Origin of the sequence: Flagellimonas beolgyonensis (genome assembly GCF_003992615.1) — a bacterium.
GTDB classification, from domain to species: Bacteria; Bacteroidota; Bacteroidia; order Flavobacteriales; family Flavobacteriaceae; genus Flagellimonas; species Flagellimonas beolgyonensis.
Genome location: NZ_RZMY01000002.1, coordinates 2,501 through 60,171, shown reverse-complemented (window position 1 = coordinate 60,171; position 57,671 = coordinate 2,501). Strand labels below are relative to the sequence as shown.

Annotated in this window: 40 protein-coding genes, 4 tRNA genes and 2 rRNA genes (2 of these 46 running past the window's edge); 29 read left to right on the top strand and 17 right to left on the bottom strand. The window is 44.4% G+C overall.

The window, feature by feature from the left end; all coding sequences use genetic code 11:
• From EO131_RS00755 to EO131_RS00745, 3 genes are all read left to right on the top strand, one after another.
• On the top strand, positions 1–1,818 hold the 3' portion of the coding sequence (locus EO131_RS00755) for an aconitate hydratase (RefSeq protein ID WP_127018443.1). Its footprint begins 450 nt before the window's first position; 1,818 of the gene's 2,268 nt are visible here — the last part of the coding sequence; its start codon lies beyond the left edge, outside the window; its stop codon occupies positions 1,816–1,818.
• Positions 1,819–1,899: 81 nt separating this feature from the next.
• Complete coding sequence (locus EO131_RS00750; protein ID WP_127018442.1) at positions 1,900–2,460, top strand: TlpA family protein disulfide reductase; 561 nt, start codon at positions 1,900–1,902, stop codon at positions 2,458–2,460.
• Positions 2,461–2,467: 7 nt separating this feature from the next.
• Entirely contained in the window at positions 2,468–3,034 is a 567-nt protein-coding gene (locus EO131_RS00745) for a TlpA family protein disulfide reductase (protein WP_127018441.1), read from the top strand.
• A gap of 9 nt (positions 3,035–3,043) precedes the next feature.
• Here the strand turns inward: EO131_RS00745 and EO131_RS00740 are convergent, their stop codons facing one another.
• The 5 genes from EO131_RS00740 to EO131_RS00720 form a co-directional block, all read right to left on the bottom strand.
• Entirely contained in the window at positions 3,044–3,493 is a 450-nt protein-coding gene (locus EO131_RS00740) for a sterol desaturase family protein (RefSeq protein ID WP_127018440.1), read from the bottom strand.
• Positions 3,490–4,332, bottom strand: coding sequence for a phytoene/squalene synthase family protein (locus tag EO131_RS00735; RefSeq protein ID WP_127018439.1), 843 nt, complete (start codon positions 4,330–4,332; stop codon positions 3,490–3,492). The genes EO131_RS00740 and EO131_RS00735 overlap by 4 nt, the downstream gene beginning before the upstream one ends.
• Positions 4,329–5,789, bottom strand: coding sequence for a phytoene desaturase family protein (locus EO131_RS00730; protein WP_127018438.1), 1,461 nt, complete (start codon positions 5,787–5,789; stop codon positions 4,329–4,331). Before EO131_RS00730 ends, EO131_RS00735 begins: the two co-directional genes overlap by 4 nt.
• Before the next feature lie 6 nt (positions 5,790–5,795).
• Positions 5,796–6,695 carry a MerR family transcriptional regulator gene (locus EO131_RS00725; protein WP_127018437.1) on the bottom strand — a complete coding sequence of 300 codons (900 nt, stop codon included), beginning with the start codon at positions 6,693–6,695 and terminating at the stop codon, positions 5,796–5,798.
• A gap of 170 nt (positions 6,696–6,865) precedes the next feature.
• Positions 6,866–6,949: transfer RNA gene (locus EO131_RS00720), tRNA-Leu, on the bottom strand.
• 166 nt (positions 6,950–7,115) lie between these two features.
• Here EO131_RS00720 and EO131_RS00715 point away from each other — a divergent pair.
• From EO131_RS00715 to EO131_RS00700, 4 genes are all read left to right on the top strand, one after another.
• Positions 7,116–8,378 (top strand): mechanosensitive ion channel family protein, encoded by a 1,263-nt coding sequence (locus EO131_RS00715; protein ID WP_241243756.1) that lies wholly within the window; start codon positions 7,116–7,118, stop codon positions 8,376–8,378.
• Between the two features lie 202 nt (positions 8,379–8,580).
• Entirely contained in the window at positions 8,581–11,334 is a 2,754-nt protein-coding gene (locus tag EO131_RS00710; protein ID WP_241243755.1) for a TonB-dependent receptor, read from the top strand.
• Positions 11,334–12,665: a DUF4249 domain-containing protein gene (locus EO131_RS00705; RefSeq protein WP_127018436.1), complete on the top strand. Its 1,332-nt coding sequence runs from the start codon at positions 11,334–11,336 to the stop codon at positions 12,663–12,665. The genes EO131_RS00710 and EO131_RS00705 overlap by 1 nt, the downstream gene beginning before the upstream one ends.
• 18 nt (positions 12,666–12,683) lie before the next feature.
• Entirely contained in the window at positions 12,684–14,444 is a 1,761-nt protein-coding gene (locus EO131_RS00700; protein ID WP_127018435.1) for a hypothetical protein, read from the top strand.
• A gap of 31 nt (positions 14,445–14,475) precedes the next feature.
• Here EO131_RS00700 and EO131_RS00695 read toward each other — a convergent pair whose 3' ends face one another.
• On the bottom strand, positions 14,476–18,222 hold the full coding sequence (locus EO131_RS00695; RefSeq protein WP_127018434.1) for a beta strand repeat-containing protein: 3,747 nt from the start codon (positions 18,220–18,222) through the stop codon (positions 14,476–14,478).
• Between the two features lie 493 nt (positions 18,223–18,715).
• Between EO131_RS00695 and EO131_RS00690 the strand changes: the two genes are divergently transcribed.
• The 10 genes from EO131_RS00690 (at position 18,716) to EO131_RS00645 (ending at position 37,902) form a co-directional block, all read left to right on the top strand.
• A complete protein-coding gene (locus EO131_RS00690) occupies positions 18,716–21,379 on the top strand; it encodes a helix-turn-helix and ligand-binding sensor domain-containing protein (protein ID WP_241243754.1) in 2,664 nt (887 codons plus the stop codon).
• 231 nt (positions 21,380–21,610) lie between these two features.
• Entirely contained in the window at positions 21,611–24,652 is a 3,042-nt protein-coding gene (locus tag EO131_RS00685; RefSeq protein ID WP_127018432.1) for a SusC/RagA family TonB-linked outer membrane protein, read from the top strand.
• 11 nt (positions 24,653–24,663) lie between these two features.
• Entirely contained in the window at positions 24,664–26,208 is a 1,545-nt protein-coding gene (locus tag EO131_RS00680; protein WP_127018431.1) for a RagB/SusD family nutrient uptake outer membrane protein, read from the top strand.
• Between the two features lie 24 nt (positions 26,209–26,232).
• Complete coding sequence (locus EO131_RS00675) at positions 26,233–28,605, top strand: LamG-like jellyroll fold domain-containing protein (RefSeq protein WP_127018430.1); 2,373 nt, start codon at positions 26,233–26,235, stop codon at positions 28,603–28,605.
• A 45-nt stretch (positions 28,606–28,650) separates the two neighbouring features.
• Positions 28,651–30,021 (top strand): glucoamylase family protein, encoded by a 1,371-nt coding sequence (locus EO131_RS00670; RefSeq protein ID WP_127018429.1) that lies wholly within the window; start codon positions 28,651–28,653, stop codon positions 30,019–30,021.
• A 22-nt stretch (positions 30,022–30,043) separates the two neighbouring features.
• On the top strand, positions 30,044–31,390 hold the full coding sequence (locus tag EO131_RS00665; RefSeq protein WP_241243753.1) for a glucoamylase family protein: 1,347 nt from the start codon (positions 30,044–30,046) through the stop codon (positions 31,388–31,390).
• 1 nt (position 31,391) lies between these two features.
• On the top strand, positions 31,392–32,183 hold the full coding sequence (locus tag EO131_RS00660; protein ID WP_127018427.1) for a carboxylesterase family protein: 792 nt from the start codon (positions 31,392–31,394) through the stop codon (positions 32,181–32,183).
• 3 nt (positions 32,184–32,186) lie between these two features.
• On the top strand, positions 32,187–33,953 hold the full coding sequence (locus tag EO131_RS00655; protein WP_127018426.1) for a discoidin domain-containing protein: 1,767 nt from the start codon (positions 32,187–32,189) through the stop codon (positions 33,951–33,953).
• A 20-nt stretch (positions 33,954–33,973) separates the two neighbouring features.
• Positions 33,974–36,241 (top strand): beta-glucosidase BglX, encoded by a 2,268-nt coding sequence (gene bglX, locus EO131_RS00650; protein WP_127018425.1) that lies wholly within the window; start codon positions 33,974–33,976, stop codon positions 36,239–36,241.
• Between the two features lie 29 nt (positions 36,242–36,270).
• Entirely contained in the window at positions 36,271–37,902 is a 1,632-nt protein-coding gene (locus EO131_RS00645; RefSeq protein WP_127018424.1) for a sulfatase family protein, read from the top strand.
• Positions 37,903–38,317: 415 nt separating this feature from the next.
• On the opposite strand, the gene EO131_RS00640 is transcribed toward EO131_RS00645, so the two are convergent.
• Positions 38,318–38,390: transfer RNA gene (locus EO131_RS00640), tRNA-Lys, on the bottom strand.
• 119 nt (positions 38,391–38,509) lie between these two features.
• Here EO131_RS00640 and EO131_RS00635 point away from each other — a divergent pair.
• Complete coding sequence (locus tag EO131_RS00635) at positions 38,510–39,025, top strand: shikimate kinase (RefSeq protein WP_127018423.1); 516 nt, start codon at positions 38,510–38,512, stop codon at positions 39,023–39,025.
• Here EO131_RS00635 and EO131_RS00630 read toward each other — a convergent pair.
• Both EO131_RS00630 and EO131_RS00625 read right to left on the bottom strand, forming a co-directional pair.
• Positions 39,014–39,514 carry a phosphoribosyltransferase domain-containing protein gene (locus EO131_RS00630; protein WP_127018422.1) on the bottom strand — a complete coding sequence of 167 codons (501 nt, stop codon included), beginning with the start codon at positions 39,512–39,514 and terminating at the stop codon, positions 39,014–39,016. The two genes, EO131_RS00635 and EO131_RS00630, sit on opposite strands and share 12 nt — an antisense overlap.
• Before the next feature lie 34 nt (positions 39,515–39,548).
• Entirely contained in the window at positions 39,549–39,920 is a 372-nt protein-coding gene (locus EO131_RS00625) for an RNA-binding S4 domain-containing protein (protein ID WP_127018421.1), read from the bottom strand.
• Between the two features lie 78 nt (positions 39,921–39,998).
• On the opposite strand from EO131_RS00625, the gene EO131_RS00620 reads away from it, so the two are divergent.
• A complete protein-coding gene (locus EO131_RS00620) occupies positions 39,999–40,949 on the top strand; it encodes an FKBP-type peptidyl-prolyl cis-trans isomerase (protein ID WP_127018420.1) in 951 nt (316 codons plus the stop codon).
• Positions 40,950–41,006: 57 nt separating this feature from the next.
• Here EO131_RS00620 and EO131_RS00615 read toward each other — a convergent pair whose 3' ends face one another.
• From EO131_RS00615 to EO131_RS00605, 3 genes are read right to left on the bottom strand one after another with little or no spacing between them, the layout of a single operon-like run.
• Positions 41,007–41,618, bottom strand: a complete 612-nt coding sequence (locus tag EO131_RS00615) for an outer membrane beta-barrel protein (protein ID WP_127018419.1) — start codon at positions 41,616–41,618, stop codon at positions 41,007–41,009.
• Between the two features lie 52 nt (positions 41,619–41,670).
• A complete protein-coding gene (locus EO131_RS00610; RefSeq protein WP_127018418.1) occupies positions 41,671–42,624 on the bottom strand; it encodes a transketolase family protein in 954 nt (317 codons plus the stop codon).
• Positions 42,625–42,640: 16 nt separating this feature from the next.
• Positions 42,641–43,486, bottom strand: a complete 846-nt coding sequence (locus EO131_RS00605; RefSeq protein ID WP_127018417.1) for a transketolase — start codon at positions 43,484–43,486, stop codon at positions 42,641–42,643.
• A 153-nt stretch (positions 43,487–43,639) separates the two neighbouring features.
• Between EO131_RS00605 and tgt the strand changes: the two genes are divergently transcribed.
• The 5 genes from tgt to EO131_RS00580 all read left to right on the top strand — a co-directional run bounded on the left by tgt (position 43,640) and on the right by EO131_RS00580 (position 49,917).
• Entirely contained in the window at positions 43,640–44,770 is a 1,131-nt protein-coding gene (gene tgt / locus EO131_RS00600) for a tRNA guanosine(34) transglycosylase Tgt (RefSeq protein WP_127018416.1), read from the top strand.
• Positions 44,770–45,852: an LptF/LptG family permease gene (locus EO131_RS00595; protein ID WP_127018415.1), complete on the top strand. Its 1,083-nt coding sequence runs from the start codon at positions 44,770–44,772 to the stop codon at positions 45,850–45,852. Before tgt ends, EO131_RS00595 begins: the two co-directional genes overlap by 1 nt.
• A gap of 111 nt (positions 45,853–45,963) precedes the next feature.
• On the top strand, positions 45,964–46,917 hold the full coding sequence (locus EO131_RS00590; protein ID WP_127018414.1) for an acetyl-CoA carboxylase carboxyltransferase subunit alpha: 954 nt from the start codon (positions 45,964–45,966) through the stop codon (positions 46,915–46,917).
• 167 nt (positions 46,918–47,084) lie between these two features.
• Positions 47,085–48,629, top strand: a complete 1,545-nt coding sequence (gene dnaB, locus EO131_RS00585; RefSeq protein WP_127018413.1) for a replicative DNA helicase — start codon at positions 47,085–47,087, stop codon at positions 48,627–48,629.
• The gene (locus EO131_RS00580) at positions 48,613–49,917 is read left to right on the top strand and encodes an asparagine synthetase B (RefSeq protein ID WP_417935564.1); all 1,305 of its coding nucleotides are present in this window, start codon (positions 48,613–48,615) and stop codon (positions 49,915–49,917) included. The genes dnaB and EO131_RS00580 overlap by 17 nt, the downstream gene beginning before the upstream one ends.
• On the opposite strand, the gene EO131_RS00575 is transcribed toward EO131_RS00580, so the two are convergent.
• Positions 49,914–50,705, bottom strand: a complete 792-nt coding sequence (locus EO131_RS00575) for an HAD family hydrolase (RefSeq protein WP_127018412.1) — start codon at positions 50,703–50,705, stop codon at positions 49,914–49,916. The genes EO131_RS00580 and EO131_RS00575 overlap by 4 nt on opposite strands.
• 100 nt (positions 50,706–50,805) lie before the next feature.
• Between EO131_RS00575 and EO131_RS00570 the strand changes: the two genes are divergently transcribed.
• Positions 50,806–51,228, top strand: a complete 423-nt coding sequence (locus tag EO131_RS00570) for a secondary thiamine-phosphate synthase enzyme YjbQ (protein WP_127018411.1) — start codon at positions 50,806–50,808, stop codon at positions 51,226–51,228.
• 126 nt (positions 51,229–51,354) lie between these two features.
• Here EO131_RS00570 and rplT read toward each other — a convergent pair whose 3' ends face one another.
• The 4 genes from rplT to thrS form a co-directional block, all read right to left on the bottom strand.
• Positions 51,355–51,699, bottom strand: coding sequence for a 50S ribosomal protein L20 (gene rplT / locus EO131_RS00565; RefSeq protein ID WP_127018410.1), 345 nt, complete (start codon positions 51,697–51,699; stop codon positions 51,355–51,357).
• A gap of 90 nt (positions 51,700–51,789) precedes the next feature.
• Entirely contained in the window at positions 51,790–51,987 is a 198-nt protein-coding gene (gene rpmI / locus EO131_RS00560; protein WP_072879913.1) for a 50S ribosomal protein L35, read from the bottom strand.
• Between the two features lie 54 nt (positions 51,988–52,041).
• The gene (infC, locus tag EO131_RS00555) at positions 52,042–52,593 is read right to left on the bottom strand and encodes a translation initiation factor IF-3 (protein ID WP_206512834.1); all 552 of its coding nucleotides are present in this window, start codon (positions 52,591–52,593) and stop codon (positions 52,042–52,044) included.
• A 36-nt stretch (positions 52,594–52,629) separates the two neighbouring features.
• Positions 52,630–54,570: a threonine--tRNA ligase gene (gene thrS, locus EO131_RS00550; protein ID WP_127018408.1), complete on the bottom strand. Its 1,941-nt coding sequence runs from the start codon at positions 54,568–54,570 to the stop codon at positions 52,630–52,632.
• 421 nt (positions 54,571–54,991) lie between these two features.
• Here thrS and EO131_RS00545 point away from each other — a divergent pair.
• The 4 genes from EO131_RS00545 to EO131_RS00530 all read left to right on the top strand — a co-directional run.
• Positions 54,992–56,517: ribosomal RNA gene (locus EO131_RS00545) — 16S ribosomal RNA — on the top strand.
• Between the two features lie 110 nt (positions 56,518–56,627).
• Positions 56,628–56,701 (top strand) — tRNA-Ile (locus EO131_RS00540).
• A 175-nt stretch (positions 56,702–56,876) separates the two neighbouring features.
• Positions 56,877–56,953, top strand: a tRNA-Ala gene (locus EO131_RS00535).
• A 166-nt stretch (positions 56,954–57,119) separates the two neighbouring features.
• Positions 57,120–57,671: ribosomal RNA gene (locus EO131_RS00530) — 23S ribosomal RNA — on the top strand (it continues 2,266 nt past the right edge of the window).
• Together the 16S and 23S rRNA genes with 2 tRNA genes alongside form the textbook arrangement of a ribosomal RNA operon.

Sequence of the window (57,671 nt, the reverse complement as noted above, 5' to 3'; positions counted from 1 at the left end):
TTCCCTGGAGGAATGATGATCGGAACCGACTCACACACGGTTAATGCCGGTGGTTTGGGAATGGTGGCCATTGGGGTAGGAGGTGCCGATGCAGTGGACGTAATGGCCGGTATGGCTTGGGAATTGAAATTTCCCAAATTGATCGGGGTAAAGTTGACCGGAAAACTTTCCGGATGGACAGCTCCCAAAGATGTGATTTTAAAAGTGGCCGAGATTCTTACCGTAAAGGGAGGAACCGGGGCCATCGTGGAATATTTTGGGCCAGGAGCTACGGCCATGTCCTGTACAGGTAAGGGGACCATTTGTAATATGGGCGCCGAGATCGGGGCAACGACCTCCACTTTTGGTTACGATGAATCCATGGAGCGCTATTTAAGGGCAACCGACAGGGAAGATGTGGCCGATGCCGCAAATAAAGTAAAGGAACACTTGACCGCCGACCCAGAAGTATATGCCAATCCAGAGCAATATTTTGATCAAGTGATCGAAATCAACCTTTCTGAGTTGAAACCATTGCTCAACGGACCATTTACGCCGGACTTGGCCACAGAAGTGGGCTCCATGACCGAAAAAGCAGAAGCCAACGGATGGCCTTTGGCCGTGGAATGGGGGCTTATCGGTTCTTGTACCAACTCTTCCTACGAGGATTTGTCAAGAGCTTCGTCCATTGCGCAACAAGCATTGGACAAAAAATTGAAGACCAAGGCAGAATTTGGTATCAACCCAGGTTCGGAACAAGTGCGATACACTACGGAGCGTGATGGTATCCTTGAGATTTTTGAAAAATTGGATGCCAAGATATTCACCAATGCCTGTGGACCCTGTATTGGGCAGTGGGCTCGTTATGAAGATCCAAAGAATGCGCCCAAAAACAGTATTGTACATTCTTTTAACCGAAACTTTGCGAAGCGTGCAGATGGGAACCCAAATACCCATGCATTCGTGGCATCACCTGAAATGACCGCTGCCATTGCCATTGCGGGACGTTTGGACTTTAACCCATTGACCGATACCTTGATCAATGAAGACGGGGAAGAAGTGATGTTGGACGAACCAACAGGATGGGAATTGCCACCAAAAGGATTTGAGGTGAAGGACAACGGATACATAGACCCTGTTGAAGATGGTAGTGGCGTTGATGTGATCGTGGCTCCGGATTCTGAGCGACTTCAGCTATTGGAGCCGTTTGAGCCTATAACCCCTGAAAGCTTGCAAGGGATGAAGTTGTTGATCAAAGCATTTGGAAAGTGTACTACCGACCACATTTCCATGGCAGGTCCATGGTTGCGTTTTAGAGGGCATTTGGACAATATTGCCAACAATACCCTGATTGGTGCCGTAAACGCCTTCAACAAAAAGACCAATTTGGTTAAAAATCAGTTGACGGGCGAATATGGAGGTGTGCCGGATACCCAACGCGAATACAAGAAGGCAGGCATAAAAACCATTGTTGTGGGCGACCATAACTACGGTGAAGGTTCTTCCCGTGAGCATGCGGCCATGCAGCCTCGACATTTAGGTGTAGCAGCCGTTTTGGTGAAATCGTTTGCAAGGATCCACGAGACCAACCTTAAAAAACAAGGTATGTTGGCCTTGACCTTCGCCAATGAAAACGATTATGACCTGATTCAGGAGGATGATACCTTCAATTTCTTGGATATCGATCAATTTGCTCCAGACAAGCCGTTGACCATTGAGTTGGTGCATGCAGATGGTAGCAAAGACACCATCATTGCAAACCACTCTTACAACGATGCCCAAATTGCATGGTTTAAGGAAGGCTCTGCTTTGAACTTGATCAAAAAAGAGAATGCATAATTGTATCTAAAATAAGTTGCACGAACTCCTGGTGCCGTTATAGGTGCCAGGAGTTTTTTAATTATTGCAAGCCGTAAATCCATGAAAATAAGTAAAAAGACCATCCTTAATATTGTTCTGATTCTTTTTGTGCTTTCATTTTTTGTAACCCCCTTGGGTTATTACGGAAAACTGATGCTCAACCGAATCTTTTCGTTTTCCCCGCCTGTAATCGAGGAAGCACAGCGACAAAGGATTACGGATTACGATTGGCAATTGAAGGATGCGGAATGGAATTTCTTCAATTTTGAACGATCAAAGGGAAAGGTGGTGTTCATCAATCTTTGGGCCTCTTGGCGATTGCCTTCGGAAGCGGAACTTGCAAGTATCCAGGAATTATACGACAATTATAAAGGCAAGATGGATTTTTACATCATCACCAATGAGAACAGACCCCCAGTGGAAGCCTTCATGGAGAAACACGAGTTTACTTTTCCTGTGACCTATCTCATTATCGGTGAAAAAATGCCCATTGATGCCAGTGTGGTGCCTTCTTCATATTTGCTTGATAAGCAGGGTAATATAGTGGTGCACAAAGAGGGGATTGCCGATTGGAGTACCCGAAAGTTTTACAGCGTATTGGATGAACTGATCTCAGAATGATCTAAAAATGAAGTTGACAAAAGAACAAATAAGCAATGGTATCTGGATTTTGGCCATTGTCCTCATATTGTTTACCCCAGTGGGATTTCATGTGCGTGTTTGGGTCAACAAGTTGGTGGCCACGGTCATCAGTGCCGATGCAGTGGACGAAGAGGAACAGGTGACTGTCAAGGATTATGATTGGAATTTAATAGGGTTGGAAGGTAATCCACTAAACTTAAAATCCTTAAAAGGGGAAGTTGTGCTCATCAATGTTTGGGCCACTTGGTGCCCGCCCTGTGTGGCCGAATTACCCCGTTTTGTTGAACTTTATGCCGACTATGGAGATAAAGTCACCTTCGCTTTTGTAGCCAATGATGATAGGAAAAAAGTAGAAACATTTCTTGGTAAGAAAGGATACCGGTTGCCCGTTTACTTTCAGGCTTCACCAGCCCCGGTAGAAATGCAAAGCAGTTCCATACCTGTTACCTTTATCTTGAGCAAAGAAGGTAAAATAGTGGTTAATAAAACGGGTGCAGCCAACTGGAACTCCGATTATGTTCGGAATCTGTTGGATCAATTGCTTGCTGAATAGGGAACCCCTTTATTTTTTGAAATATTTAAAAGGGACCAACAACATTCCAAAGCACTCGCCATCTTCCTTGCCCAAATGTTTATGGTGGATTTTATGTGCCCTTCGCACGCCCCGGGCATACCAATTGTTGGCATTTCGGAATATTTTGAAACGTTGGTGGATAAAGATATCGTGCACCATAAAGTATGCGATGCCGTAGGCCAAAATACCAAAACCCAGGGGCCAACCATACCAAAACCAGGTATAATTGCCCAAAGAGAACAGTACCATGCTCACAACAGCGTAAAAGATGAAAAAGGCATCGTTGCGCTCGAACCAGGAGTCATGGTCCTTTTTGTGGTGATCTTTGTGGAGACTCCATAGAAAACCATGCATCACATATTTATGGGTAAACCATGCCATAAATTCCATAAAGCAAAATGTCGACAAAAAAATGAGTATCCAAAGTGCTATTTTCATTGTACCAATTGTAATTTATAATTGAGGTAACTCTGTGCCAAAAGTCCAAATTTTTGATAGTTTGGCACACGAATCCTGCTGTTTTTTATTTCGAGTGGTGGTGTGGCCTGCAATTTATGCAACAATTTCTTGTAATAGCGATAGGCAGTGTAAACCCCGAACTTGGCCTGCTCCGGTAATTTAATTATGCCAGAATAACCAAGGGCAAAATCGGCTTTGATTTCATTCACGATCCGTTTCTTGGAGACTTCGTCCAATTCCATCAAATTGGTGTTTGGAAAATAAGTTCGGTTAAGGTCTTCATAATCCGCCTTAAGATCTCTTAAAAAGTTGACTTTCTGGAAAGCGGAACCCAATGCCATGGCCGATTCCTTCAACTCTTCATATTTTTCCTTATCGCCGTTCACGAAAACGCACAGGCACATCAAACCGACCACATCGGCTGATCCATATATGTATTCGCGGTATTCATCGAACGTTTCATAATTCTTTTTACTGAGGTCCATTCGCATACTCTTCATAAAAGCCTCCACCAAATGATGTGGGATGTCATATTTATGATAGGTATGTTGGAACGAATTGAGAATCGGGTTCAAGCTGATACGGTCCTGAATGGCCTTTTCCATATCCTTTTCAAAGGAGTCGAACAATTCTGCCTTGTCATAATCATGGAAGGTGTCCACAATCTCATCCGCAAAACGGACAAAGCCATAAATGTTATAGATATCCTTTCGAATTGATGGTGCCAACATTTTGGTGGCGAGTGCAAAGGAGGTGCTGTAAGATTTGGTCACAATTTTACTACAGTGGTACGACACGTCGTCAAAAATGGTTTTCATCTTTTTACTTGTTTAGTGATTAGATCAGCGACCAGTTTTCCGGATATCAAGGATGGGGGTACCCCAGGTCCTGGAACTGTCAACTGACCGGTAAAAAACAGGTTTTTTACCTTACTACTTTTTAGGCTAGGTCGTAAAAAGGCTGTTTGTCTCAAGGTGTTTGCCATACCGTAGGCATTCCCCTTGTAGGAGTTATAGGCTTCTATAAAATCGTTCACGCAGAAACTTTCCATGAACAGGATGTGTTCCTTTACGGATTGGCCGGTGCGTTTTTCAAACCGGTCCATCACAATTTCAAAATATTGATCACGAAGCTCAGGGGTATCTTCCAATCCCGGAGCAATTGGAACCAAAAAAAATCCTGTCTCTTTTCCTTCCGGGGCCATGGAGGCATCTGTTACCGAAGGAAAATTGGCATAGAACAACGGGTCTGTTGGCCATTGGGGATGATCATAGATTTCTTGGGCATGTTTTTCAAAGTCCGTATCGAAGAACAGGTTGTGGTGTTCTATATTGTTCAGCTTACAATCGAAACCGATATAAAAGAGTAGGGAGGAAGGTGCGTAGGTTCTTTTCTCCCAATAGTCTTCAGAGTATTGTCTGTATTTTTTATCCAAAAGGGTTTCGGAATGATGGTAATCGGCCCCACTGACCACCAAATCGGCCAAGTGGTTTTTGCCCTGACTTCGAATGCCAATGGTTTGCCCATCAGAAACCAAAATGTGTGAAACCGGGCTATTGGTATGTATTGTAACGCCCACTTCCTCAGCCAACGACTTCATGGCTTTGATGATCTCATACATGCCGCCTTTGGGGTGCCATGTGCCCAATCCAAAATCCGCAAAATTCATGAAATTATAAAAGGAAGGGGTATTGTTCGGTTTGGCGCCCAAAAAGAGTACAGGAAACTCGAGTGTGGATACCAATTTCGGATTCTTGAACTTTTTGCGTACCTCTTGGCTGATCGTCTTGAAAAACTGATCTATCCTCAGTACGGTTTCCTTGGTCACCAATTCGAATGGTGATAACCCTGGGCGGAGCACCACTTTGTTGATGGCAATATCATAGTTCTCTTGTGCTTGCCCAATGAATTTTCTCAAATGCTGGCTGCTTCCAGGTTCCAATCGCTCAAATTCCTCGCAAATGTCGTCCATGCAGTCACCAATGGTAATCAAATCGTCCTCAAAAAATATCTTGTACGCAGGATTCAGTTTGTCTAAATGGTAGTAATCACGGGTAGATTTGCCAAAATCTCCGAAAAACTTCTCGAAAATATCGGGCATCCAATACCAACTGGGACCGATATCGAATGTGAACCCATCTTTAACCATCTGTCTAGCTCGACCGCCAACCGTACTGTTTTTTTCAAAGAGTTCCACCTCAAAACCTGCCTTTGCCAAATAGCAGGAAGCAGACAAGGAAGAAAAACCGGAACCGATGACGATTACTTTATCCATATGGTTTTACAGAATTTGTATGAATTGTTCGATGGATTTGAAAACGGATACTGCCTTTGGCAACGTTTTTTCCGTAATCGTTTGTATCTGGTAACCCAAAACAAAGAGCTTGGAGTCAGGTGCCATTTCCAATACCTCAGAAAAACTTTTGAAATATTCTTCAAGATCATCTTTTGTTGGCGCTACGGTAAAGTACGAGACAAATCGGATGTTGCTGTAATATTTTAGTAGGTCCACCAAATTTTCTATGGGCATGGTTTGGCCTAAATAAACTGTTTTGTAACCTCTGAGTGCCAATTGGTAGTTGAGATACAACAATCCCAATTCATGGATTTCATTTTCGGGAAGGAAGAGCACAAAAACCTTATCTTTTTGCGTGGGTTCCTTGAGTTGCAGTTGCTCGGTATGGATGTAAATTTTTTGTTTGATCAGGTTGGCAATGAAATGTTCATGGGCAGGACTGATGGTGTGCGTCTGCCATAACAATCCCAATTCATTCAATAGTGGAATAAAAACTTCATTAAAAATCTGCGTGAACGATTTCTCCTTCATCAAACCATTGTAGGTTTGAAGGAAAAGGGCCTGATCAAAATTCAACATGGCCAATTTCATGGAGTTTAGAGCATGACTCTTTTCATTTTTTTCAGCTACGATGTCCCTGACCAAAACCGGGATCTTCTCCTCGCTCAGCTTGGCAATTTTTGAAATCTTGTACCCATTGTTGTAAAGCAGGGTAATGTTCAACAGTTTTTGAAGACTGGCCAAGTTGTAGGTGCGAATATTGGTATCGGTTCGTTCGGGACTAAACAGATTGTAACGTTTTTCCCATATGCGAATGGTATGTGCCTTTATCCCGGAAAGGTTTTCCATATCCCGAATACTGAAAGATTTTTTTACGTTGTTCATCTTTTTTATTCAAACGTTAAACAAATTTACAATTAATTAAATGCCGACCTACTTTTTTATGATAAATTTTACGGTAAGCCCCTAAAAGTTCAAGATTTTGTTTAAGGTATTGGGAATATGATAAGGAATGGGCAAAAATAAAAAAAACCGCAATTCAAATTGCGGTTTTGTGCCCACGACTGGATTCGAACCAGCACGTCCTTACGAACACCACCCCCTCAAGATGGCGTGTCTACCAATTTCACCACGTGGGCCCATTAGTTTTTTTATCCAGAACTAAGTAAAGCACTCAGCTTTGGGTCTGCAAATATAATTTTTTTGAAGGAGTGGAAAGGGCATGTCAGGTTTAATTTTTTTCTCGGTATTTAGATCTTGATAAAAGTCGTTTTTAAGCTCACTATTTCCCTGTATTTTTGCAGCATGTTTGTAAAGATGATAGCATTGTACAAGGAGTGGGGGAGACTGCTTCACGATTACCTTTTAAAAACGGGCATGGGCGAGGGTCTGGCATCCTATCTTAACCTGTTTATTCTGTTGTTGGGAATTCTGGTCTTGGTTTTTGTGATCGATCTCGTCATTTGGAAAGTGCTGCGTGGTTTCTCCATACGTTTGGCCCGAAAGTCCAAAAACAATTTCGATAACTTTTTGGTGATGCACAAGGTGCCCAAATATGTGGCCCATATTTTTCCATTGGTGCTTTTGTTGGAGTTGGTCCCGGTTGCCTTTTTGGATTTTGAATATGGCGGGGCCATAGCGCTCAAGGTTATCAAAATCTTGATTGTTTTGCTCACCTTGGTAATATTCCGAAAGTTTTTTAAGAGCACCAACGGCTATTTGAAAACATTGCCCAAGTTCAGGGACAAGCCCATAGATAGCTATGTGCAGGTCTTCATGATCTTTGCTTGGATCATAGGAGTACTTACCATTTTTGCCATTGTTACCGAAACAACGGTTTGGAAGTTTTTTACCGCACTTGGTGCGGCTTCTGCCATTGTGTTGCTCATTTTTAAAGATACCATTCTTGGATTTGTGGCCAGTGTACAGGTCACCATAAACGACATGGTACGCATCGGGGATTGGATCACTTTTGAAAAGTACGGTGCCGATGGCGATGTGATTGAAATTTCACTGGCGACCGTCAAGGTGCAGAATTTTGACAAGACCATCACCACAATTCCGACCTATGCCCTGATTTCCGATTCGTTCAAAAACTGGAGGGGCATGCAGGAATCCGGCGGACGACGTATTAAACGATCCTTGCTCATTCGACAGAAGAGTATCCATTTTTTGACGGACAAGGAAGTGGAGGCCTTAAAAAAGATTCAGTTGATACAACCCTATCTAGCTGCAAGAAGCGAACAGATCAGGGCCTTCAATAAAGAACAGGGGGTAAATAAAGAATTGTTGCTCAATGGTCGAAACTTGACCAATTTTGGAGTGTTCCGAAAATATGTGACCACCTATTTGGAGAAACATTCCGCCATCAACAAGGGCATGACTTTAATGGTCAGACAATTGGAGCCCACTCCACAGGGCATTCCTTTGGAAATTTATGCCTTTAGCGCTGATAAACGTTGGGAGAACTACGAATATGTCATGGCCGATATCTTCGACCATCTCTTGGCCGCATTGCCCTATTTTTCGTTGGAGGTGTTTGAGTTGCCAACATCACTGAAAAGTTGATACCGAATTAAACAAATTTAGTTGTCCTGAATAATTTGTGAGGCCGCTTGGTAAATTGATGATTCAGTTGAATTTAGGGTGTTTTTTGGAGTATTTTTAAAATAGTGATGAAAATTTACTAACTTCTCTCCAACAAAACGTAGGCTAACCATTGAACACTTTTCCATCTCGACCGAAACTGATTGGGGGGAGTAAATTGTTATTGTCACTTTTTTTGGTGGCTTCACAATTTATTTTTTCCCAGGACCCAATTGATCAGACATCCACTGCTAAGCGTACACCCGAAGCGTATTTTCAAAAATTGGGACAGCAATTCGGTTATAGATTCTTTTACCTTAAGGATTGGGTTCAGAATATCGATGCTGAACAAGACATTGAAGGGGATTCTCTATCGCAAATTTTGGACCAGTTGTTGGCAGAAACAACCTTGAACTATTACATCCTTGAAGATGATAGGCGGGTTTTCCTGTTGCGAAACGGAATTATCTATGATGAATTGCCTTCAGCTTTTCTTGAAACCCCCGATTCGGTTCAAACCACTGTCTCATCAGATAGACAGCAATATGTTCCACCTCCCTCATTTTATGAGGAACCAACTTCTAAGGGTGCACGGGAGCATCCCTTGGTTCGAATAGGTAAGACCGATGGTAACAACCTAAAATCATCATACCAACTTTCAGGAAGGGTAACCAATGAAAAAACTGGAGAACCTATACCCGATTTGGCCATTCGTGTGCGGGGTATGTCCAGATTGGCAGTGACCAATGAGGCCGGCAATTACCAATTGGAACTTCCGGCCGGATACAATGTTTTGATAGCAAGTGCCATGGGCATAAGAAATATGGAGCGGGAAGTGGTCATGTACAATGATGGAATCCTTAACCTCAACCTGGATGAAGACCTACAACAGTTGGATGAGGTTGTTGTTGAAGCCGATGCCCTCAGGAATGTGGAGGAAACCGTAGCTGGTAATGAGGAAATTGTAACGGAAGAAGCAAAAAATATACCCTTGGTCTTGGGCGAACGTAATATTTTGGAAATTGCGAAAGCCTTGCCTGGGATATCATCGGCAGGGGAAGGGGCATCTGGCCTCAATGTCCGTGGTGGAAAAACCGATCAGAATTTAGTGCTGTTGGATGATGCCGTTATATATAATCCCACACACTTTTTTGGAATTTTTCAGGCATTGAACCCATTTACAACTGAAAAAGTGAATATTTATAAAGGGGCGCCGCCGGTTGAATTCGGAGGCCGACTCTCATCGGTTTTGGACATTGAGACCAAAAACGGGAATACCGAAAAAATTGCTGGTGAAGGTTCCATAGGACCGGTAACGGGGAACTTGTCCTTGGAAATTCCGATCAAAAAAGAAGTATCTTCCTTGGTTGTGGGTGGTCGCGGTGCTTATGCAGATTGGCTTTTAAAAACATTGGATGAAGAATCTTTAAACGATAGTGAGGCCTCCTTTTTTGATGGCATTGTTAAGTACGATCATAAGATTTCCGATAAGCAGTCTGTTCAGGCAACTGCCTATTACAGCAACGACAGGTTCAGCATCACGTCAGATTCCCTGTACCATTATACCAATAGGTTGTTTTCTTTGGGCTGGGTCCACCGATGGGGCGAAAAAACAACAGGTACGTTGACCTTGGCCAATAGTGATTATCGATTTGGTATCGATTATGACGGGGAGAGTAATGAGGATTTCAAATTGGATTATGCCATCAATGAATCGGAGCTGCGTTATAAGCTCCGTAATCGGGTTAGTGATAAACATACGTTGGATTATGGTGTTTCAGCCAAATATTATTCGGTTAATCCTGGCAGTAAAAGACCAACGGAACCAGGTTCGAATGTAGTTCCCATTGATTTCGAGAACGAACAGGCCTTTGAGGGTGCCGTTTTTATAGGTGACGATTTTAAATTATCGGATAAGTTGACTTTAAGTCTGGGTGCCAGATATGCATTTTTTGCCGCGCTTGGGGAATCTACCCAATATTCTTATCAAAAGGACGCACCAAGAAATGGGACAACGGTTCAGGATACCTTGCAGTACGGCAGCATGGAAGCGGTAAAAACCTATGGCGGACCAGAAGCCAGGATTTCGGCACGTTATCTGTTCACCCCAGATTTTTCGGTAAAGGCAAGTCTCAACAACGCTTATCAATTTGTACATACCCTTTCCAACAATACGACTGTTTCACCAATCGATACCTGGAAACTTTCCGATTTGAATATTCGGCCACAGAAGGGGTATCAGGCCGCCTTGGGGTTTTTTAAGAATTTCTCGGACAATATGTTCGAATTCAGTTTGGAAGGGTACTACAAATTAATGGATGATGTGCTCGATTTTAAGACCGGGGCCAATCTTCTGTTGAATGAAAATGTGGAAACGGAGGTACTTCAGGGTGATGGAAAGGCCTACGGGGTGGAATTTATGATGAAAAAGAACAAAGGACATTTGAACGGTTGGTTGAGCTATACCTATTCAAGGTCTTTTTATCGGTTCAATGGGGATTTTCCAGAGGAACAAATCAATGAAGGGGAATTTTTCCCATCCAATTTTGACAAACCCCATGATGTTAGCCTGATTGCCAATTATAGGTTGACCAATCGCTTCAGTTTTTCAATGAATTTTGCATACCAGACCGGACGTCCCATCACCTATCCTATAGGTACCTTTAGGTTCAACAATTCGGATTTTGTGGTATTCAGTGACCGGAACAAATTTCGAATCCCGGATTATTACCGATTGGACCTGGGAGTGAATATTGAGGGAAACCACAAAAAAAACAAATTGGCCCATAGTTTTATCACCGTTCAGGTGTACAATGTATTGGGCAGAAACAACCCGTATTCCGTATTTTTTGTAACGGACCAGGGAGAAGTAAAAGCATTGCAAAGCTCAATATTTGCGATGCCCATACCATCCATAACCTATAATTTTAAGTTCTGATGAAGGTGAGGAAATATTTATATCGATTTATTTTGTTCTTAGTGATCGCAACATCATTGGTCGCATGCATTGAAGAGTTGGATATTGAGACCTTGGCCGATGTTGAAGAACAGGGCATGTTGGTAGTGGAAGCTGTACTTACCGATAAGGTCCAGACCCAAACTGTATATTTGAGCCGAAGTGATATTCGTTTGGATTTGCAAACGGATACGCTGTATAATCCCATTATCCCTTTGGGATCCCGACCCTTCGATACGGTGAATGTGGAAAAGGGGGCAACTATCCGGGTTGTGGGTAGCAATGGCGATCAATTTCCCTTTTTCGAGGGAAGGGATGGCGAATACCTATCCAATACCCAGTTCGGTCTCCAATTTGGTGTGGATTATGCCTTGGAAATAACCACGAGTAACGGAACCGAATATATTTCTGACCCATTGCTTGTAACGGGTACGTCGGAAATAACAGGTATTTATGCGGAAAAATCGGTCAATGATGACGGGGTTGAAGGTGTGGCCATTTATGCTGACAGCGCTCCTTTGCAGGGCAATGCAAGCTTTTACAGGTATGCCTATGATGAAACCTATAAGATTGTAGCGCCTTATTGGGCCGAAAAAGATTTTGTGCTCACCAATTATGACCCTTGTGCCTTACCCCAACCGACCTATGATCTTCAAATTTTGGATAGAACCAAAGAAAACCAAGTATGCTATAACACCATCTCATCCAATGCCATAGATCAATTTAGTACGGCGGGAAATCCTGCTACCGGTATTTCACGAAAATTGGTGCGTTTTATAACTCGCGACAATTTTATTTTGGCCCATCGGTATAGCATACTTTTAAAACAATATGTTCAGGCACCGGAAGCTTTCTCTTTTTATGAAGTATTAAATAAAATTTCAGGTTCGGAAGACATATTTTCCCAAGTGCAACCAGGTTCCATCTATGCCAACATGCACCGAAAGGACGGAATTGGTGAAAATGTACTGGGTTATGTGGAAGCGGTTGGAGTATCGGAACAACGGCTCTTTTTCAATTTTGAAGATTTTTTTCCAGGCGAGGAGGATACAAGGCCCTATGCCTTTAATTGTTATCTCACATCTTCGCCCGAAAGTCATAAATCCTATTGTGATAATTCTTTGGGAAGTAACAGTTGCCCCCAATCCGTTATTGAACAGGTAGACTTGGGCCTGATCAATTATTATGATGATTATTCAGAAGATTATGGATTGCAGGCAGGTTGCCCCGGACCTTATATTTTTACACCCCGAATTTGCGGGGATTGCACTACACTTGGCGATAATGTTAGACCTGATTTTTGGGTGGATTAAAGTTATGGAACAAAAAAAATGAAAAAACTGTTGATTTTTTTAGGCGTGACCATGCTTGTCGCACATGCCGCACATTCCCAGTACGTGATCAAAGACGCCAAGGACCTGGTGAACCTAAAAAAGCTGCCACAGGAAAAAGTGTATGTGCACCATACCGGGCCATTGGTGTTTGTGGGCGAATACCTCAAATATGCCATGTATTGTTTCAATACCCAAAGCAATAAGTTCAGTGCTATTAGCCGAGTGGGTTATGTGGCCTTGGTAAATGACAAAGGTGACTATTTGCTGGAACAAAAAATTCCGTTGACTGATGGGCTTTCCCAAGGCGATTTTTTCATCAATACAGATGTGCCTTCCGGTAATTATAAGTTGTTGGGGTATACACAATGGATGAAAAACAGCGGAACGAAACAAATTTTCAAGGATGATTTGGTGATCATCAATCCCTATCAGGTGGATCAAAGCAATGTATTGGGAAAGAACGAGTTGGTGCAAACCAATGCCAAAATGGATAGGGAGCTTAAAATGGATTCGACAACCGTCCAAATCCGATTTGAACAAAGGAATTTTGGGACCCGTGAAAAAGTCTGTTTTATCCTAAAAAACTACAAGGGTGCATTAGCAAAGGGAAATTATTCCATTAGGATACAGAAGAAGTCAGAGTTTGCTGTGCCACCCCCGCAAAACGCCATGGATTATGGTCTGGCCTACCTGAATGTCGATAAAACGATTACCAAAAATGTGGGTGATTATGTTTTCTTGCCCGAACAACAAGGGGAGTTGTTTTTTGGAAAGGCCATATCTTATGACACAAAGGAGCCTGCCAAGGGTCAAGAGGTGGTCATGTCAATTCCTGGAGATCCTTATTTTCTCGAATCGACTACAACAGATGATAATGGTGAATTTTATGTATATGCATCGGTTGATTATAAGATACCACAGGTTTTTATTCAATCCAACGGCGATGAAGCACTTCAGTTTGAATATGGTGAGTCCAAAAAAATGGATGTCACCGGACTCAGTTTTGGCAATTTTAAACTTCAACCCGATTATGCCGATGTCATTAAACAACGAAGTATTCATAATCAGGTTGAAAATCAATTCTTTTCAGTCAAACCCGACTCTGTAGTGGTCGAAAAAACAACTACTCTAAAAGAACTGCCCAACTTTGTATCTTTCCATTTGGATGAATATACCCGATTCCGAACCTTGGAAGAGACCATGGTCGAAATATTGAGTTATGTCGGTTTCCGAAACAATGGGGATGGTCCCGATTATATACATGTTACCCAAAAATCTGAGGATTACAGGGAGGAATTCATTCAAACACCTGCACTGGTATTGTTGGATGGAATTTTTATTCCCGATCATAGTATGTTAAGGGATTTTGATGCACGATTGATCAGAACCATTAGGGTAAACCAGGATAAGGTCAAATTGGGCGAGAAAACCTATCAGGGGACCGTTCGTTTGGAAACCATTGATGGTGATTATTACAATGTATATGAACCGATCAATGGGGTTAAAGCGCCAATCAAGGTGCCACAGCGCCCAAAAAACTATTTTAACCAACAATACAATATTGGGGATAGCACCTTGGACAACGTTCCCGATTATCGAAGATTGCTTTATTGGCAGCCCCATGTGGAAGTTGGGGAAACCGATATGCAATTCGAATTTTTCACTTCGGACCTAACTGGTGAGTTTGAGGTAATCCTAGATGGATTTACTTCCTATGGGAAACCCATTTTTTCCAAAAGTATGCTTGTGGTCGAATAACCTTAAGATGAGTTTTGATTCGTTGCGTGGTTTAATTCGGATTTACCCTGTAGGTGATTCTTCTATTGGTTATTATGGTGCTAACCTTAAGTGTCATCAAAGGAGCGAATTCCGAGGTCGAGTTGGAAAGTGTCGCTGTTGCAGTAATGGTTTCTCCCAAAATTGTACCCGGCGGTAGGGATATGGAAAATTGGAATCGGTTGGTGTTATCCGTATTTCCATCCACATCGGTGTAGGAAGAAGAAGTACCATCTTGATCGGAACCACTACCTTCCACTGCACTGCCAATATAGATTTGTCCTTCGCCATAATCTTGGGTATTTCCCAATTGGTTATCTCCGGTAGCAGCTGATCCTTCATTGATGTCCGTTAAGAAAAACTCCAAGGTGGCACCAGGTCGGGACCAACCCGAAATAACAATATTGCCGGCAGAAATAAAGGCGTTTTGTATTGCTGGGAAATTGATAAGACTGTTCGAACCGGTATCCACATCTCCTGAATCGTTCAAGGTTACCCCATCCCCATTGAGGTCAATGCCCAGTGCAGCGCCAGCTGTACCATTGGCGTAAAAGGAGTTTTGGCTGAAAAGATTTCCTGTGCCCGATCCTGTAGTGGTAAGCCCAGCACCTCCGTTGGAATGGATTACATTGTTGGTGATCTGCGAATTGTTCCCAGCCAGTTCAATACCCATGTTTTCAGGTCCACCACCACAGTTGCCGCCATTTTGACCAGAACCCGTAATCGTATTTTCACTGATAATAAGATTGCCGGAGGAAGAGGCTGCATCGATACCGAGAGAGGCCGCGTTTTCGATTAAGTTATGTTGAATAACAATGCCACTACCTGAGTTGATATTGATGTTATCGTCACAAGCTGCATCCCCATTGGACGTAATATGGTTATTCTGTATCACATTGGATGTTCCTGCACCTATATAAATTCCCGAATCGGTATTTGTGGCGATGTAATTTCCATCCACGGTAATGTTTCCACCCGAGTTTTCAACGCCTAGAATAATATTTCCGGCATTGGCCCCCAATGCATTTACACCTATCAGGTTTTCCATTATGGAAAGGTCACCTCCGTCGATTCGAATACCTGAATTGTTATTGGCATAGACCGATATATTTCGGATGGATACATTGGTTGCATTGGTAATGAACACATCTCCTCCATTACGGTGCACTTGTATTTCTGGCCGGTCATAGTCGGGCAATGCAACTGCTGAAGTGCCCACTGCTGTACCACCAGCACCAATAGTTCCGGAATTGGTGTCGCCGGAATAGGCGGTTTGGGTACGTCCGTCAATTTTGGTGTTGTCGGAAGTGATATCCGATAAGGGATTGCCATTACTGATGAAGATATCAAAGTAGCCACTGGTGTAATTCGCATCAACCGTTCTTCCCAAAGGATCGCTGGAAGTGGGAATCATAAATATGGAGGTATCATCACCTGCAGCTGGATCAAAAATGCCGTTAGGTTCAATATCAAGACCCGTTTCGTCCAGATTGTTTGCGTTGACGATAAACTGTTCCAAAGAGCCCTGTCCATCTTCATTGGTGTTGACGATGGTATTGAAATTAAACCCAAAATCGATGCCCACCACACCGTTACTCGCCAATGATACTTGGGATACCGATTGCGCTCCAGTGATCGTGCCTGCGGCAGCATCTACTTGTGAAGGATTGGTTCCGCCCACTTCGTTGGTAACTGCCGTGTTTCCAGCGCCTGTATTGAAGGTCCTAAAGGTCTGCACGGGCACACAGGTGGAACAGGCAGAACCGCCGCCCCTTGATGAGGTCACGGTGCTGTTCACCACACGAATGCTATAGGTGCCATCGGCCATACCACCGAATACATATTGACCATTGGCATTGGTAGTAGTTGTATTGACCAAGGTGTTTGCGTTGTTGTAAAGTTCAACGGTAACACCAGGGATACCAACGCCTGAGGCTGTGGCTCGACTGCGACCAGCCCCGCCTGGGTAATTAATATCTTCGAATACATATCCAGTCACTAAGTTGGATGGTACTTTCAATACCACGGCATTGGATATTACAAAATCCTGCCCTACATCCACATTGGCCGTAACTTGGGTGTCCGTTGGGGCAATGTAGCTTGAAATGTCAAAAGTATCCCAGTCCACACCGTGCAAGGTATTGATGTTCACTATGGGTGATTGGGTATTATCGTATGCTGTTGAGTTATAGGCATTGTTTCCTGGGTTGCCCCCATCGCCTGAAAGCACAAAATTGGTGCCTGCTTGGTTGGTGATGGAAAGTTCTTCCGGATTGGTGGAACCTGCACTGGAGCCGTTCAAGGTGGCATCACCTTCCCAAGAAAGGAAGGATGCTTTCGAGCCGGAACCGGCTATCGCAAAAAAGGAATCCAAGGTAAAGGAGTTGCCCGCGTTGCTCAAACCGTCAAAACCTAGGTAAAGGTTGATATTGGCCGCTGGCAGGGAACTGTCCTCGTAAAAAATCATCAAGGACCAACCGCCCAAAACCGTGGCTGTGGAACAAAAATCGTTGGTGTTGTCAATGGTCAAATCAGTAACATCAAAAGTAGTGGTTGGCAAATTGGCCGCCCCAATTCCTTGAATAATGGAGGTGACATCACTCACGTAGCCAAAGAACGTACGACCCACAATACCAGATTCATATATGAGATTTGCAGACACATTTTGACCTTCGAAAGTAATATTGGAGTCTGTTGTGTAGCTGGAATGTGCCCAATATAAATACGCTTTTTCAATGGTGGCCGTGGCAGGAATGTTCGATAACAAGGTGCCAGATGAGGTGTTCGTAATGGCACAGGGGTCGGTGTTGTTATCCGCTGTTCTAAATGTGCCCCCAGTTGAGGTATAATCCACATAACCTGCAAATTGCTCGTACAACGTCAATGGCTGGTTATAAGGTATTTGGGAGTTGATTGTTACCGTAGCTGTGTCTGAAATATCGACTGTGCCATCTGATGAACTTGTAAATTGAATGCCAAAGGTCTCGGTATCCTCAACAATGCCATCGTCAGTAATCGGAATGGTAATCGTATCCGTATCTCCAGAAACCCCACTAAAACTCAATGTGCCAGTGGTCAAGGTATAATCCGAACCAGCTGTGGCCGAACCGTCTACAGTTGTATAATTTACGGTAAATGGACCGGAGGCTGCTGCACCATCATGGGTTACCGTGAGCACCACGGAACCGATGGTTTCATCAACGGCAACATCTTCCACTTTCACAGAAGGTCTCAATTGATCAACGGAAATCAAGAAGTTGTCAATATAGGCTGTATCGTTATTGTCCCAGTTGTTGCCGGATTTTCGGAAACGAACCACCGTGTTGGTGGAGAGATAGGCATTGATGTTGGTCGAAAAGTTTCCTGTATTGTTATTGCCACTAACTGTTCCCAAGGTGGTAAAACTTGCACCCCCATTGTTCGATATCTCCACTTGTAACGATTTACTCCCTGTTAAACCGGAAGTTCTCCATGAAAAGGAGAGTGTTCCTGCCGTGGCACCACCTAAATTGGCTTCTCTGGTGATACTTTCGCCCCACAGATAGTAGAAATACAACCTGCCATTGGTGATGTAGATATAGTTTCCATTTGGTCCAAGGTCGGTGTCCCCACTTTCGGTCCAATCCGTAGCAAAGTTTTGCGTACCATCATTATTGGAATAGGAAGCAGTGGTGAAATTATCCCTAAAAGTTTCCTGTCCCATCAATTGGGAAATGGATAGGGAAAAGAAAACAAGAAGAATCGATACGGAATGCTTCATGGTTGGGGTTACTTTTAATAGTGTTTGCTACGCGCTTGTTGAATTGGTCAAAAATAACAGGGATAGGAAGCTTATCTAAATATTTGTTGTGAATGCAGCACTCATAAGGGTGTATCGACAAAAAGCATGGGTTTCTTACAAAGGAAAATGAAGCAAAAGCAGCAATAAAGTGAAGGTTTGCAATTAGCTACAAGGTTTTGCAAGGAGTAACGGGATTAGGATTTTTTTGAAGGGATGGAAGAAAATAAAAAATCCTATAAAGAGAATCTCAGGGTTTTTAAATTACGAGCACAAATTATTTGAGTTAAAAGTGCTACCATCAATGTTTTGATATGATATCATTAATTTTGTTTAATAAATCGAAAATAAATAAAGGAAAATGAATAGAGGCAAGATTGAAATTAGGTTTTGTAAATGCCTTCATATTCTCATTGTTTTTTTACCAATATTAATTTTCGGTCAAAATTTATTGCCTCCCATTTACAATTACAGCTTGTCGGAATATAAGGGAGCCAGTAAAAACTGGGATGTATCCGTCAATGAAAATGGGGAGCTTTTTGCAGCCAATAATCAGGGTTTGTTGCACTTCAATGGTGAACAATGGACACTCAATAAATTGCCCAACAATACCATTATCCGTTCGGTGGAATGTATTGGAGATCGCGTGTATACGGGCTCCTATGAGGAATTTGGTTATTGGATCAAAAATGGATATGGCAAATTGGAATACAACTCTTTGACCCATTTGATCCAAAATCATGTTTTTACCAGCGAGGAGTTTTGGGAAATTTTTCCTTCCATGGATGGCAAGGTCCTGTTTCGTTCTTTTTCGGCAATATATGCATACAACGGTGAAGAAATCCAAGTTGTGGATCCTCCTCACGTTGTTTCTGATTTTATTGAATTTCAAGGAAAACTTATAGTTGCAGGCGGTACTTTGGGATTGTTTGAGGTGAAGGACAATACATTGAAACCACTGCCTATCCAGGACCGATTGCTTGGAAAGACGGTTACGGATATGGTGGTCTTCAATGATAAATTATTGGTGGGCACCAAATTAAACGGATGCTTTTTATTTGATGGGCATAACGTGGAACCCTGGGCAAACAGAATCAACGAAGAACTTAAACAGCACCAATTGAACAAAATTGCTTTGCTGGGCAAAGGGCAATTGGGTTTTGGTTCCATTAAAAATGGCATGTATCTCTATGATACCAATACTGGACAATTCAGGGTTTTAAATAGGGAGTCGGGACTGGAGAACAATACGGTTCTTTCGCTATTGTTGTTCAAAGATCAATTATGGTTGGGGCTGGACAATGGAATTGCACGTGTTCGGTTGAACAATCCGATTACTTATTATACCGATTACTCTGGAACCTTGGGTATGGTCTATGATGTGGCTTGGTACAAAGGAAAGTTGTTTTTGGGCAGTAACACGGGTGTCTTTTATTTTGATGGTAACCAACTGAAATTTGTGGAAGGTTCCCAAGATCACGTATGGGAATTGGTCGTATTGGAAGGCGAGTTGCTTTGCGGCCATAATACAGGGACCTACAAGGTTACCGAAAATAGTTTTGAGGAGTTGAGCAGCGCCGCAGGTGGCTATCAGCTCATAAAAGTGCCCGACCAAGTAGCAACCTATGTACAGGGCACCTATAACGGATTGTTCAAATTTGTGAAGACCCCAGGCGGTGAGTGGAACATCCATAAGATTGATGGTTTGGATTTTCCAGTAAAACAATTGTGTTTTGAAACCCCGAACATTGTATGGGCGGCCCATCCCTACAAAGGCTATTATCGGATTCATTTTGACGAAGGGTACGACAAAATTGCAAGGATTCAAGAATTTCAAGGTCCAGAAGTACCAAGTGCCTTTAATGCGAAAGTATACAACATCAAGAACCATATCGTGGTCAATAGTGAGGGCAAATGGTATCGTTATAACCCCATTGACGACAGCATTATTCCTTTTACGGAATTCAAGGACTATGAAAACAAGGAACTTTTGTTCTTTGATGACACGTATTATTGGTTTGTGGATGCTGCGAATGACAAGGCCATAATTCATACCGATTTAAAAAAGGATAGCTTGGTCATTGCTGACGTGCCCCTGCGGGAACGGTTGGCTCCCGACTCACAAAATGTGATCAAAATCAATGACAGCACCGCTTACATCACCTTAACCGATGGCTTTGCCAAGATCAATGACCTAAAACTGCGATCGGAATGGACGGAAGAAGTATTGCCTTCGCCAGATTTGGTCGTATTTCGCGATCAAAAGAATAGGCACATGATCAACGGGGAAACTATTTTGGTGCCCAATCGTTATTCGCAATCCCTCTCCATAGAGGTAGCGGCTCCAAGTTATATGGCACCAAACTATTACTTTGAATTGGATGGACCCAAAACTTACTCCGAATATGCCGAAAATGGCTTTATCAATTTTCAAAACCTACCATTTGGCGATTATACCTTCAGGGTGTATACTGCGGGTATGGACAATACTCTATCAAGCCCAAGTGTGTTGAGGTTTCAGGTTGCTCCACCATGGTATCTATCATGGTATAGCATGTTACTGTATTTTGCACTGGCTGTGGGATTGGTTTTTATGGTTCGCGCTTACAATCGTAGAAAACTAGTAAGGAAACAGGCCGAAATACAGGCCCAAATGGAGAAGGAGCAGCAGGAACGTATGGCCAAGTTGGAAAAAGAAGAACTAGCCAATGAAGTCCGATTGAAACAGAACGAATTGGCGAGTACCACGTTGAACATTGCCAAGAAAAATGAAATGATATTGGAACTGAAGAACATGTTGTTGGTGAACAAGGACAAGTTCTCCAATTCACAACGTTATCGGTCATTCATCAAAAAACTGAACAACTCCATTGAAGATACCGAAGACTGGAAAAGGTTCGAAGTTAATTTTAAGGAACTGCATGACGATTTCTTTGAACGACTGCTAAAAGCCTATCCAACCCTCACACCGAAAGATCTTAAACTTTGCGCATATCTAAAAATGAACCTTTCCACAAAGGAAATTGCTCCATTGATGGCTATCTCTGTACGCGGTGTGGAGATACATCGGTACAGGTTGCGAAAGAAATTGGATATGGACAGTTCGGACAACCTTTCCAACTTTCTGATCACGTTTTAATCGCTGTTCAAAGACTTTGTGCTTTCAAATCTGGGATTTTTGTAGTACATCATTACTACATCACTATGTTAATTTTTTTTACATCATTGAACGGTGTACTACTGCAAAAGCGGTGAAATAGGGCTTTCCGAGGCCTTTTTGGATGATGTATTTATTATGTATTCCCTTTGAGAATCAAACCTTGGCCTCTTTAGTAATTTAGTAAAAATCTAACTCAATTTTTGCACAATTATGAAAATTAAAAGCAAACTATTGCTAATCTCGTTTTTGTTGTTTCAAGCAATTCTTTTTGCTCAAAACAATACAACGATTTCGGGAACGGTGCTTGATAGTCAAGGTCAACCCTTACCTGGTGCCAACGTAGTGTTAAAAGGTACTACTACAGGAACCCAAACCGATTTCGATGGAAACTACAGTTTGGACAATGTGCCAGGCAATGGCATTTTGGTGTTCAGTTACATCGGTTATCTTACACAAGAGTTACCTATTAATAATAGGACTTCTTTGGATGTAACGCTACAGGAAGATACCCAAGCTCTCGATGAAGTTGTCGTGGTGGGCTATGGTACCCAGAAAAAAGCGGATCTTACGGGTTCCATTGTAACCGTAAATTCGGAACAAATTGAGAAAACACCCGCTGCCAACCCGGTGCAATCCTTGCAAGGTAGGGTAGCTGGAGTGCAGATTGTTTCTCCGGGATCACCTGGGGCATCACCAACGGTTAGGGTACGTGGTTTGGGAACCTATTCAGATGCAACCAACCTGTTGTATGTGGTGGATGGGATGTTCTACAGTAACATTGACTTTTTGAACCCCAACGACATCAAATCCATGAACGTGCTGAAAGATGCTTCATCTTCTGCCATTTACGGGGTACGGGCCGCCAACGGCGTTATCATTATCGAGACAAAGTCAGGTGCCAAGAACCGTAAGCCACAGATTGAGTATAATGGGTATACAGGCGTACAGCGCGCACAGAATGTGCTGAAAATGGCCAACGCCGAACAATTTGTTACCATGGCCGTGGAATCCGGTTCCACTGCCGATGTGCAATTTGTGCTAAATGCCATGCAACGGTACGGTAGGAGTCGGATAAACCCCAATGTACCCGATGTGAACACCGATTGGTACGATGAGATCATTCGGGACGGGATTATCCAAAACCACAGTTTGAGTGTAACGGGGGGCACGGACAATGTATCCTATTCCTTGGGAACAAACTACTTCTCCCAAGAAGGGTTGTTGGATATGAAAAATGAGTACGAACGATTCAATGTACGCTCTAAAATTGATGTGGATGTGCTGGACAATGTCAAGGTAGGGGTGAATACCGTATTCAGTAATGCCACCCAATACACCCCGGAGAATTCGGCTTGGTTCAAAGCATATTTTGCGGTGCCGATATTACCAGTTTTTGACGAGCTCAACACGGATGCAACCCCTATCCAATATGCCAATGCCCAGGCATTGGGGTATAGGGGCACGCAGAACCCTTTTCCTGATATGGAGTACAATAATAACCGGTTGAAAATCCGTAAGTTATTGACCAATATTTATTTGCAGACCGAGTTGATCAAGGACAAATTGACCTTTAAAACAGCGTACAACCTTGATTATTCTGCTTTGGAGGAGCGCTATGTAAACCTACCTTACAATATGGGATTTGGGGACGAACGAATTTCATCCATCAATAGAAGGCAAAACAATTATTTCAACCAAATATGGGATAACATTTTGACCTACAATGATACTTTTGATCAAGATCACAATGTAACCGTAATGGCTGGTGCTTCCTACAGGGATGAGGCCGCCAACCAATTCCAGGCCACCGGAAGCGATATTGTGGGTATCGATTACGAAACTTCTTGGTATTTGGATTTTGCCGACCCCTTGTCGTTCAACAACAATGTCGGTGAAAACAACCGAAGAATTTACGGCCAATCCTATTTTGGTAGGTTGTCGTACAACTTTAAGGACAGGTATTTGTTATACGGGACTTTCAGGGCAGACCGATCTTCCAAGTTTACCCAAGATCAATGGGGGTATTTTCCCTCTGTGGGTGCCGGTTGGGTAATTTCCCAAGAACCCTTTATGAAGAATGTGGGCTTTTTTGATTTCCTCAAATTGAGGGCTGCATGGGGCCGATTGGGTAATGATAACGTGCCCGCCAGTGCAGGTGCCAATACCATTAGCAACACTACGGTCGATTTGGGCGATACACCTGTGACAGGTATAACCGCGACAAGTACATTTACCGATCTTACTTGGGAGGTAGTGGAAGAGTTGGATTTTGGTATAAACATACGGGCATTCGATAACCGCTTGTCCTTGGAAGCCGATTATTATATCAGGGATACCGAGAATGCCATTATGCCAGTGTACATTCCGATTGCGAACGTAACGGTGAGTCGAAACTCAGGTGTGATTCGAAACTCAGGTGTCGAATTGGCACTGAACTGGAACAACGATATATCTGATGACTTTAGCTATACCGTGGGGGCCAATTTTACCACCGTTAAAAACGAAACGTTGGAGTTAGAGGATACTAGAGGCTATATTGACTCCGGATCTGCGGAATTCCGTCAACGTACAATCGTGGGCGAACCCTTATATGCATTCTATGGGTATGAGACCACAGGGGTGTACCAAAACCAGGCCCAAATAGATGCGGACCCAGTCGCACAGTCGGCCATAGCCAATGGTCAGGACATTGAACCCGGCTATTTGATCTATAGGGATGCCAATGGTGACGGGGCAATCACCGATGAGGATAGGACCGTGTTGGGATCCTTCTTGCCCAAGTTCACCTACGGTGGTAATATCGGGATCAATTATAAGGATTTTGGTTTCTCCATGAACTTCTATGGACAATCCGGTAACAAAATCTTGAACCGAAAAAGAGGCGAGATCATCTTTACCAACGATACCAACATAGATGCTGATTTGGCCAAAAACCGTTGGCATGGGGAAGGCACCAGCAATTCGTACCCTTCTTCTGCAGGTTTAAGGGATAGCTGGAACCAAAAACTCAGTAATTTCTGGGTAGAGGATGGTGATTTCTTCCGTATCCAGAACATACAATTGGCTTACACATTAAGAGGTGCAAAGTTGAAGGGGGTCAATATTCCGGATTTTAAGTTTACCCTTACTGCAGAGCGACCACTGACCCTGTTCAGCTACAATGGCTTCAATCCAGAAGTTTCAGATGGGGTTGATCGTCAAACCTATCCGGTTCCGGCCATCTACACCATTGGAGTTAATGTAAAACTGTAAAAAAAATTGAGATGAAAAACAGAAAAAATTCAGTAATTAAGTTGGCATTTGTCTTGGCTATGTTGCTTTTCACGCACTCCTGTTCCGACAAATTCGACGACATTGAAGGTCAGCTCAATGCAGATGACCTTGACTACAGCGCTACCGAAGATATGGTGCAGGCATTGGTAGGGGCCTATAATATTATAGCGACCAGAGGATGGGAAGAACCCTTATTGCTTTCTGTTCGTGGAGACGATGTAAATGCCGGAGGTCTTGGGGACCAACAACCGTTTGCCGACACCGATAACTTTGTTTACGATCAGGGGTATTGGATGTACAATTCCTTATGGAATCTGCATTACGGTGATATCGTGGGCTTGAATACTGAGATCAGCTTGATTGAAAATTTCAAGGATTTTGCAAATGAAGAAGAAAAGGCAAAGGCCGACCAGTACATTGCCGAAATTAAGGTGATGCGGGCATGGTTGCACTTAAACTTGGCCCGGGTGTGGGGCGATGTGTTCATCATCCAGACCAATCAACCCGACGCTGAAATTGCTGGTGGTACAGTGGCCAAGAATGACGTAATGCAGTTTGTTTCCGATCAAATGGATGAAGTAATTCCACTGTTGCCCAATATGAGGCCCAACGAAAGAACAGATATACCTGGAGGGGTAACACGTTATACGGCATATGCCCTCAAAGCGTTGGCTAATTTGGAAATGGAAGAATACCAAGCAGTGGCCGATGCGGCCGCGGCCATTATCAATTCCAATAAGTTCACGTTGTATCCGGATTATTATAATCTGTTCAAAAAACCAGGGGAATTGAGTGATGAAAGCTTGATGGAACTGCAATTTTCCGATTATGGTTCCAGCACAGGGGATACCTTTTACCACTTGTACGCCCCATTTGGGCCACAAGGATGGACACCTGCACGGGAAAATGCATCCGATGGATGGGGATTTTATGAACCTAGCATGAAATTCATCAAGTTTATGCTGGACAGGGGTGAAACTGAAAGATTGGAAACCAGTGTCCTTTGGACCGATAGGGGTATTGCAGAACTTCAGACCGACCCCAATTATGCAACCTTACCTGGATTTGTTTCCAATACAACCCGCGATGGTGATGTGATCAACGATTATGCCAGGGCACTGTTTGCCAGCGGCAAACACTATTTGCCTTCCGTACAACTTACCGATGGCAGGAACAATTATGGTGGTGGCAAGAATATGATCGTGATCCGCTATGCTGAAGTACTTCTAATGTATGCCGAAGCATTGACACGGGGCGCCACTGGATCGGGCATGACAGCCGACCAAGCAGTGAACCTGATTCGAAGCAGGGCCGGGATGCCCAGCGTTTCTGGAGTATCTGCGGATGATGTTATGGATGAAAAATTTGCCGAATTGGGAATGGAATGGGGCATTCGCTATTATGATATGGTCCGTTTGAACAATTACGGGGAATTGAGCTACGATGGAAGGACCTTCGATGCATCGGATGAATTGCTTCCTTACCCTCAGGCACAATTGGATGCACTTCCAACCCTTGGCGGAAGTTCTGATTAACATTAACCAAATAAACTACGAAAAATGAAATACGCAATAAAATCCATAGGACTCCTTTTAGGTCTCCTGATAGTTTCCTGTAACGAGGGGATAGATCCGATCACAGCAGTGGATGCCGGGGTGGACGAAACCGCTCCGCAAGTGACCATCACTTATCCGACCGAAGGGGTGGAACTAATGCCATTCGAAGAAGAAACATCCATCGACATCAAATTTGAGGTCACCGATGATATTGAAGTGACCGAGGTCAAGGTTTTGGTCGATGGGTCACAAATAGCATCTTTTAATAGCTTTAAGGATTACCGAATCGTATTGGAAGAGGTAACCCATAATGGTTTGGGCAATGGAGACCACAAAGTGGCCGTAACCGCAACTGATATTGAGGGCAAGACAACTACACAAGAGGTGAATTTTGCCAAACTACCACCGTACACCGCCCAGTTTGATGGTGAGGTGTTGTATATGCCCTTTAATGGGGATTACATGGATTTTATCAGTTTTGAGGAAGCAGGTGAAGTAGGTGGTCCTGGTTTTGCAGGTGGTGGATTCTTGGGAGCCGATGCCTTTGAAGGGGCAGCTGATTCCTATTTGACCTTTCCGATGGATAACTTAAAAAGTACAGAGTTCAGTGCTGCTTTCTGGTACAAGGTGAACCCAACACCCGATCGGGCCGGGATTTTGATCGTGGGTGATAATGCCGATGACCGTTTTCAAGGTTTCCGCTTGTTTCGTGAAGGCAACGCCGATGAACAACGCTTGAAATTGAATGTGGGAACAGGTGCCGGCGAAAGCTGGAACGATGGTGGTGTGATCGATGTGACTGCGGGCGAATGGGTGCATGTGGCCGTTTCCATTTCCCAGACCCAAAGCACTATCTACTTTAATGGTATAGAAATGTTATCGGCGAACCTATCGGCACCCATCGATTGGACAGGCTGTGAGGAACTGGTGATCGGTAATGGTGGACCTACCTTCTCCTATTGGGACCATGGTTATGATGCCAGTCAAATGGACGAGTTGCGCATATTCAATAAAGCCCTGACACAAAGTGATGTGCAGATTATGATCAATGCGGCCAATCCCTATGTGCCACAATTTAATGGGGAATCCTTGTACATGCCGTTTGACGGGGACTATATCGATTTGATAGGGAGCAAAGCAGCTTCTACAGTAGGAACACCGGGCTTTACCAACGATAGTCAAGTGGGCGACCAAGCCTTTATGGGCGCTTTGGATTCCCATATCAACTATCCAGCTGAAGGATTGATGACACCAGAGTTCTCGGGAACCTTCTGGTATAAGGTCAATGCCGATCCAGACCGGGCAGGTATCATTACCATTGGGGATGATGAAGTAGATCGTTTCCAAGGATTCCGATTGTTCCGTGAGGGCAATGCCACCGAACAGCGTATTAAGCTGAATGTAGGAACTGGTGGTGGCGAAAGCTGGAACGATGGTGGAGTGATCGATGTTATTGCGGGCGAGTGGGTACATGTGGCCTTCACCATCGCAAGTGATAAAAGTACCATCTATTTCAATGGAACCGAAGTATTGTCATCAGCCATGTCCGCTCCGATAGATTGGACCGGTTGTACCACCTTCAACATTGGAGCTGGTGGACCTACGTTCTCGTATTGGGACCACTTATCCGATTATAGCGCTATTGACGACTTGCGTTTCTTCAACAAGGCATTGACCGCTGAAGAAGTTGCAGCAGTGGCCGGCGGAACCGTAACACCCAAAAATTTTGGATCCACCCTCTATATGCCTTTCGATGGTGCCAATACCGAAGTGAACAACAATGTGGAACCCACCGTGGTGGGAACACCGGGCTTTGCTGGGGAAAGCAACGTGGGAACAGATGCCTACGCCGGAAATACCGATTCCTATTTGACCATACCCATTGATGGATTGTTCAGCAACCAGTTCAGTGGGGCCTTCTGGTACAAGGTGGATGGAGCTCCCGACAGAGCAGGCATTTTAACCGTTAGTCCTCCCATGAACGGTGCTGACAACGATCTTTCAGCAGGTTTCAGGCTGTTCAGGGAAGGTGACGCGGCATCACAACGTATCAAGCTCCATGTGGGCAGTGATGGTGGCGATGTTTGGAACGATGGTGAAGTCATTGATGTAACAGCGGGCGAATGGGTACATATTGCCTTTGTTGTGAGCGATACGTCGACCCAGATTTATTTCAACGGCGAGCCTGTGACCAACATGGGCGATATGACTGGAAAAACCATTAGCTGGGCCAATTGTTCCATTTTATCCATAGGATCGGGCGCACCCAATTTTATTGGGTGGAACCACTTGTCCGACTCCAGTTTTATCGATGATTTGTATTTGTTCGATAAAGCCCTGACACAGGAAGAGATCCAAGCCATTATCAACAAATAGAACAAGTTTCAAATCAATAATTATTCGAGTTAGTTAGTTTAGTTTATGAGGTTAATTTTAATTCCATTGGCTGTTGCATCCTTATTATGGGGATGCAATGGCCAAAAAACTAAGAATACCGAACAGTCAACAGAAAAGTCCAAAGAACAATTGGCCCAAGGGGATGAACAATTGTTGGATTCGGTGCAATACCAGACCTTCAATTACTTTTGGGATGGTGCAGAACCTATATCCGGATTGGCAAGGGAACGTCTCCATATGGACAATGTTTACCCAAGTCATGATAAGAACATCATCACCACAGGTGGCTCAGGTTTTGGCCTGATGGCCATATTGGTAGGAGTGGAGCGACAATTCATCACACGGGAACAAGCGTTGGAACGTTATGAGAAAATCGTTGGGTTCTTGGAAAAGGCAGATCGCTTCCACGGGGCTTGGCCCCATTGGATGGAACCTTCGGGAAAGGTGTCTCCGTTTAGTCCAAAGGACAACGGTGGAGATTTGGTGGAAACCGCTTTTTTGGTGCAAGGTCTATTGGCCGTAAAGGAATATTTTAAAGACGGCAACGAGCGTGAACAAGCGCTCGCAAAGAAAATCCAACAACTCTGGGAAGGAGTGGAATGGGATTGGTACACCAAAGGTGGGGAAGATGTGTTGTATTGGCACTGGAGCCCCGAATACCAATGGGAAATGAATTTTCCGGTCGGCGGCTATAATGAGGCTCTCATTATGTATGTTCTGGCGGCAGCGTCCCCAACACATTCCATAAACAAATCGGTATACGAAAAGGGATGGGCCGTGGATGGCACCATTGCCCAAGATACCCTATATTATGGTCTGGAAACCGAATTGAACCATTATCAGCACGACAATGCGCCCGTAGGACCTTTGTTTTGGGCACATTATTCCTATTTGGGACTGGATCCCAACGGATTGACCGACCAATTTGGGGATTATTGGAAATTGAACCAAAATCATGCATTGATCCATTACAAATATGCAGTGGATAACCCAAAAGGGTTTGAAGGCTATGGGGAAAATTGCTGGGGTTTGACTTCCAGTTATTCAATGAACGGATATGCTGGTCACAGACCCGGTGCCGATCTAGGGGTGATTTCACCCACGGCTGCCCTTTCATCCATGCCATATACCCCAGAGGAAAGCAAACAGTTTTTACGGTATATGTACAGCGAACAAGATAGTTTGATCGGAGAGTTTGGACCCTATGATGCTTTCAGTTTGCAACATAATTGGTATTTGCCCCGCTATTTGGCCATAGATCAAGGGCCCATACCCGTAATGATCGAGAATTACCGAAGTGGATTGCTATGGAAATTGTTCATGCGCAACGAAGATGTACAAAATGGCTTACAAAAACTTGGATTTGAATCCCCCTATATCAAAACCGATGGTTAAAAAAACATGTTCATTTTTGTTGATGGCATTGTTGCTTGTAGCCTGTAGTGGTGGAGATGATGGATATACCTATGTTCCTACCACTCCCGAAATACCAAATGAGGGCTCGGGCAACGAGACACCGACCATTAGCGATACAGAATTGTTGGACCTTACCCAAGAGACCACTTTCAAATATTTTTGGGATTACGCCGAATCCAATTCCGGTGGGGCTCGCGAGCGATACCATCCCAACGATCCAGGCTTAAATGCTGAAGTAGTGACCTCGGGTGGAACCGGTTTTGGCCTGATGGCCATCTTGGTAGGGATTGAACGTGGATTTGTTACCCGTACAGAAGCTTTGACCCGATTGACCACGTTGTTGGACTTTTTGGAAGGGGCAGATCGGTTTCATGGGGCATGGTCCCACTGGATCAATGGTACCACAGGAACAGTGATCCCGTTCAGTAGCCTGGACAATGGAGGTGATTTGGTGGAAACAGCATTTCTGGCCCAGGGCCTGATTTGTGTTAAGGAGTATTTTAAAAACGGCTCCGAGGAGGAAAAGGCACTGGCTCAAAAAGCCGATGCTCTCTGGAAAGGGGTCGAGTGGAATTGGTATACCCAAAACCAAAATGTGCTGTATTGGCATTGGAGCCCCAATTACGGGTTCGACATCAACCTACCTCTGAGGGGATACAATGAGGTATTGATCACCTATATCATGGCGGCCGCATCTCCCGATTACAGCATTGCCAAGGAAGTCTACACTGGTGGGTGGGCTTCTGGGGGTGACATCAAATCCAACAATACCCAATATGGCTATCCCTTATTGGTGAAGCACAACGGAGATGAACAGTTTGGTGGACCTTTGTTTTGGGCGCATTATTCCTATTTGGGTCTGAATCCCAAAAACCTCTCCGACGATTATGTGGATTATTGGGATGTGAACGTCAACCATACCTTGATCAATTATAACTACTGTGTGGACAACCCAAAGTTTTTTGAAGACTATGGCGAGGATTGTTGGGGGTTGACAGCCAGCTATTCCCGTAATAACGATGGTACCTTGGGGTACAATGCGCATAGCCCTGCCAACGATACAGGGGTCATATCGCCGACAGCAGCCATCAGTTCCATTCCTTATACACCTGCCCAATCTTTAAAGGCAATGCACTATTTTTATAAGAACAAGGACAAATTGCTCGGGCCGGCTGGTTTCTACGATGCGTTTAGTCCTGAGAACAACTACTGGGTGGCAGAGGCCTATTTGGCCATAGACCAAGGCCCTCAGATCATTATGATAGAAAACTATAGGACCGGATTCTTATGGAACCTTTTTATGGCCAATGAAGATGTCCAGGCCGGTCTAGCCAAACTCGGATTTTAAAATGAAAGCAAAGTACATCCTATTTTCAATCGTATTGCTCGTAAGCACCATGGTTACTGCCCAATGGCAATCGAAGTATGAACAGAAGACACTTGTGGATGGGGCCGATACCTTAAGGTATCGCATCATGTACCCCAAAAATTTTGATCAAGGCAAAAAATATCCGGTGATCTTGTTTTTGCACGGGGCGGGTGAACGTGGTAGCGATAATGAAAGTCAATTGGTACACGGGGGCAAATTGTTCGCAACGGATTATTTGCAGGAACGGTTTCCGGCCATTGTGATTTTTCCACAGTGTTCAAAAGAAAGTTATTGGTCCAATGTGGATGTGGACCGGAGTACCTATCCCATAAAGTTAAATTTTAACTACGATGGTGGTCCTACCACCCCCTTGCGAATGGTGATGGAACTCTTGGACAATACCCTAAAAGAACCGTATAGCGATGATGATCGGGTGTATCTTATGGGGCTTTCCATGGGGGGGATGGGAACCTTTGAATTATTGAGCAGAAGACCCAAAACTTTTGCTGCTGCAGTGCCCATTTGTGGAGGAGGGGATCCAAACTCCGTTTCCACCTATGCCGAAAATACCCCCTTATGGGTTTTTCACGGCGCACAGGACAATGTTGTAAACCCCTTGCAATCCATGGAAATGGTTTCCGCTCTGCTTAAAGCAGGGGTTTTTCCGAAGTTCACAATGTATGATTTTGCCAATCACAACAGTTGGGATCCCGCATTTGCGGAACCGGACCTTTTGCCATGGCTGTTTTCGCATCGGAGGAAAAATCCCTAGCCAATGGAGCCTAAAAGATTCCTGAGTGCCTTTTTGTTGCTATTTGTTGCTTGTCAGACATTACTCGTAGCCCAGCAGAAAACCTATTGTAATCCCATCAACATCGATTATGGATACACGCCCATACCCAATTTTGCCACCCATGGCAAGCATCGGGCCACGGCTGATCCGGTAATAGTCACCTTCAAGGACAAATACTTTTTATTCTCAACCAATCAATGGGGGTATTGGTGGAGTGATGACATGTACCATTGGAACTTTGTTTCACGAAAATTCTTGCGGGAACGAAATGTAACCTATGATGAGCTTTGTGCACCCGCCGCTTTTGTGATGAAGGATGAGCTGTACCTGATCGGTTCTACCCACGGTCCTGCATTTTCCATGTGGAAAAGCAAAGATCCAACAACCGATAATTGGGAAATTGCTGTGGATTCGTTGAAAGCTGGAGCCTGGGACCCAGGTTTTTTGTATGAAGCGGATACCGACAAACTCTATATGTATTGGGGATCCAGCAATGTGTTTCCAATTTTGGGGACCGAGATCAATACCAAAACCCTCCAATCCGAAGGTTATGTAAAACCATTGATTGCCTTGGCGCCCGAAGATCATGGTTGGGAACGGTTTGGGGAGTACAACGACAACACCTTTTTACAGCCCTTTATGGAGGGTGCTTGGATGACCAAGTACAACGGGAAGTATTATTTACAGTATGGTGGGCCGGGTACCGAATTCAGTGGATATGCCGATGGAGTATATGTAAGTGACAAACCCTTGGACGCCTTTGCCTACCAACATCACAATCCGTTCTCCTACAAACCTGGGGGATTTGCCCGCGGTGCTGGCCATGGGGCAACGTATCAGGATATGTTTGGAAATTGGTGGCATGTCTCCACCATCATTCTGAACCAAAAGAACAGTTTTGAACGCCGGATTGGTATATGGCCTGCCGGTTTTGATGAAGACGATGTCATGTACAGCAATACGGCCTATGGCGATTACCCCACTTTCTTGCCACAAGAGAATGCAAATCATCTAAAAGGGTTGTTCACAGGATGGATGTTGCTCAATTACAACAAACCTGTCCAGGTATCTTCCACTCTGGGCGGCTATGCTCCCAATAACGCCGTTGATGAGAACATGCGATCGTATTGGAGTGCCAAAACGGGTGAAAAGGGGGAATGGTTCCAGACCGATTTGGGAGAAATAGCGACTATCAACGCGATTCAAATCAATTATGCGGATCAGGACGCGGAGTTCTTTGGTAAATCCGAAGGGGTATACCATCAATATAAGATCTACAGTTCACTGGATGGAAAAAAATGGAGCCTTTTGGTAGACAAGGGCAACAATACCACTGATGTGCCCCATGATTACATCGAATTGAAAAAACCAGCAAGGGCACGTTACCTTAAAATGGTCAACCTCAAAATGCCCACAGGAAAATTTGCTCTGAGCGGTTTCCGTGTCTTTGGAAAAGGAAGTACTGCAAAACCAGCATCCGTTGAAGATTTTGTCGTACTCAGAAACGGTCCCGATAAATTTGGGGAACGAAGGAATGCTTGGCTTCGCTGGAAACTGAACGACCTTGCGGACGGATATGTTATTTACTTTGGCAAATCTAAGGATAAACTTTACGGCAGTATCATGGTCTATGGTGCCAATGAATACTATTTCTCGGGCATGGACCGCACCGATGCCTACTATTTTCTAATTGAAGCTTTTAATGGCAATGGTATTTCACAACGAAGTACCATTGTAAAATCAGAATAAACAAACAAAACAACCAAATCATGACTATCAAAAAATGCTGCATACTTTTTGGGGTATGCCTTGCTTTTACGCTCAATGCCCAAAACCGAATTCCGGAGGTGGAGGCCCTTTTGCAAAAAATGACCTTGGAGGAAAAAATAGGCCAATTGAACTTATTGACACCCGGTGGCGGAGTTGCCACAGGAGAGGTGGTGAGCAAGAACGTGGAAGCGAAGATCAAGGCCGGACAGGTGGGTGGACTTTTTGGGGTTGCCGGACCGGAAAAAGTACGGGTAGCCCAAGAATTGGCCGTTAAAGAAAGCCGTTTGGGGATTCCGTTGTTGTTCGGCTCCGATGTGATCCATGGTTATAAGACCACCTATCCAATCCCTTTGGGATTGTCGGCAAGTTGGGATTTGGACCTGATGAAACAAGCGGCCCAAATGGCCGCAAGGGAGGCCACCGCAGATGGAATCAACTGGAATTTCTCACCCATGGTCGACATTGCACGAGACCCCAGATGGGGCCGAATGGCCGAGGGAGCTGGGGAAGACCCATACCTTGGTTCCAGAATTGCTACTGCCATGGTGGAAGGTTACCAAGGAAACGACTTGGCCGCTGCACATACCATGTTGGCCTGTGTTAAGCATTTTGCGCTCTACGGCGCATCGGAGGCAGGTCGGGATTACCATTCGGTGGACATGGGCAAAATCAAAATGTTCAACCAGTACCTACCACCGTATAAAGCGGCCGTGGATGCTGGTGTTGCCAGTGTAATGAGTTCCTTCAACGATGTGGATGGTATTCCAGCCTCTGGCAACAAATGGTTGCTTACCGATTTGCTGCGTGATCGTTGGGGTTTTGAAGGTTTCGTGGTATCCGACTATACATCCGTTAACGAAATGATAGCTCACGGACTGGGAGATCTTCAAGCTGTATCCGCACTTTCATTGAATGCCGGGCTGGATATGGATATGGTCGGGGAAGGTTTTTTGACCACCCTGAAAAAATCGGTGGAAGACGGAAAAGTGACCGAGGAAGCCATTACCAACGCCTGTAGAAGAATTTTGGAAGCCAAGTATAATTCAGGTCTTTTTGATGATCCCTATCGCTATCTGGACAGCAAAAGGCCAATAAAAGATATTTTAACAGTCGAGAACAGGGCATTGGCCAGGAAGTTGGCGGCCCATTCCTTTGTTTTGCTCAAGAACCACGGGCAGATACTGCCTGTTAAAAAGAATCAAAAAATTGCATTGATAGGACCCCTTGCAGACAGTCGGAACAATATGTTGGGTACCTGGGCACCCACTGGGGATACCCATCTGGCCGTGACCGTTTTGGAAGGATTCAGGAATGTGGCTCCAAATGCCACTATCGGTTTTGCCAAGGGCGCCAATATTGCTGACGACCCCATTTTTGCCGAGCATGTGAATGTCTTTGGTCCCCGAATTGAAATAGATGAACGGGCACCCGAAGTTTTGGTAGATGAAGCCGTACAATTGGCCTTAAATTCCGACGTGGTGATCGCAGTGGTTGGTGAAGCCACCGAAATGAGCGGGGAAGCCGCAAGCCGCACCGATATTTCCATTCCGGAGAGCCAAAAAATATTGATTCGTGCCTTAGTGGCAACTGGAAAACCCGTGGCCTTGGTTTTGATGAGTGGTAGACCCTTGACCATTCCCGATGAATATGAGCTGCCCGTAGCCATTTTACAAGTTTGGCACCCAGGTGTGGAAGCGGGCAACGCTATTGCCGATGTTGTTTTTGGAGATTACAACCCATCGGGAAAATTAACGGCCACATGGCCTAGAAACGTGGGACAGATACCAATTTATTACAGTGCCAAGAATACAGGAAGACCGGCACCGGAAAGTGGGGAGTTTCAGAAATTCAGATCTAACTATTTGGATGCCCCCAATTCACCTTTGTTTCCATTTGGGTATGGGTTGAGCTATACCACTTTTGAATATTCCGATTTAAAATTGGACAAAGAAACCATTGGACAGGATGAATCAATCTCGGTAACCGTTACCGTTACCAATACCGGAAATTTCGATGGAGAGGAAGTAGTGCAATTGTACCTTAGGGATGTGGTACGGAGCATAACCCCGCCCAAAAGGGAGTTGAAAGGATTTGAGAAAGTATTCTTGAAAAAAGGTGAGCGCAAGGAAGTGACCATCACACTGTCACCAAATGACCTGAAATTTTATAACGGCCAATTGGAGTATGTGGCCGAACCCGGTGATTTTGAAGTGTTTGTTGGGACCAACTCCGATGCCCAACTTTCAAAATCCTTTGTTTTAAAATAGTAAGGATCTAATCTGAAAACCAAATTACTATGCAATTGAGATTCATATTGTTGCTACTGTGCGCGGTTATGATTTCCTGTAAACAACAGCAAAAGCAGCAAGCAGCAGTCAACCAAAACCCACCTAACATTCTGTTCATAATGTCCGATGATCATGCCTTTCAGGCCATTAGTGCTTATGGACACGAACTGGGAAAATTGGCACCAACTCCCAATATTGACCGAATTGCCAAAAACGGCACCATTTTTCAGAATAATTTCTGTACAAATTCCATCTGCGGGCCTAGTAGAGCAGTGATTTTAACGGGTAAACATAGCCACATCAACGGATTTCGCATGAATGGGGAACAGTTCGATGGCAACCAGCCCACCTTGCCCAAATATTTGAAAAAGCTAGGGTACCAAACGGCAATCATCGGCAAATGGCATTTGCACGGTCCACCTACGGGCTTCGATTATTGGGACATTTTGAACGATCAGGGTAATTATTACAATCCTGAGTTCATTTCTGGTGAGGATACCACGGTTGTAGACGGCTATGCCACAGATTTGATCACTGAAAAGGGTTTGGCGTGGTTAAAACAGCGGCAAGGCTCCAAGGAGCCTTTTTATTTGATGGTCCACCATAAAGCTCCCCATCGGAATTGGATGCCTGCCTTACGCCATTTGAATGTGTATGATTCGATTACTTTTCCTTTACCAGATACTTATTTTCCCGAATTTGAAAACCAACAGGCCGCTGCAGAACAGCAACAGACCATTTACAAAGACATGTTTGAGGGCCACGATCTTAAAATGAGCGATGGTTATGGAAGCACGGAGCTGGCCCACAATCCATGGACCACCGATTTTGAACGAATGACCCCAGAACAGCGAAATATCTGGGACCAAGCTTATTTGGCCAAAAACAATGCATTTTATGAAGCCAATCTACATGGCAGGGAATTGGCCGAATGGAAGGGCCAACGTTACTTGCATGAATATTTGGCAACGGTAAAGGCAGTGGATGAAGGCGTTGGAAAAATTTTGGATTATTTGGAAGAAACCGGTTTGGACAAAAACACCTTGGTAGTCTATACCTCCGATCAAGGGTTTTATTTGGGGGAACATGGATGGTTCGACAAGCGATTTATGTACGAAGAGTCCATGAAAATGCCATTGTTAATGCAATTGCCTGGTGTAATCAAACCAGGGACCACCATCGATGCGATGGTACAGAACTTGGATTTCGCCCCAACCTTTTTGGATTTGGCGGGTGGCAAGCAATATGCCAATGAAATGCAGGGTACTTCGTTTTTGGAGGTCTTGGAGGGGAAAACAAATGATTTTAAGGATGCCGTTTATTATCATTACTATGATTATCCAGCTTTTCATATGGTAAAACGGCAATACGGTGTACGCACCAAAAGGTACAAGCTCATCCATTTTTATGATGATATTGATACTTGGGAATTCTACGATCTTCAAAACGATCCCAAAGAGTTGCACAACGCCATCAATGACGATGAATATAAGCATATCGTAAACTTGATGCATCGAAAATTGGATAGCTTGCAGGAGGTATATAATGTAACCGGAAAAGAGTTTAAAACAACTCCCAAGGAGAAAGTTGACCAAGCATACGAAGGTTTTAAAAAGTTAAGGGGAACACCAATAGATTAGTGAAGAAATCGAAACAATCTCCATAAGACCATATTAAGGATACGAGGTATAGTAAATTCATATTTCTTAATATAATTGGTCATTTTTACCGGCCAGAAGGTCTTTTTCCGTGAAGAACAGATACTTAATTTCTCTAAGTCTTTATTGATGTTTGGGTTTGATTTTTTTACGCATGGTTCGCAACTATTCTATACATATTCTGTTTCCTGAAACGTTGGAAATGTCTCATCATGGAATTGTTGGCAATGGATATTCGGTAGTGACTTTTGGGGACAAATTTCGAAAAAAGACGAATGTTGAGGCTTTAGGAACTTTTTAAACCATAATTATATCAAATTCATAATGGGCCTAAAAAGAAAAATCCTGTAAACTTATTGATTTACAGGATTTTGATATCTTATGGTTTCTTAAAAAGTGACCTGGCTGGGGCTCGAACCCAGGACCCTCTCCTTAAAAGGGAGATGCTCTACCAACTGAGCTACCAGGTCAAGATTTCAGTGCCAAGCTGTTTTGCTAAGCGGGTGCAAATATAATATCAATAATCTATTTTCCAAGGTGAATTAATGATAAATTTGTGTTTTTTTGAAAACGAAGGAAAAACGCACTTATGAAAATTGTATTGATGGGTTATATGGCTAGTGGGAAGTCGACAGTTGGACGACTGTTGGCCAGTGATTTAGAAATTCCGTTCATCGATTTGGATGACTTTATCGAGGAACAGGAAAAAAAATCCATTCAAACCATTTTTTCTGAAAGGGGCGAGATCTATTTTCGAAAATTAGAGCATCAAATGTTGCAAAAAGTGTTGTCGGAAAACGAATCCATTGTGCTGTCCACAGGTGGTGGAACGCCCTGCTATGGAAACAATATGCAAACCATTTTGGAACAGGCAGACCATTCCGTTTACCTTCAAATGTCTATCCCCGATTTAGTGGATCGGATAGCCAAAGGAAAGGCCAACCGACCCTTGGTGCAGGCCATTGCCGATGAAGATTTACCCGAATTTGTAGGGAAACATCTTTTTGAACGAATTCCATTTTACGCCCAGGCACAGCATGTATTGAACGGAAAGGGAACCCCTGCCGAAGTGGTCGCGGATATTAAAAAACACCTACTCCTCTAAATAAACGGCGTTGTTCTTTCCTTCAAAAACCACTTTGATGTGCTCATTCAAGGAGGTGGAAAGGGAAATCCCCTTGAAATCGGCCTTGATGGGATATTTTTTATGGTTTCGGTTGACCAAGACGGCCGTTTTTAATTGTTTGATAGGCGTTTTTAGGAAGTGGTGGGTGCCATAAATCAATGTAGTGCCAGAATTTAGTACATCATCTACCAGCACAATGGATTTATTTTTGTATTCCGCTTCGGAGATGGATGTCTGAACACCGCTCTTTAGTGGGTTTGACTTATCCATGTCCACTTTGCACAGCACAATGTTGGCATCGGTTATCTTACCCAATATGGTGGCAATTTTCTTTGCAAATTGTAAACCGCCCCCATTGATGCCTGCAATAACAATTTCCTTTTCGTCTACATTGGTCTCGTAGATCTGATAGGCTATCCGTTTAGCAATGTGCTCTATTTGTTCATGGGTAAGGATACGATTGTTCATGCGCTATATAATTGTTCCAAAGATAAAAAACAGATCATTCAGATTCGTCCAAATAATCGTCAATGTCCCTTCGGTCTTTTTTGGTCGGTCGTCCCAGACCCTTTTTACGGTAGTGTGTCTTTGCAAAGGTAAGCAGCTCATTGTGCTCAAAGGCTTCCTTGGGCGTGGTGTCCTTTCTGTAAATATCCACCAGTTTGGCGCCAACACGGCTCTCGGGAATATCCAAAACGGTGAGCTGATAATCGATTTGGTCCTTTCGCACAACGATCTTGTCCATGGGGTACACCTCCCGGGAAGGTTTCACGGTAGCGCCGTTAACCTTTACCTGTCCTTTTTTAACGGCAGTGGACGCCAAGTTTCGGGTCTTGTAATATCGGGTACACCAAAGGTACTTGTCTATCCGCATGGTCTTTGCAAATCTTTGTTAATGGACTCAACAAAAATAACTGAAAATTGTATCTTGCGCAGCTAAATGATACAATGGATGAGATATAGGATTATTGTTTCTTTGGTAATGGCAGTGCTTCTTTTTTCCTGTAAGAGGGACGACGATAACGATGTTATAGAGGTGCCACCAAGTTTATTGAGCGATGTAGCCCCGGAAGACGATGCAGCCATTAGGGAATTCTTGAGCACCCATTTTTTCAATTACGAGGATTTCCAGAACGAGCCCAATGTTTCACACGAGATCGTTATCGGAACCATTGCTGGGGATAATGCCGACAAAACCCCAATGTTGGATTTTGCGGTTCCGATTACCATCAAAGTTTCCTCCAGTTATTTGGGTTTGGATGCGGAGGAAACCGATATTCCCCACACGTTGTATTATATAGATGTAAAGCAAGGTACCGGTGACAAAGGGCCTACCGTTGCCGATTCGGTTTTGGTACGGTACCAAGGCTCGTTGTTGGATGGTACTTTGTTCGATGAAAGTAAGGATTTTACTTGGCAGGAATTGCCTTTTACTGCTCTGGGGTATTCCAATGGCATAGCACAATTAAAATCGGGGACTGCCGATCAAATAGTGGACAACCCCGATGGAACCTATGATATTACGAACAGTGGTCAAGGCATTATAATTATGCCGTCAGGACTTGCCTATTTTAACAATCCCCCAACCAACATAATTCCATTATATGCACCATTGCTCTTTAAGGTGGAAGTTGGGCTTTTTATAGAGGATACAGATAATGATAATGATGGTATACCCTCCATAAAAGAAGATTTGAACGGTAACGGGTATTTGTTTGATGACAATACTGATTCAGATTCGGAATCTTTTACCTTTTTTGCCAACTTTAGGGATGCCGATGATGATGGGGACGGCGTTTCCACAAGAAATGAAATAACGGATGATAATGGCAACATTATTTTCCCATATCCTGATACAGATGGAGATGGGGTTCCCGATTATTTGGATCCAGATACCAACTAATGAAATAAAAAAAGCCCGATCCATGGATCGGGCTTTTTGTTTTATATAAATACTCAACTACAATTTCAAAGACAGGGCAAAAATAACCTGTGAAGGTCTGGAATCTACCCTTCCGGAAACCGTGGTAATATTGTTGTCGATAAATTCGGCCTCGTTTTCGGAAAAGCCTCGCTCGTAGCGTAAATCCAATCCGATTTTGCCCAAGTTAACTCCAACCCCGGCATTTAGGCCAACGGTAAAGTCGTTTTTCACGTCTTCCACTTGTAGGTCTCCCAAATCATTTTTAAGGGTGTATTGGAATGCTGGTCCTGCAAAAACATGAAGGGGACCGATCAACTTGTAGCCCAATAGAACGGGCAAGTCCAATTTGGAGATGTCATAATCTTGGGATTCTCCATCCACATCGTAGGAACTTTTGGTCTTGGAATACACCAATTCGGGTCGTAGATAAATTTTTGGAAAGTCCAATTTTCCCCAAAAACCAAAATGGAAACCTGCCTTTCCCTCGGCACCTTCAATGATGTCCTGTCCACCATCGCCGACGGAACTGATCAAATCACCGTTTTTGTTGTAAGATAAACCGGCCTTAACACCAAATCCTGACCCACTTTGGGCCCATGCAGTTGCTCCGATTAGGGCAAAAACTGCTACTAGAAGCGTTTTTCTCATAAATGTTCATTTTTAAAAGGTTGAAGTATATCCACAAAAAGGATACCGGAAACTATTTCCGCTTCAACACTCTTAAAACGGCTGCTTCTATGGCTTTATTGTTCAAACCGTACTTCTCCATCAATTGCTCAGGGGTACCACTTTCACCAAACGTATCTTGGGTAGCGATAAATTCTTGTGGGGTGGGATGGTGGGTGGCCAAAACCCGGGCAACACTCTCACCCAATCCGCCCAAATAGTTGTGTTCCTCTGCAGTTACCACGCAACCTGTTTTCTTCACGGAATCCAAAATGGCTTTGTCATCCAATGGTTTAATGGTGTGCATGTTGATCACTTCGGCAGAAATACCTTGGTTTTCCAATGCCTCGGCAGCCATCAGGGATTCCCAGACCAAATGGCCGGTGGCAATAATGGTCACATCGGTACCTTCACTGAGCATTAATGCTTTCCCAATCTCAAATTTTTGGTCCACAGGGGTAAAGTTGGCCACTTTGGGTCTTCCAAAACGAAGGTATACGGGTCCATGGTGCACCGCAATGGCGATGGTGGCCGCTTTGGTCTGGTTAAAATCACATGGATTGATCACGGTCATTCCAGGTAACATTTTCATCAAACCGATATCCTCCAAAATTTGATGGGTGGCACCATCTTCCCCAAGGGTAAGTCCGGCGTGGGAAGCACATATTTTCACATTCTTGTCGGAATAGGCTATGGATTGGCGAATTTGATCGTAGACACGTCCTGTGGCGAAATTCGCAAAGGAGGACGCAAAAGGAATCTTGCCCCCGATGGTCAAACCGGCTGCAATCCCCATCATGTTGGCCTCGGCAATCCCCACCTGAAAGAACCGTTCCGGGTTCTCTTCAATAAAGGTTTCAATTTTTAGGGAGCCCACGAGGTCGGCACAAAGGGCCACTACATTGGGATTGGTCCTTCCGAGTTCGGTCATTCCTGCACCGTAACCGCTGCGTGTGTCCTGTTTTCCTTGGTCTGTATATTTTGTCATCGTCTTGGTTTCTGGATTAATAATCGCCTAATGTTTCTGGGTTTTGTGCCAAGGCCGTGGCCAATTGCTCATCGCTGGGCGCTTTGCCGTGCCAAGCATGGGTGTGCATCATAAAGTCCACACCATTGCCCATTTCGGTATCCATGACCATGCAAACGGGTTTTCCATTTCCGGTTCTGCTTTTGGCTTCTTTCAATCCGGCAATCACCCGTTCCAGGTCATTGCCGTGTTCAACTTCCAGCACATCCCAGCCAAATACCCTGAATTTTTCAGCAACATCGCCCAAAGGCAATACTTTTTCGGTCGGACCATCGATTTGTTGGCCATTTCGGTCCACTGTGGCGATTAGATTATCCACTTTGTTACCTGCCGCAAACATGATAGCCTCCCAGTTTTGTCCTTCCTGAAGTTCCCCATCACCGTGCAAACTGAACACCAAATGATCATCGTTGTTCAATTTTTTGGCCAATGCCGCACCAATGGCCACGGACATGCCTTGTCCCAAAGAACCGGAAGCAATTCGAACACCAGGTAATCCTTCGTGCGTGGTCGGGTGACCCTGCAATCTGGAATTGATAAGCCTGAAGGTATTGAGCTCTTCAAGCGGGAAATAACCCCTACGCGCCAAAACGCTGTAGAAGACAGGGGAGATATGACCGTTGGATAGGAAGAAAACATCTTCCCCGATTCCATCCATATCAAAACCTTCCTTCAATTCCATAATTTCATTGTATAGGGCAACCATAAATTCGGTACAGCCCAACGATCCACCGGGGTGACCGGAATTTACCTTATGGACCATCCGCAGGATGTCCCTTCTCACCTGATAGACCAAATCCTGTAATTCTTGAGTGTTCGGCATTGTTAGATTTTTATTGTTTCAAAAGTAACGGCATTCGGTCGGCTAAGCAAGTGTATTTGTATTATTTATCGACAGAGAACTTTACAAACTTTATTTTTTTGTTAAGGGTTGGCGAAAATGAGATCGCTATATTTGCGCTTTTAAAAGCGACCATTGGAATTTACCTTAGTACAGAAGGATAGTAAGAGCAAAGCAAGGGCAGGTTCGATCACCACCGATCATGGTACCATTGAAACACCGATTTTTATGCCTGTGGGCACAGTGGCATCCGTAAAAGGGGTACACCAACGTGAATTGAGGGATGATATAAACCCCGATATTGTTTTGGGCAATACCTATCACCTGTACCTACGGCCTGGCACCGGTATTTTGGAAGAAGCGGGCGGCCTACACAAGTTCATGAACTGGGATCGCAACATTTTGACCGATAGTGGGGGATATCAGGTATATTCCCTGTCCAGTAACCGAAAGATTAAGGAAGAAGGGGTAAAGTTCAAATCGCATATCGATGGTTCGCACCACGTGTTCACTCCTGAAAATGTGATGGAGATCCAACGTACCATCGGAGCGGATATCATCATGGCGTTTGATGAATGCACACCGTATCCCTGCGATTACAATTACGCCAAACGTTCCATGCATTTGACCCATCGTTGGTTGGACCGGTGCATCAGCCATTTAGAAAAGTTGCCTTTTAAATATGGGTATTCCCAAAGTTTTTTCCCGATTGTACAGGGTTCCACGTACAAAGATCTTCGCAAGCAATCAGCCGAATATATTGCATCGGTAGGGGCAGAGGGGAATGCAATTGGCGGATTGTCTGTTGGGGAGCCTGCACCGGAAATGTATGAAATGGCAGAATTGGTTTGCGATATTTTGCCAGAAGATAAGCCGCGCTATTTAATGGGAGTTGGAACGCCCATCAATATATTGGAGAACATTGCCTTGGGTGTGGATATGTTCGATTGTGTGATGCCCACACGGAATGCCCGCAACGGAATGTTGTTCACGGCCCATGGGACCATCAACATCAAGAACAAAAAATGGGAGAACGATTTTTCGCCCATCGATGAAATGGGAATTACGTTTGTGGACACTGAATATTCCAAGGCGTATTTAAGACACTTGTTCGCCGCCAACGAGTATTTGGGCAAGCAAATTGCTACCATCCACAACTTAGGATTTTACCTTTGGTTGGTACGTACTGCCAGAGAACGTATTTTAGCAGGGGATTTTCAGGAATGGAAAACCAAGATGGTTCAACAAATGGATAAACGATTGTAATGCTCACCATCCTTGACCGGTACATATTAAAGCGTTATTTGGTCACCTTTATGGGGATGTTGCTCCTGTTTGTTCCCATTGGTATCATGGCCAATTTGGCCGAAAAGATTGGGAAGATCATCGATAATGAGGCACCCCTATCCGAAGTCATTGTTTTTTATGGAAATTTCACCTTGGTGATCGGGAACCTATTGTTGCCTATATTCCTGTTTCTGTCCATTATTTTCTTTACCTCCAAACTCGCGAGTAATACTGAGATTGTGGCCATTTTGAGTTCCGGGGTTTCCTATTGGCGATTTCTACGACCGTATTTTATAGGTGCCACCTTAGTGGCAATTTTAATTTTTATGATGGGGATGTTCATAGTGCCCCATGCCAGCATTGGTTTCAACGAATTTGAGTACAAGTATTTCAAAAAGGGAAGGAAGGACCGGGAAACCGAAAACATCTTCAACCAGCTCAATGAAACCGATTATATCTATGTGAGCAGTTTTGACCCTAATCGGAAATTGGGCTATAATTTCACGTATGAGCACTTTGACTCCATCGGCAAATTGGATTACAAAATATCTGCCAGCAACATCCGATGGGTGGACAAGGACAGTACCTATCGTTTGACCAATTACGAAAAGCGTATTGTGAGAGGCGAAACGGAATACATCAACGCCAAAAGACGGTTGGACACAATTTTTTCCTTCAAATTGGATGACCTTACTCCCGTTTCCTATGTTGCGGAGACCAAAAACCTTTTCGAACTGAACGATTTTATCGAAGACCAACGGCGCAAAGGCGCGTCTAACATCAATGCCTACGTGTTGGTAAAGTACAAACGTTGGGCTTTACCCATTGCAGCCTTTATTCTTACGGTTATCGCTGTGGCGGTGTCCTCCGTTAAACGAAGAGGGGGCATGGGACTTAATTTGGCCTTTGGTATTGGGGTGGCCTTTGTATACATTTTCTTTGATAAGGTCTTTGGTACCTTGGCGGAACAATCCGGATTTTCACCCTTGCTGGCCGTGCTCATCCCCAATCTTCTTTTTGGTGCATTCGCCGTTTACATGCTAATGAAAGCCAAACGCTAGAGCATTCGAATTGCCCATTTTGTTGAAATTAAACCCCTTCGGGTATTATTTTAGGTATGGGAGAATGTTATATATTTGTCCCCACTGATTAGTTGAAAATTACGACTTCCCATGGAATATCTAGAATTTGAACTCCCCATCAAAGAACTTGAAGAACAACTTCAAAAATGTATGATCATTGGGGAAGAAAGTGATGTAGATGTAAGTGAGACCTGCACACAGATAGAAAGGAAACTTGAAGAGACCCGAAAGGATATCTATAAAAATTTGACCGCGTGGCAACGGGTGCAATTATCAAGGCATCCCAATCGTCCATACACCATGGACTACATTAAGGCCATTTGTGGGGATACTTTTTTGGAACTGCACGGTGATCGGAATGTAAAGGATGACAAGGCCATGATCGGTGGACTTGGCAAGATCGGTGATCAGAGCTACATGTTCATCGGTCAACAAAAAGGATACAATACCAAAACACGCCAGTATAGAAATTTTGGAATGGCCAACCCTGAGGGGTATCGCAAGGCGCTGCGATTGATGAAATCGGCTGAAAAGTTCGGTATTCCCGTGGTTAGTTTCATCGACACCCCCGGTGCATATCCTGGCATTGAGGCTGAGGAGCGAGGACAAGGTGAGGCCATTGCACGAAACATATTGGAAATGACACGACTTAAAGTGCCGATCATTGTAGTGATCATTGGGGAAGGAGCTTCCGGTGGTGCTTTGGGCATTGGTGTTGGCGATAAGGTATTGATGTTGGAAAATACATGGTACTCTGTAATCTCGCCAGAATCCTGCTCTTCCATTTTATGGAGAAGCTGGGAGTATAAAGAACAAGCCGCTGAGGCCCTTAAATTGACCGCTGCCGATATGAAGAAGCAGAAATTGGTCGATGAGATCGTAAAGGAGCCCTTGGGTGGAGCACATGCCAACAGGGAAAAGACTTTTGAAATCGTCAAAAACAAAATTTCATCCCATTACGAGGAACTTAAAAAGTTATCACCAAAAGAATTGGTAAAATCTCGCATGGATAAATATTCCAACATGGGGGTTTTTGACGAATAATTCTTGTTTTTAAGAGGTTAACCGATTTCATTAGGTTATATCCCGTAATTTTTTTATGTTATCAACAGGTATTTTAAGTTATCAACAATTAAAATGTTGAGTACCTGTGAACATCACATCCCTTAAATCTAAAGTTAACTAAAAGTTAATTAGCTACTTTCGCACTTATGGATAAACCTAGCCCCATAGTCGGTCATAGAGTGGACAAATCCACCCTAATCAATCTTGAGAAAGGTAAAATACCTCCTCAAGCTGTTGATTTAGAGGAAGTTGTGCTGGGCGCCATGATGATTGACAAAAAAGGGGTGGATGAAGTAATAGATATCCTACATCCTGATGTTTTCTATAAGGATGCACACAAATATATTTACGAAGCCATCTTTAAATTGTTCGAATCCTCCGAGCCGGTGGATTTATTAACTGTTTCGGCCCAATTAAAGAAGGAAGGCAGACTGGAAGCGGTCGGAGGGGACTTTTACCTCATAAAACTGACCCAAAAAGTAGCCTCTTCGGCACACATTGAGTTCCACGCCAGGATCATTCTTCAAAAATACATCCAGCGAAGTCTGATTAAGATTTCTAGCGAAATAATAGAGGAAGCATACAGTGATTCCACCGACGTTTTTGATTTGTTGGACAATGCCGAAGCCAAGTTGTATGAAGTCACTCAGGGGAACTTGAAACGTTCTGCAGAAACTGCCCAGAACTTGGTGATCCAGGCCAAAAAGAAAATTGAGGAAATTTCCAATAAGGAAGGTTTGAGTGGAATACCTTCCGGTTTTGACAAGTTGGACCGATTGACCTCCGGTTGGCAACCCAGTGATCTTATTATTGTGGCTGCAAGACCGGGTATGGGTAAAACAGCATTGACCCTGTCCATGGCGAGGAATATAGCGGTGAACTCCGATATTCCCGTTGCTTTCTTTTCCTTGGAGATGTCTTCCGTCCAGTTGATTACCCGACTCATATCCTCCGAAACAGGGCTGTCTTCGGAAAAATTGCGTACCGGCAAATTGGAAAAACACGAATGGGAACAGTTGAACGTAAAGGTGAAAGCTTTGGAGAAAGCACCCTTGTTCATTGATGATACCCCATCCCTGTCCATTTTTGACCTTCGTGCGAAGGCAAGGCGATTGGCGTCACAACACAAGATTCGTTTGATCATTATCGATTACTTGCAGTTAATGACGGCTGGTGGAAGCCAAAAAGGCGGAAACCGGGAGCAAGAAATATCCACCATCTCACGAAACTTGAAGGCATTGGCCAAGGAATTGGATGTACCCGTAATCGCACTTTCACAGTTGTCCAGGGCCGTTGAAACCCGTGGAGGCAGCAAGCGCCCCATACTTTCCGACCTCAGGGAATCCGGGGCCATTGAGCAGGATGCGGATATCGTTTCCTTTATCTACAGGCCGGAATACTATAAAATTGACGAATGGGACGATGAGGAGCGCACCCCGACCCAGGGTCAGGCCGAGTTTATCGTGGCCAAGCACCGTAACGGTGGTTTGGATAATATTAGGTTAAAATTTGTGGGTGCTCTGGGTAAATTTGATAACTTGGATGACTTTGATTCCCCATTCGAATTCCAATCGAAGATGAATGCGGATGAAGAAAATCCCTTTGCAACGCCAAAATTCCCAAGTGCGGATGAAGCTTTTGGCAGCGCAATGAACAGTGACGATGACCCAGATAATGACGTGCCCTTCTAAAATACTTTCATTTTTGTCACCTCGAGCGCAGTCGAGAGGTCTCTTTTTTATCATCTTTCTCTTTTCGATTCAATCCTTTGCCTCCGTCATTCTAATTCCTATGGATGCCGATGGTCAGGAAAACCATTTAAAGGCATACGGTATTACCTATTGGGTGCTTACCAAACAACAAAAGGTTCAGTGGCTTTTAAATTACCGCGGTGGCTCTTTTTTGTTGCCTGATGGGGAGATCATTCGAAAGGAATGCCAAATTCGCGGGGTCTCTTTTGAAGTTTTGACCGATGCCCAAGCCGAAGAGATTTTGGATGGTATCAGTAGCCCTTCACAGAACCAAGATGCGGTAATATTGGAAAAGGCCCCAAAAATTGCGGTGTATTCCCCAAAGGAAAACCAACCTTGGGACGATGCCGTGACCATGGTGTTGACCTATGCCGAAATTCCCTATACCACCATTTATGACGAAGAGGTCTTGGGGGACAAGCTGGCCTTGTACGATTGGTTGCACTTGCACCACGAGGATTTTACGGGTCAATATGGTCGATTTTATGGACATTACCGTGCTGCGCCTTGGTACATAGAATCCAAAGCCGAAGCCGAAGCATTGGCCCAAAAATTGGGTTATTCCAAAGTCTCTGACGAAAAATTGGCCGTTGCTTTAAAAATTAGGAACTATGTGATCGGGGGCGGATTTATGTTCGCTATGTGTTCCGCAACCGATAGTTTTGATATTGCCCTTGCTGCGGAAAATGTGGACATCTGCGAACCCATGTTCGATGGAGACCCTTCCGATGCCAACTACCAATCGAAATTGAATTATGGCAATACGTTTGCCTTTACCAATTTTATTTTGGAACGAAATCCGTTGCGCTATGAATTTTCATCCATCGACATGACCAACAAAAGAGGCAATGTGCCCAAGGAATCCGATTATTTTTCGTTGATGGAGTTCTCGGCCAAATGGGACCCGGTGCCCACCATGCTCACACAGAACCATACCAGCTTGGTAAAGGGTTTTATGGGGCAGACCACGGCATTTACCCGAAAAGAGGTCAAACCTACTGTTATGATATTGGGAGAAAACAAGATCAATGGTGAGGCACGCTACATCCATGGAATAAAAGGGAAGGGTTTCTTTACCTTTTATGGTGGTCACGACCCGGAAGATTACCAGCATAGGGTAGGAGACCCAAAAACTGAACTGGACCTGCACCCCACATCACCGGGATACCGCCTGATCTTGAACAATGTATTGTTCCCAGCAGCGAGAAAAAAGAAGCAAAAGACCTAGACCAGTTTTTCCAAAACTTTTTCCACCCCAAAATCATTGTTACTTGAGGTTTTGTACTTGGCGACTTGCAACACATTTGGATGTGCATTGGCCATCGCAAAGCTATACTCGGAAAGTTCCAACATTTCCAGATCGTTGTTGTAATCCCCAAAGACCATGATTTCGTCCGATTGAACCTGAAATCGTTCCATCACTTTTTTAAGGGCATGTCCCTTGTGGGCATTGATGTCGGATACGTCAACCCAGTTGGCCCCCGATACTTTTACTTTCATGTCCCCTTCAAGGTGTTTTACGGAAGGATATATGAACCGTTCGGAGCTTTCAAAATGATAGATGGCAATTTTGAGCACCTGCTCATCCACCAATTTTTGGTCCTGTACAATTTCAAATTCGGAATAATACTCTTGCAACAGGGAGATGAACGCTTCGGACTGACCGGAGACAAAGGCAGTATTCCCGCAACAGAGCACGGGATGTGCATTTTCTATATTTTGTACTGTGGACAATACCTTGTTGACCTCCGCTTTGGTTATAGGGGTGGTCAATAAGACCTCTTCCCTATGTTTTACCAAGGCCCCATTTTCAGCAATGACAATGATGTCGTCCTTGATGGAATCCAATTTATCCACCATACTGTGGTATTGCCTTCCACTGGCAGCAACAAAGGCAATGTTCTTTTTTTTGAGGGCTTCGAAAAGTTCAAAAAAACGGGAGCTCACTTCATGGTTGGAATTCAGCAAAGTGCCATCCATGTCCGAAACCACCATTTTTATTTTAGAAAAGTCCATACGGAAAAATTAAGCTGCAAAGGTATTGCCTTCGTTGCAAAGTTGGTGCTGGGTTTGGTAAACTTTATATTAAATTAGGAGCTGAAGCACACCAAGGATTATGGAATTTTATCAAAAGGAACTACAATTGCCTTCCTATCGGCGAGGTTTTCACTTGATCACGGATACCATTTTGGAAGCCATTCCAGAATTGGCCCAAATGAAGACGGGTATGTTGCACGTATTCATCAAGCATACATCGGCCAGCTTAACCATCAATGAGAATGCCGATCCCACGGTCCGCTTGGACTTTGAGAGTCATATGAACAAAATGGTTCCTGAGAATGCTCCCTATTATGTGCACAATTATGAGGGTCCGGACGATATGCCGGCCCATATCAAAGCTTCATTGATGGGAGCTTCGGTGCAGGTGCCAATTACCAATGGCAGATTGAACATGGGTATATGGCAGGGGATTTACCTGTGTGAACACCGGAATCATGCTTCTGGAAGAAAATTGGTGATTACAGCTTATGGGCAGTAGTGGTATGGTTATCAGTTTGAGCGCCCGCCTGACGGACGGACAGGCAGTCGAGAACCAATAAACATAAAATAAAAAATCCCGCACAGGGCGGGATCTTAATAAGCGGGGTAAGTTTATATTGATTTTTTACTTTACTCTCTCAACGATGGCCTTGAAGGCATCTGGATGGTTCATGGCCAAATCCGCAAGAACTTTTCTGTTAAGTTCGATTCCGTTGGATTTCACTTTCCCCATGAATTGGGAGTAAGACATTCCGTGCAATCTGGCACCGGCGTTGATACGGGTGATCCATAGGGAACGGAAAGTACGCTTTTTGTTTCTTCTGTCGCGGTAAGCATAAAGCATTGCTTTTTCTACCGCATTTTTGGCTACTGTCCAAACGTTCTTACGTCTTCCGAAGTAACCTTTGGCTTGCTTCATCACTTTTTTTCTCCTAGCGCGTGAAGCAACTGAATTTACTGATCTTGGCATAATGTTTCATTTTTTTGTAGCAGGCGTCCCAATTAAGGGAACTTTGATGGCCCAACTCCAGGGTTAATAATTAATGTACCGTTGGAACGATTATTTTAAACGTAATTGTTCCAAAACGCTGTTCTCATCCGATGGGTGTACCAATGTGGAATGAGTCAACTTAAGCTTACGCTTTTTAGACTTTTTGGTCAAGATATGACTCTTAAAAGCGTGCTTTCTTTTGATTTTACCAGAACCGGTAAGCTTGAAACGCTTTTTGGCACTGGATTTTGTTTTCATCTTAGGCATTTTCCTAGTTTTTAACTCCGCTTATTGTTATGCTGGACAAAGGTCCAGTATTTTTTATTTTTTGTTTGTCTTCGGTGCGATGAACATGGTCATCCGTTTACCTTCCAATTTGGGCATTTGCTCCACTTTTCCAAGTTCTTCCAAATCCTGGGCCAATCGGAGCAACAATATTTCACCTTGATCTTTATAGACGATCGATCGTCCTTTAAAGAATACATATGCTTTCAATTTGGCACCGTCTTTCAAGAATTTTTCTGCATGTCGCTTCTTGAAATCATAATCGTGGTCATCGGTCTGTGGACCAAAACGAATTTCCTTGATTATTACTTTGGTTGCCTTGGCCTTTAAGGCCTTGTCCCTTTTCTTTTGCTCGTAAAGGAATTTCTTATAGTCGATGATCTTACAAACCGGTGGTTCTGCGTTTGGTGATATTTCCACCAAATCCAACTCCAGTTCGTTGGCCAATTCCCTCGCTTTTGAAATGGGATAAACACCCATTTCCACATTGTCGCCTACGAGCCTCACCTCACGGGCCTTGATATTTTCATTGATATTGTGAGGGTTCTTGTTTTCCCTCCTAGGTTGGGACTTAAATCTTCTACGTATTGCTATGACTTAAACTTTTTAATTAAACTTAATTTTTTAGAACGACTTTAAGGTACTATTTATTTCAGTAGTTACCAAGTCGGAAAATGCGTTGGTCGTTAAACTTCCCAAATCCTCTCCGCCATGTCTTCTAACAGAAATGGTCCCTGAAGCTTCCTCTTGTTCCCCAACAATGATCATAAAGGGGATTTTTTGCATTTCAGCCTCACGGATTTTCTTCCCTACCGTTTCATTCCGCTTATCAATGAGCGCGCGAATTTCGTCATTTTCCAATGAATTCAAAACTTTTTCGGCATATTTTTCATGTTTCTCACTGACCGGCAGAACAATAGCTTGGGTCGGAATCAGCCAAAGAGGGAAGTTACCACCTGTATGTTCCAGTAGCAATGCCACAAAGCGCTCCATACTTCCGAAGGGCGCGCGGTGTATCATTACCGGCCTGTGAAGCTCATTGTCGCTACCTTTATAGGTAAGGTCAAATCGTTTCGGAAGGTTGTAGTCCACCTGAATGGTACCCAATTGCCAGTTGCGTCCGAGGGCGTCCTTCACCATGAAATCCAATTTTGGTCCATAAAAGGCAGCTTCACCACTTTCCACCACATAGTTCAGTCCTTTTTCTTCAGCAGCATCGATGATGGCCTGCTCGGCTTTTTCCCAATCTTCGGCGTTACCGATATATTTTTCGGGCTGATCTAGGTCTCGCACAGATACTTGGGCGGTAAAATTATCGAATCCCAAAGAGTTCAATACATATAAGGTAAGGTCAATTACGTTTTTGAACTCATCGCTCAATTGCTCATTGGTGCAGAAAATATGGGCATCATCCTGTGTAAATCCACGTACACGGGTTAGACCATGCAATTCACCGCTCTGTTCATATCGGTATACGGTACCAAACTCGGCATATCGTTTGGGCAAGTCTTTGTAACTGAACGGATGACTGTTATAGATTTCACAGTGGTGCGGACAGTTCATGGGTTTCAACAAGAATTCCTCATCCTCTTTTGGGGTGTGTATGGGTTGAAAGCTGTCCTCTCCGTATTTGGCATAGTGCCCAGAAGTTACATAAAGTTCCTTCTGCCCAATATGTGGGGTTACCACCATTTCGTAACCGGCTTTCTTTTGGGCTTTTTTAAGGAATTGTTCCAAACGTTCCCGTAGCGCAGCACCTTTAGGTAGCCATAAGGGAAGACCTTGACCCACCTTTTGTGAAAAAGTGAACAGTTCCAGTTCTTTGCCCAATTTTCTATGATCCCGTTTTTTGGCTTCTTCCAAAAGTTCCAGGTACTCGGTCAGATCCTTTTGTTTTGGGAAGGATATACCATAGACCCGGGTCAATTGCTTGTTTTTTTCATCCCCTCGCCAATAGGCACCGGCCACACTCAATATTTTAATGGCCTTGATGATTCCGGTATTGGGAATGTGCCCGCCCCGACATAGATCGGTAAACGTGCTATGGTCGCAGAAGGTTATTGTTCCATCTTCCAGATTTTCGATAAGCTCTACTTTGTAGGGGTTATCCTGTTTCTTATAATAGGAAAGGGCATCCGCCTTGGAAACACTGCGCATTTTATAGTCATGTTTGCCACGTGCAATTTCCAATGCCTTTTGTTCAATGGCCGGAAAATCTTTTTCCGAAATGGATCGGTCACCGAAATCCACATCATAATAGAAACCATTTTCAATGGCCGGGCCAATGGTCAACTTAATACCAGGGTACAATTCCTCCAAAGCCTGGGCCACAACGTGCGAGCTGGAGTGCCAAAATGCTTTCTTGCCTTCGGGATCGTTCCATGTATATAAGGTGAGCGACCCGTTCTCGGTAAGAGGTGTCACAGTTTCAACAGTGGTATCGTTGAATTTGGCGGAAATGATATTTCTGGCCAAACCTTCACTAATGCTTTTGGCAATATCCATTGGAGTGGTTCCTTCGGGAACTTTCTTTACCGCGCCATCGGGCAATGTAATATCAATCATTTATATCCTTTATTATACATGGTGCGCAAAGATACTATCTTGAGTTGATGCTTACAATAGGGATGCCATTCATTTGGTAAGTTGTGGGCAATCAGAAGGTTATAAAATTTATTTGGGATTTTTTGGTGGAAAAAGGATTTTTTTGTATTTTAATAGGCTGGTTTTCAGTGAGGTGTAAATATTTTTAAAAAAAACTTGAAATTATTTTGTGGTGTCATTTAAACCTTTCTATATTTGCACCCGCTTAGCTGATGAGGCTGGGTTGTTTTCGAGAGGGGATTTGGTCATTTGGCCAATTTTTTTTCGGAAAAATTGAAGAAGAAGTTCATATACATATTGTAACGACAGCGTAAAGAGAATAAGAACCATTTTGATGCGGGGACTTCGGTTTTCCGGGTGTCGGACAGACATTCAAGGAAATACAATGAAGAGTTTGATCCTGGCTCAGGATGAACGCTAGCGGCAGGCCTAACACATGCAAGTCGAGGGGCAGCGGGGATAAGCTTGCTTATCCGCCGGCGACCGGCGCACGGGTGCGGAACGCGTATGGAACCTGCCCCTGTCAGGGGAATAGCCCAGGGAAACTTGGATTAATGCCCCATGGTACCGCGATATCGCATGATATTGCGGTTAAAGATTTATCGGACAGGGATGGCCATGCGTACCATTAGCTAGTTGGTAAGGTAACGGCTTACCAAGGCAACGATGGTTAGGGGCCCTGAGAGGGGGATCCCCCACACTGGTACTGAGACACGGACCAGACTCCTACGGGAGGCAGCAGTGAGGAATATTGGACAATGGTCGGAAGACTGATCCAGCCATGCCGCGTGCAGGATGACGGCCCTATGGGTTGTAAACTGCTTTTATACGGGAAGAAACCCGCCTACGTGTAGGCGGCTGACTGTACCGTAAGAATAAGGACCGGCTAACTCCGTGCCAGCAGCCGCGGTAATACGGAGGGTCCGAGCGTTATCCGGAATCATTGGGTTTAAAGGGTCCGTAGGCGGGCCTGTAAGTCAGGGGTGAAAGTTTGTGGCTCAACCATAAAATTGCCTTTGATACTGCAGGTCTTGAGTCATGGTGGGGTTGCCGGAACATGTGGTGTAGCGGTGAAATGCATAGATATCACATAGAACACCGATCGCGAAGGCAGGTGACCAACCATGTACTGACGCTGATGGACGAAAGCGTGGGTAGCGAACGGGATTAGATACCCCGGTAGTCCACGCCGTAAACGATGGATACTAGCTGTGGGGACCTCGGTCTCCGTGGCCAAGCGAAAGTGATAAGTATCCCACCTGGGGAGTACGTTCGCAAGAATGAAACTCAAAGGAATTGACGGGGGCCCGCACAAGCGGTGGAGCATGTGGTTTAATTCGATGATACGCGAGGAACCTTACCAGGGCTTAAATGCAGGCTGCATGGGGTGGAGACATCCCTTTCTTCGGACTGCCTGCAAGGTGCTGCATGGTTGTCGTCAGCTCGTGCCGTGAGGTGTCAGGTTAAGTCCTATAACGAGCGCAACCCCTGCCGTTAGTTGCCAGCATGTAAAGATGGGGACTCTAACGGGACTGCCGGTGCAAACCGTGAGGAAGGTGGGGACGACGTCAAATCATCACGGCCCTTACGTCCTGGGCCACACACGTGCTACAATGGCCGGTACAGAGGGAAGCCACCCCGCAAGGGGGCGCGGATCTACAAAACCGGTCACAGTTCGGATCGGGGTCTGCAACTCGACCCCGTGAAGCTGGAATCGCTAGTAATCGGATATCAGCCATGATCCGGTGAATACGTTCCCGGGCCTTGTACACACCGCCCGTCAAGCCATGGAAGCCGGGAGTGCCTGAAGTCCGTCACCGCGAGGAGCGGCCTAGGGCAAAATCGGTAACTAGGGCTAAGTCGTAACAAGGTAGCCGTACCGGAAGGTGCGGCTGGAACACCTCCTTTCTAGAGAAAGAGACGCCCGGAGACGGGGGTCCCGCACGAGGTGGTCCTTTTATCTTTGTGCTGTCGTTTATGATATGTTTGTTGATATACTGGCAAGAAAAGGCCAAGACAGTCTCATAGCTCAGCTGGTTAGAGCGCTACACTGATAATGTAGAGGTCGGCAGTTCGAGTCTGCCTGAGACTACGGAAGCGGCGAAGCCGCGGTTATAAGTTTTGAGTTTTGGGTTCAAGGTTTATAAAAGTTCTTTAAAAAAGTATTGAATAGGAAATTCTGGAAGTTGAGACACCAGTTGTTGGTTCTTGGTTGATGGTTGATGGAGATTACGATCAACGAACAACGAACAACAATCAACTAGACTGGGGAATTAGCTCAGCTGGCTAGAGCGCCTGCCTTGCACGCAGGAGGTCAAGGGTTCGACTCCCTTATTCTCCACCACGGCAAGTGCCGTCCACCGATCGGTGTGGCGGTGTGCCAGAAAGTTCATTGACATATTGGGACGGAGCGTGATGGTTTTACCATCATGGCGAAGTCAAAAGAAGAAACACGAAGTAGAATAGAATATATAAGGATTACGAGAGGGCATTTGTACTTAGGTACAGGTGCGACAAGCAAAAGAAGGGCGTATGGGGGATGCCTGGGCTCTCAGAGGCGACGAAGGACGCGATAAGCTGCGAAAATCCACGGGGAGCTGCACATGAGCATTGATCCGTGGGTGTCCGAATGGGGCAACCCGGCTGGTTGAAGGCCAGTCACACCGCAAGGTGGGCGAACCCGCTGAACTGAAACATCTAAGTAGGCGGAGGAAGAGAAAACAAAAGTGATTCCGAGAGTAGTGGCGAGCGAAATCGGATTAGCCCAAACCAATGTTGTTCCGGCAATGTTGGGGTTGTAGGACCGCGATATTCTTTGCGCGACGAACTGGAACCCTTTGGAAAGAGGGGCCGTAGACGGTGACAGCCCGGTACAGGCAAGGAGCGTTAAAGATAGTGGTATCCTGAGTAGCGCGGGGCACGTGAAACCCTGTGTGAATCCGGCGGGACCATCCGCCAAGGCTAAATACTCCTGAGAGACCGATAGTGAACCAGTACCGTGAGGGAAAGGTGAAAAGAACCCTGAACAAGGGAGTGAAAGAGACCCTGAAACCATACGCCTA

Excerpts from the sequence above, each read along its gene's own strand:
- EO131_RS00750 (WP_127018442.1), top strand. The coding sequence starts at position 1,900 with ATGAAAATAAGTAAAAAGACCATCCTTAATATTGTTCTGATTCTTTTT.
- rplT (WP_127018410.1), bottom strand. The coding sequence starts at position 51,699 with ATGCCAAGATCAGTAAATTCAGTTGCTTCACGCGCTAGGAGAAAAAAA.
- EO131_RS00660 (WP_127018427.1), top strand. The coding sequence starts at position 31,392 with ATGAAAGCAAAGTACATCCTATTTTCAATCGTATTGCTCGTAAGCACC.
- EO131_RS00615 (WP_127018419.1), bottom strand. The coding sequence starts at position 41,618 with ATGAGAAAAACGCTTCTAGTAGCAGTTTTTGCCCTAATCGGAGCAACT.
- EO131_RS00745 (WP_127018441.1), top strand. The coding sequence starts at position 2,468 with ATGAAGTTGACAAAAGAACAAATAAGCAATGGTATCTGGATTTTGGCC.
- EO131_RS00665 (WP_241243753.1), top strand. The coding sequence starts at position 30,044 with ATGGCATTGTTGCTTGTAGCCTGTAGTGGTGGAGATGATGGATATACC.
- EO131_RS00570 (WP_127018411.1), top strand. The coding sequence starts at position 50,806 with ATGGAATTTTATCAAAAGGAACTACAATTGCCTTCCTATCGGCGAGGT.
- EO131_RS00655 (WP_127018426.1), top strand. The coding sequence starts at position 32,187 with ATGGAGCCTAAAAGATTCCTGAGTGCCTTTTTGTTGCTATTTGTTGCT.
- EO131_RS00610 (WP_127018418.1), bottom strand. The coding sequence starts at position 42,624 with ATGACAAAATATACAGACCAAGGAAAACAGGACACACGCAGCGGTTAC.
- EO131_RS00740 (WP_127018440.1), bottom strand. The coding sequence starts at position 3,493 with ATGAAAATAGCACTTTGGATACTCATTTTTTTGTCGACATTTTGCTTT.
- EO131_RS00590 (WP_127018414.1), top strand. The coding sequence starts at position 45,964 with ATGGAATATCTAGAATTTGAACTCCCCATCAAAGAACTTGAAGAACAA.
- EO131_RS00705 (WP_127018436.1), top strand. The coding sequence starts at position 11,334 with ATGAAGGTGAGGAAATATTTATATCGATTTATTTTGTTCTTAGTGATC.
- EO131_RS00735 (WP_127018439.1), bottom strand. The coding sequence starts at position 4,332 with ATGAAAACCATTTTTGACGACGTGTCGTACCACTGTAGTAAAATTGTG.
- EO131_RS00605 (WP_127018417.1), bottom strand. The coding sequence starts at position 43,486 with ATGCCGAACACTCAAGAATTACAGGATTTGGTCTATCAGGTGAGAAGG.
- EO131_RS00630 (WP_127018422.1), bottom strand. The coding sequence starts at position 39,514 with ATGAACAATCGTATCCTTACCCATGAACAAATAGAGCACATTGCTAAA.
- EO131_RS00685 (WP_127018432.1), top strand. The coding sequence starts at position 21,611 with ATGAAAATTAAAAGCAAACTATTGCTAATCTCGTTTTTGTTGTTTCAA.
- EO131_RS00670 (WP_127018429.1), top strand. The coding sequence starts at position 28,651 with ATGAGGTTAATTTTAATTCCATTGGCTGTTGCATCCTTATTATGGGGA.
- thrS (WP_127018408.1), bottom strand. The coding sequence starts at position 54,570 with ATGATTGATATTACATTGCCCGATGGCGCGGTAAAGAAAGTTCCCGAA.
- EO131_RS00580 (WP_417935564.1), top strand. The coding sequence starts at position 48,613 with ATGACGTGCCCTTCTAAAATACTTTCATTTTTGTCACCTCGAGCGCAG.
- EO131_RS00725 (WP_127018437.1), bottom strand. The coding sequence starts at position 6,695 with ATGAACAACGTAAAAAAATCTTTCAGTATTCGGGATATGGAAAACCTT.
- EO131_RS00695 (WP_127018434.1), bottom strand. The coding sequence starts at position 18,222 with ATGAAGCATTCCGTATCGATTCTTCTTGTTTTCTTTTCCCTATCCATT.
- EO131_RS00635 (WP_127018423.1), top strand. The coding sequence starts at position 38,510 with ATGAAAATTGTATTGATGGGTTATATGGCTAGTGGGAAGTCGACAGTT.
- rpmI (WP_072879913.1), bottom strand. The coding sequence starts at position 51,987 with ATGCCTAAGATGAAAACAAAATCCAGTGCCAAAAAGCGTTTCAAGCTT.
- bglX (WP_127018425.1), top strand. The coding sequence starts at position 33,974 with ATGACTATCAAAAAATGCTGCATACTTTTTGGGGTATGCCTTGCTTTT.
- EO131_RS00575 (WP_127018412.1), bottom strand. The coding sequence starts at position 50,705 with ATGGACTTTTCTAAAATAAAAATGGTGGTTTCGGACATGGATGGCACT.
- EO131_RS00715 (WP_241243756.1), top strand. The coding sequence starts at position 7,116 with ATGTTTGTAAAGATGATAGCATTGTACAAGGAGTGGGGGAGACTGCTT.
- EO131_RS00595 (WP_127018415.1), top strand. The coding sequence starts at position 44,770 with ATGCTCACCATCCTTGACCGGTACATATTAAAGCGTTATTTGGTCACC.
- EO131_RS00645 (WP_127018424.1), top strand. The coding sequence starts at position 36,271 with ATGCAATTGAGATTCATATTGTTGCTACTGTGCGCGGTTATGATTTCC.
- EO131_RS00680 (WP_127018431.1), top strand. The coding sequence starts at position 24,664 with ATGAAAAACAGAAAAAATTCAGTAATTAAGTTGGCATTTGTCTTGGCT.
- EO131_RS00620 (WP_127018420.1), top strand. The coding sequence starts at position 39,999 with ATGAGATATAGGATTATTGTTTCTTTGGTAATGGCAGTGCTTCTTTTT.
- EO131_RS00625 (WP_127018421.1), bottom strand. The coding sequence starts at position 39,920 with ATGCGGATAGACAAGTACCTTTGGTGTACCCGATATTACAAGACCCGA.
- EO131_RS00675 (WP_127018430.1), top strand. The coding sequence starts at position 26,233 with ATGAAATACGCAATAAAATCCATAGGACTCCTTTTAGGTCTCCTGATA.
- EO131_RS00730 (WP_127018438.1), bottom strand. The coding sequence starts at position 5,789 with ATGGATAAAGTAATCGTCATCGGTTCCGGTTTTTCTTCCTTGTCTGCT.
- EO131_RS00700 (WP_127018435.1), top strand. The coding sequence starts at position 12,684 with ATGAAAAAACTGTTGATTTTTTTAGGCGTGACCATGCTTGTCGCACAT.
- dnaB (WP_127018413.1), top strand. The coding sequence starts at position 47,085 with ATGGATAAACCTAGCCCCATAGTCGGTCATAGAGTGGACAAATCCACC.